General features: G+C 36.1%; 43 protein-coding genes and 3 pseudogenes (2 of these 46 cut by a window edge). 14 read left to right on the top strand and 32 right to left on the bottom strand.

Annotated elements, in window-relative coordinates:
• The 7 genes from AC0VX1_RS09805 to AC0VX1_RS09775 all read right to left on the bottom strand — a co-directional run.
• Positions 1–391: the 5' portion of a DMT family transporter gene (locus tag AC0VX1_RS09805; RefSeq protein ID WP_475470977.1), read on the bottom strand. It extends 506 nt beyond the left edge of the window; 391 of the gene's 897 nt are visible here — the first part of the coding sequence; its start codon is at positions 389–391; the stop codon falls past the left edge of the window.
• A gap of 1,361 nt (positions 392–1,752) precedes the next feature.
• Complete coding sequence (locus AC0VX1_RS09800; RefSeq protein WP_475470975.1) at positions 1,753–2,517, bottom strand: ABC transporter permease; 765 nt, start codon at positions 2,515–2,517, stop codon at positions 1,753–1,755.
• 81 nt (positions 2,518–2,598) lie between these two features.
• Complete coding sequence (locus tag AC0VX1_RS09795) at positions 2,599–3,414, bottom strand: ABC transporter ATP-binding protein (protein WP_063576690.1); 816 nt, start codon at positions 3,412–3,414, stop codon at positions 2,599–2,601.
• Positions 3,415–3,442: 28 nt separating this feature from the next.
• Positions 3,443–4,504 (bottom strand): ABC transporter substrate-binding protein, encoded by a 1,062-nt coding sequence (locus AC0VX1_RS09790; RefSeq protein ID WP_413010646.1) that lies wholly within the window; start codon positions 4,502–4,504, stop codon positions 3,443–3,445.
• A 256-nt stretch (positions 4,505–4,760) separates the two neighbouring features.
• Positions 4,761–5,003, bottom strand: a complete 243-nt coding sequence (locus AC0VX1_RS09785) for a hypothetical protein (RefSeq protein ID WP_475470973.1) — start codon at positions 5,001–5,003, stop codon at positions 4,761–4,763.
• Positions 5,004–5,185: 182 nt separating this feature from the next.
• The gene (locus AC0VX1_RS09780; protein WP_475470972.1) at positions 5,186–5,335 is read right to left on the bottom strand and encodes a hypothetical protein; all 150 of its coding nucleotides are present in this window, start codon (positions 5,333–5,335) and stop codon (positions 5,186–5,188) included.
• A 190-nt stretch (positions 5,336–5,525) separates the two neighbouring features.
• A complete protein-coding gene (locus AC0VX1_RS09775) occupies positions 5,526–5,687 on the bottom strand; it encodes a hypothetical protein (RefSeq protein ID WP_475470970.1) in 162 nt (53 codons plus the stop codon).
• 596 nt (positions 5,688–6,283) lie between these two features.
• Here AC0VX1_RS09775 and AC0VX1_RS09770 point away from each other — a divergent pair.
• Positions 6,284–7,504 carry a cytochrome P450 gene (locus AC0VX1_RS09770; RefSeq protein WP_475470968.1) on the top strand — a complete coding sequence of 407 codons (1,221 nt, stop codon included), beginning with the start codon at positions 6,284–6,286 and terminating at the stop codon, positions 7,502–7,504.
• 372 nt (positions 7,505–7,876) lie between these two features.
• Here AC0VX1_RS09770 and gloA2 read toward each other — a convergent pair.
• Positions 7,877–8,231 (bottom strand): annotated as a pseudogene (gloA2, locus tag AC0VX1_RS09765) (SMU1112c/YaeR family gloxylase I-like metalloprotein).
• Between the two features lie 514 nt (positions 8,232–8,745).
• Between gloA2 and yyaC the strand changes: the two are divergent.
• Positions 8,746–9,279: a spore protease YyaC gene (gene yyaC / locus AC0VX1_RS09760; protein WP_098186968.1), complete on the top strand. Its 534-nt coding sequence runs from the start codon at positions 8,746–8,748 to the stop codon at positions 9,277–9,279.
• Between the two features lie 93 nt (positions 9,280–9,372).
• Here yyaC and AC0VX1_RS09755 read toward each other — a convergent pair whose 3' ends face one another.
• Together AC0VX1_RS09755 and AC0VX1_RS09750 are read right to left on the bottom strand one after the other, a co-directional pair.
• A complete protein-coding gene (locus AC0VX1_RS09755; RefSeq protein ID WP_413022820.1) occupies positions 9,373–10,683 on the bottom strand; it encodes a CitMHS family transporter in 1,311 nt (436 codons plus the stop codon).
• A gap of 246 nt (positions 10,684–10,929) precedes the next feature.
• A complete protein-coding gene (locus AC0VX1_RS09750; protein ID WP_034313052.1) occupies positions 10,930–11,793 on the bottom strand; it encodes a LysR family transcriptional regulator in 864 nt (287 codons plus the stop codon).
• Positions 11,794–11,942: 149 nt separating this feature from the next.
• Between AC0VX1_RS09750 and AC0VX1_RS09745 the strand changes: the two genes are divergently transcribed.
• Together AC0VX1_RS09745 and AC0VX1_RS09740 are read left to right on the top strand one after the other, a co-directional pair.
• Positions 11,943–13,070: a 2-methylaconitate cis-trans isomerase PrpF family protein gene (locus AC0VX1_RS09745; protein ID WP_413022766.1), complete on the top strand. Its 1,128-nt coding sequence runs from the start codon at positions 11,943–11,945 to the stop codon at positions 13,068–13,070.
• Between the two features lie 58 nt (positions 13,071–13,128).
• Positions 13,129–13,275, top strand: coding sequence for a hypothetical protein (locus AC0VX1_RS09740; protein WP_475470965.1), 147 nt, complete (start codon positions 13,129–13,131; stop codon positions 13,273–13,275).
• Between the two features lie 657 nt (positions 13,276–13,932).
• Here the strand turns inward: AC0VX1_RS09740 and tcuA are convergent.
• Complete coding sequence (gene tcuA / locus AC0VX1_RS09735) at positions 13,933–15,444, bottom strand: FAD-dependent tricarballylate dehydrogenase TcuA (protein WP_475470963.1); 1,512 nt, start codon at positions 15,442–15,444, stop codon at positions 13,933–13,935.
• Between the two features lie 268 nt (positions 15,445–15,712).
• Here tcuA and AC0VX1_RS09730 point away from each other — a divergent pair, with 268 nt between their 5' ends.
• The 5 genes and pseudogenes from AC0VX1_RS09730 to AC0VX1_RS09710 all read left to right on the top strand — a co-directional run.
• Complete coding sequence (locus tag AC0VX1_RS09730) at positions 15,713–16,618, top strand: LysR family transcriptional regulator (RefSeq protein WP_475470961.1); 906 nt, start codon at positions 15,713–15,715, stop codon at positions 16,616–16,618.
• A gap of 1 nt (position 16,619) precedes the next feature.
• A complete protein-coding gene (locus AC0VX1_RS09725) occupies positions 16,620–17,744 on the top strand; it encodes an AbrB family transcriptional regulator (RefSeq protein ID WP_475470959.1) in 1,125 nt (374 codons plus the stop codon).
• Between the two features lie 384 nt (positions 17,745–18,128).
• Complete coding sequence (locus AC0VX1_RS09720; RefSeq protein ID WP_413022762.1) at positions 18,129–19,451, top strand: CitMHS family transporter; 1,323 nt, start codon at positions 18,129–18,131, stop codon at positions 19,449–19,451.
• A gap of 2,827 nt (positions 19,452–22,278) precedes the next feature.
• Positions 22,279–24,684, top strand: coding sequence for a M14 family metallopeptidase (locus tag AC0VX1_RS09715; protein WP_475470957.1), 2,406 nt, complete (start codon positions 22,279–22,281; stop codon positions 24,682–24,684).
• A gap of 271 nt (positions 24,685–24,955) precedes the next feature.
• Positions 24,956–25,223: pseudogene (locus tag AC0VX1_RS09710) on the top strand (tyrosine-type recombinase/integrase); the annotation flags it as partial.
• A 418-nt stretch (positions 25,224–25,641) separates the two neighbouring features.
• On the opposite strand, the gene AC0VX1_RS09705 reads toward AC0VX1_RS09710, so the two are convergent.
• The 6 genes from AC0VX1_RS09705 to AC0VX1_RS09680 form a co-directional block, all read right to left on the bottom strand.
• Positions 25,642–31,644 (bottom strand): ATP-binding protein, encoded by a 6,003-nt coding sequence (locus tag AC0VX1_RS09705; protein ID WP_475470955.1) that lies wholly within the window; start codon positions 31,642–31,644, stop codon positions 25,642–25,644.
• A 202-nt stretch (positions 31,645–31,846) separates the two neighbouring features.
• A complete protein-coding gene (locus AC0VX1_RS09700) occupies positions 31,847–32,401 on the bottom strand; it encodes a DUF5677 domain-containing protein (protein ID WP_475470953.1) in 555 nt (184 codons plus the stop codon).
• A gap of 528 nt (positions 32,402–32,929) precedes the next feature.
• Entirely contained in the window at positions 32,930–33,805 is an 876-nt protein-coding gene (locus AC0VX1_RS09695; RefSeq protein WP_475470951.1) for a hypothetical protein, read from the bottom strand.
• Between the two features lie 44 nt (positions 33,806–33,849).
• Positions 33,850–35,769, bottom strand: a complete 1,920-nt coding sequence (locus tag AC0VX1_RS09690; protein ID WP_475470950.1) for a hypothetical protein — start codon at positions 35,767–35,769, stop codon at positions 33,850–33,852.
• Between the two features lie 653 nt (positions 35,770–36,422).
• Positions 36,423–37,331 (bottom strand): nuclease-related domain-containing protein, encoded by a 909-nt coding sequence (locus AC0VX1_RS09685; protein WP_475470948.1) that lies wholly within the window; start codon positions 37,329–37,331, stop codon positions 36,423–36,425.
• Between the two features lie 424 nt (positions 37,332–37,755).
• A complete protein-coding gene (locus AC0VX1_RS09680; protein WP_475470946.1) occupies positions 37,756–38,226 on the bottom strand; it encodes a hypothetical protein in 471 nt (156 codons plus the stop codon).
• A 152-nt stretch (positions 38,227–38,378) separates the two neighbouring features.
• Here AC0VX1_RS09680 and AC0VX1_RS09675 point away from each other — a divergent pair, with 152 nt between their 5' ends.
• Both AC0VX1_RS09675 and AC0VX1_RS09670 read left to right on the top strand, forming a co-directional pair.
• Positions 38,379–38,846: a hypothetical protein gene (locus AC0VX1_RS09675; protein ID WP_475470945.1), complete on the top strand. Its 468-nt coding sequence runs from the start codon at positions 38,379–38,381 to the stop codon at positions 38,844–38,846.
• Positions 38,847–38,922: 76 nt separating this feature from the next.
• Entirely contained in the window at positions 38,923–39,204 is a 282-nt protein-coding gene (locus tag AC0VX1_RS09670) for a hypothetical protein (protein WP_475470943.1), read from the top strand.
• A gap of 78 nt (positions 39,205–39,282) precedes the next feature.
• Here AC0VX1_RS09670 and AC0VX1_RS09665 read toward each other — a convergent pair whose 3' ends face one another.
• Entirely contained in the window at positions 39,283–39,864 is a 582-nt protein-coding gene (locus tag AC0VX1_RS09665) for a hypothetical protein (RefSeq protein ID WP_475470942.1), read from the bottom strand.
• Positions 39,865–40,655: 791 nt separating this feature from the next.
• Entirely contained in the window at positions 40,656–40,949 is a 294-nt protein-coding gene (locus tag AC0VX1_RS09660; RefSeq protein ID WP_475470941.1) for a tyrosine-type recombinase/integrase, read from the bottom strand.
• A 394-nt stretch (positions 40,950–41,343) separates the two neighbouring features.
• Between AC0VX1_RS09660 and AC0VX1_RS09655 the strand changes: the two genes are divergently transcribed.
• From AC0VX1_RS09655 to AC0VX1_RS09645, 3 genes and pseudogenes are all read left to right on the top strand, one after another.
• Positions 41,344–41,577, top strand: coding sequence for a tyrosine-type recombinase/integrase (locus AC0VX1_RS09655; RefSeq protein ID WP_475470939.1), 234 nt, complete (start codon positions 41,344–41,346; stop codon positions 41,575–41,577).
• Between the two features lie 97 nt (positions 41,578–41,674).
• Positions 41,675–41,791, top strand: a pseudogene (locus tag AC0VX1_RS09650) (hypothetical protein); the annotation flags it as partial.
• Entirely contained in the window at positions 41,792–41,923 is a 132-nt protein-coding gene (locus AC0VX1_RS09645; RefSeq protein WP_475470937.1) for a hypothetical protein, read from the top strand.
• Between the two features lie 64 nt (positions 41,924–41,987).
• Here the strand turns inward: AC0VX1_RS09645 and AC0VX1_RS09640 are convergent, their stop codons facing one another.
• The 13 genes from AC0VX1_RS09640 to sigH form a co-directional block, all read right to left on the bottom strand.
• Positions 41,988–42,851, bottom strand: a complete 864-nt coding sequence (locus AC0VX1_RS09640) for a class II fructose-bisphosphate aldolase (protein ID WP_475470936.1) — start codon at positions 42,849–42,851, stop codon at positions 41,988–41,990.
• Between the two features lie 177 nt (positions 42,852–43,028).
• Positions 43,029–43,466 carry a ribose 5-phosphate isomerase B gene (rpiB, locus tag AC0VX1_RS09635; protein ID WP_400449790.1) on the bottom strand — a complete coding sequence of 146 codons (438 nt, stop codon included), beginning with the start codon at positions 43,464–43,466 and terminating at the stop codon, positions 43,029–43,031.
• 146 nt (positions 43,467–43,612) lie between these two features.
• Positions 43,613–44,572: a 6-phosphofructokinase gene (pfkA, locus tag AC0VX1_RS09630; RefSeq protein ID WP_400449788.1), complete on the bottom strand. Its 960-nt coding sequence runs from the start codon at positions 44,570–44,572 to the stop codon at positions 43,613–43,615.
• 236 nt (positions 44,573–44,808) lie between these two features.
• Positions 44,809–45,570 carry an SDR family NAD(P)-dependent oxidoreductase gene (locus tag AC0VX1_RS09625; RefSeq protein WP_475470933.1) on the bottom strand — a complete coding sequence of 254 codons (762 nt, stop codon included), beginning with the start codon at positions 45,568–45,570 and terminating at the stop codon, positions 44,809–44,811.
• A 130-nt stretch (positions 45,571–45,700) separates the two neighbouring features.
• Positions 45,701–46,651 carry a transketolase family protein gene (locus AC0VX1_RS09620; RefSeq protein WP_475470932.1) on the bottom strand — a complete coding sequence of 317 codons (951 nt, stop codon included), beginning with the start codon at positions 46,649–46,651 and terminating at the stop codon, positions 45,701–45,703.
• Positions 46,651–47,481 (bottom strand): transketolase, encoded by an 831-nt coding sequence (locus tag AC0VX1_RS09615; RefSeq protein WP_096340524.1) that lies wholly within the window; start codon positions 47,479–47,481, stop codon positions 46,651–46,653. The genes AC0VX1_RS09620 and AC0VX1_RS09615 overlap by 1 nt, the downstream gene beginning before the upstream one ends.
• Before the next feature lie 422 nt (positions 47,482–47,903).
• The gene (locus tag AC0VX1_RS09610) at positions 47,904–49,253 is read right to left on the bottom strand and encodes a gluconate:H+ symporter (RefSeq protein WP_475470930.1); all 1,350 of its coding nucleotides are present in this window, start codon (positions 49,251–49,253) and stop codon (positions 47,904–47,906) included.
• Positions 49,254–50,360: 1,107 nt separating this feature from the next.
• Positions 50,361–51,701 carry an MFS transporter gene (locus AC0VX1_RS09605; protein ID WP_475470928.1) on the bottom strand — a complete coding sequence of 447 codons (1,341 nt, stop codon included), beginning with the start codon at positions 51,699–51,701 and terminating at the stop codon, positions 50,361–50,363.
• A 175-nt stretch (positions 51,702–51,876) separates the two neighbouring features.
• Entirely contained in the window at positions 51,877–52,902 is a 1,026-nt protein-coding gene (locus AC0VX1_RS09600; protein WP_475470926.1) for a zinc-dependent alcohol dehydrogenase, read from the bottom strand.
• Positions 52,903–53,388: 486 nt separating this feature from the next.
• A complete protein-coding gene (locus AC0VX1_RS09595; RefSeq protein WP_475470925.1) occupies positions 53,389–54,156 on the bottom strand; it encodes a FadR/GntR family transcriptional regulator in 768 nt (255 codons plus the stop codon).
• 483 nt (positions 54,157–54,639) lie between these two features.
• The gene (locus tag AC0VX1_RS09590) at positions 54,640–55,458 is read right to left on the bottom strand and encodes an ABC transporter ATP-binding protein (protein ID WP_475470923.1); all 819 of its coding nucleotides are present in this window, start codon (positions 55,456–55,458) and stop codon (positions 54,640–54,642) included.
• Between the two features lie 485 nt (positions 55,459–55,943).
• Positions 55,944–56,492 carry an SMI1/KNR4 family protein gene (locus tag AC0VX1_RS09585; protein ID WP_475470920.1) on the bottom strand — a complete coding sequence of 183 codons (549 nt, stop codon included), beginning with the start codon at positions 56,490–56,492 and terminating at the stop codon, positions 55,944–55,946.
• A 762-nt stretch (positions 56,493–57,254) separates the two neighbouring features.
• Positions 57,255–57,671 carry the 3' portion of an RNA polymerase sporulation sigma factor SigH gene (sigH, locus tag AC0VX1_RS09580; RefSeq protein ID WP_475470919.1) on the bottom strand. Its footprint extends 309 nt past the window's final position, so only the last 417 of its 726 coding nucleotides appear in the window; the start codon falls outside the window, past its right edge; it ends in the stop codon at positions 57,255–57,257.

Genomic DNA, 57,671 nt, shown 5'->3' with positions numbered 1-57,671 from the left:
CAATTCCCAAACCAATCCATCCGTATAGTCCGAGGTGTTCTTTTAAAACGAACGCAGCAATGATCGCGATGAAGACAGGTGCTGAACCGATCAGCATTCCAGCCGTTCCCGCCGAAACCGTTTGTTCCCCGAATGTCACCCCGATATGGTAAATACTAATGCCAATAAATGCAAGGATCGAAATCCTCAACAAATCCTCTTTTTTCGGGAGTCGAAATTTCACCCCAGGCCAGAGAGCATAAAGGATAAAAACTCCTGATGCTATAAGATAACGAACAAGTACCAAATGACCGGCTGAATATCCGCCATGTAAGCTTGCACGAATAGCAGCGAATGTAGAGCCCCAAATAATAACTGTTATAGATGCCAATAAAAATGCCTTTGTGTTCAAAACCTATTCCTCCCAACCATCCCTATAAATTGAAGGTATCATGGATACGTGAGAACTTCAATAAAATTTCTATCTCGCTGTGAAGTGTCACAGTAAAATAACGAATTTAAGTACATTCTGAGTTGTAACCATCGCTGAAGAAATTCTATTCCATTTGGGATTGGATTTGAGAACTTTGTTAAAAGATGGATCAGGTTTGAAAAGCATACTAAACCAAATAGTTATATAGTCAAAACAAGTTGATTGGAGCGGATGTGCGAGACTCCTGCGGGAAAAGCGTTTCCAGTGAGACCCCGAAGGCGCAATTGCGCTGAGGGCGGACTGCCTGCGGAAAGGGAGTGCCTGGAGAGTTCTACCTAAATTTTTTTCACTGTAATCCTTCTTGGATTGAAGAAATTTGCGACACTCCTGCCGAATTACTGGCTGGCCGAGACACCGCAGACGCTTGCGTCGAGGAGGCTTGGCAGGCAGTCGGCGGAAAGGGAGCGGATTTCTGAAATCGTCTGAAACGTCTTTTAAATAAAAAAGCTGTAGCCAAACTCTCTTTTTATGTTTTTTTATTTCTTTTATGAATACGTTATTGGATTGAAGAAATTTGCGACACTCCTGCCGAATTACTGGCTAGCCGAGACACCGCAGACGCCTGCGTCGAGGAGGCTTGGCAGGCAGTCGGCGGAAAGGGAGCGGATTTCTGAAATCAACTGAAACGTCTTTTAAATAAAAAAGCTGTAGCCAAACTCTCTTTTTATGTTTTTTTATTGTTTTATGAATACGTTATTGGATTGAAGAAATTTGCGACACTCCTGCCGAATTACTGGCTAGCCGAGACACCGCAGACGTTTGCGTCGAGGAGGCTTGGCAGGCAGTCGGCGGAAAGGGAGCGGATTTCTGAAATCAACTGAAACGTCTTTTAAATAAAAAAGCTGTAGCCAAACTCTCTTTTTATGTTTTTTTATTGTTTTATGAATACGTTATTGGATTGAAGAAATTTGCGACACTCCTGCCGAATTACTGGCTAGCCGAGACACCGCAGACGTTTGCGTCGAGGAGGCTTGGCAGGCAGTCGGCGGAAAGGGAGCGGATTTCTGAAATCAACTGAAACGTTTTTTAATAAAAAAAACTGAATCCAAACTCGATTTTCATTGAGTTTGGATTCAGTTTAGTTGATTGGAATGGAAGGTACGAGACTCCTGCGGGAAAAGCGAGGCCAAGGGAGACCCCATAGCCACAGGCGCAAATAGCGCCGAGGAGGCTCCCGGACCGCCCGCGGAAAGCGAGTGCCTGGAATGGAAATCAACGTTCAAACCTCAGCCAAACTCGATTTTCATTGAGTTTGGCTGCAGTCTGCATAATTAATTTAATTAATTATTTTCAGGTTTCCAAGATGAAAAGCGTCTTTCAATAATGCCTAATAATGAAGTAAGAATGATTCCCGTAATCGTAATGACTAACACGCCAACAAACATGCGATCTGTTTGTAGATTTTGACCATTGCTTGTCAATTGGTATCCGATACCAGCTGTCGAAGCGAATAATTCACCTACAACCACTGCAATTAATCCTTGACCTATACCTAAGCGAATACCGTTTAAAAGGAATGGTACCGTCGAAGGCAATGCAATTGTTTTAAAAATTTGAAATTCACTTGCACTAAATGTCCTTGCTGCTTTTATTAAGTTTTGATCTAATGTTAACATAGCTTTTTGAGCGCTCATCACTATTGGAAAGAAGGCCATCAAAAATACGATAACAATTTTTGATGCTGGCCCTATTCCGAATGCAATGATGATCACTGGTAACAGGGCGACTTTAGGAGTTACATATAATCCTGAAATGAAAGGGTTAACCACTGCATTAAAGGTAGAGTTCCAACCTGATAACACACCTATTGGGATTCCAATAAGTATGGCTAAAACAAAGCCTGAAACAAATTCGTAACCACTTACCTTCATATTTTCCCAAAAGGAAACTTCTTGGACCATTAAAACTGCCGCTTGTGCAATTTCAATTGGTGAGCTTATGAACAATGGATTAATCCACTCATTTTGAGAGGCAGTTTCCCAAAGCAACAGGAATAGTAAAACAGAAGCAACACTGAGAAAAAATGACTTTTTTTCTTTTTTCATTTTCTTCGCCTTTTTTATCTTTTGCTTTGATTGTGTAAGTTCTATCGTACCCTTCGTCATCGTGTTCTCCTTTCACATTAATTATTTCTCTTTATTATCGAAACCTTGTTTAGAAGACTCCTGTTCAATAATGGACCAAATATGATCTACAAACTCTAAAAATTCCGGGCTGCGCTTCACATGGAGATCTCTTGGTCTAGGTATATCAACATCAACAACCTCCACTACACGTCCTGGTCTTGCCCCAAAAACAAAAACTCTATCAGCTAAAAATACCGCTTCATCAATTTGGTGTGTAATGAAAAGACTTGTCTTTTTTGTCTCATCCCATATTCTAAGTAACTCACCTTGCATAAATTCCCTAGTTTGTGCGTCCAATGCCGAAAATGGTTCATCCAATAATATTAATGATGGGTTTACCGTTAATGCCCGGGCCAAGTTTACCCGTTGCTGCATCCCACCTGACAATTCATGTGGATAATGATTTTCATAACCTTTTAAACCGACCATTTCAATAAATTCTTTAGCCTCTTTCTTTTTCTCTGCGGTTATTTGCTTTAACAGTTCAACTCCATAAAGAACATTTTCCAAAACAGTTCTCCAAGGTAATAGACTCGGGTTTTGAAAAACCATTGCCCTGTCCTTGCCGGGGCCATCAATTTTTTGCTGATCTAATAGTATTTCTCCCTTGCTTGGCTTTAGCAATCCAACTACAGTATTTAAAAAAGTGGTTTTTCCACAGCCGCTCGGCCCAACAATACATATAAATTCACCATCTTTAATGTTTAAATTTATATTCTGCAGGGCAATCACTTCTGCACCGGTTTTGTTATTTACGTAAGTAACGTCTAAAAAACGAGTAGACAATTTAAAGTTTTCCAGTTGTGCATTTTCCATCTTACCTATCATCTCCTTTCCATTCTAATTATTTTTTAAAAGCCTCTTCTATATAACTATTTGTCCAAATAACATCTTCAGTTGTATCCTGTTTAGTAGAAACGCCTGATATCTTGCCAAATTCAACTAATGGATCCTGGGCATTATCCCAAGCCTCTTGATTCATTTCCCCATAGCCTTTAAAAGTGTTTTTCAATCCGATTAATGATTCCTCTAGAATATCAACATCTATTCCATCAAAATAAGATTCGATCGATTCGGCTGCCTCTCTTGGGTTATTACGTGTGAATTCCATACCTTTCCCTATTGCCCGAACTACTTTCAATGATGTTTCATGATTTTCTTCTAAGTATTCTTTTTTAGCAAATACAGCTTCCCAGACCATATTCCCATACATTGGCTCTTCACTTGTATTGATTACAATGTCTCCTATATCTTTACTTTCCGCCTGTAAACCCATTGGGGGTGATGCTATCCCCCCGTCAACAATCCCCTCCTGCATACCGCCAATCTTCGATCCATCTCCTGCTAATTTGACGGTTTTAAGAGTATTGGAATCAACTCCATGCATTTGCATTAAATGACGGGTGTATACGTCTCCAGAATCTCCAACAAGGTTTGTACCAATAGTTGCGCCTTTCAATGAAGCCACTCTATCTTCAAGTGATGAGTCTTTAGAAACATTCTTTTTCTTTAGATATTGTTTAGAGAGTGTAATTTGATAGGTTAGCGCAGAATTTAAAGATTGAATTGCCAATAAATCTTCACCTTTGTCAAGAGGGGTAAACATACTTCGAGGACCCGAGACCGCAAACTGAGCTTCACCTGATAATACAGAAGCGATTACTTGTGCTCCTCCACCACCAGAAACAATCTCAGCTTCAATTCCTTCCTTTTCAAAAAAACCTTGCTCTATTGCTACATACAATGGGGCAACCGACAATAATCGTGCAGGTTCCGTAAAAGTAAGCTTAACCGCTTTTCCTCCTGAATTCCCTTTGTTTTCTGTAGTTGTTTCGTCACTTGGACCGCAGGCAGATACTATTAACACCAAACAAAGCAGAACGAACGCCAATTTATTCTTAAACATATTACTTACCTCCCTAAATCAAATATTTTTAACATTTCATTCACTAACTAACTATATTCCTCCTCTATTTTAGTTTTATATACAAAACATAATTTCATATACATATCAATTCTAAATCAGCTGTCCCATTTGGGTCAATTATAATTTTGGAATATTTAGATAATTAAGCAAATTACTGCACAAAAAAACACTCATTAAAATCATGAGTGCCCTTTAACTCTTGAGATAAAATTTTCTGCGAAATAAAGGGAAAAACTTAATGCTTCAGCAATTTAAAAAAGATTGCAATATAAGAATCGAAGTCAGTACTAGAATATGTTTTTGTTAAGGTTACCCCATTATATACATAATCCCACATTGTATCATCATTAGGACCATCGCTGGGTACTTGCACTGTACAAATGCCCTTGATTCCCCAGTCGATTTCATTAACATCCTTCAAGCCTGCTATTGGATCAATGAAGAGGATATTAAGTTTCCCCTGTATCATTTCAGACAAGACGGATGGTAATTCCACCGCTTCGTGAACGGAAACTGCCCCCACCTAACTGAATAAGATGGAATTGCTATTTGACATTATTTCAATATACTTATTTATTCGGTAATTGAGTTTTTCAAGCAGGGTAAAGATGAGTCCCATCTTGATTAGGTATCATAGGGAAATCATGAACTGAAATAACATTATAATAGGTATCTTCCAATAAAATGCGCTTTTTGCTGCTTGCCGCCCTCATCAAAAAAAACTACATCTCCATCATCAAGATAAAAAGCGATGCCATCTACCTGCTTCATATTCTTAAGATCCATAAATCCGGCAAATCTGTTCTTCAATATTCTGCTTACATCCGGGAGTGAATTAGATACAACTCAATCAAGGGGAAATGAAAACCGCCTTAAATTAAGGGAAGGTCCACACCAACTGCCAAGGCTAATGATTACATCATAAGATCCTTTTATATCTTGTAATTCCAATTCAGTCATCCTCTCTACTAATTTCCCTATTTCAACGAGGTAACTAATTTTATTGCCAGTCTTTTTCACTTTGTTCTGGAATTATATACACAATCCAGCCATAACGAATTTTCAGTTCTTCAACCATTATTTCAGCAGTTTCTTTATCCGGAAATGTTCCTGTTATTAAGCGGAAACGGTTATTTTCCGCGTTAATTATTTTTTCTCTCATAGCTTGTACCTCCTTTTATATATCCTATGAAGCTTCATGGAAAATCTGTATAGTTCTTAATAGATTACTAACAGCCCTTTTTATGTACATGAAAAATAAAAAAAGCCCAACTTTGATTAAGTGGACTTGTTGGGAACTTGCGGGATTATTGGAAATGCAAAAGAAAATTATGGAGAAGTGAATGACTATCTAAATATTGTCCCCTTTCCACTTTTTATTGTAGGGTCAATAATCTTTTTCTAACTCCTCAATCGCTTGATTCTATCACCCACTTCAATGGCAAGATGCCTGAGCCCTCTTGCTTCAGGATAAGTTGGACAATTGGGCTGTAAAGAAAATGAGAACTATTCTGGCTGATATTCCCCTCCGACCATTTTGGGTACCGGTATGATCTTAAACGAGAAGCTATGAAACTCAAAAGAGTTTTTCAATAGGTGGTGAGTCAAATATTCAAAGTTATTACTTTCTTCTTATTGAAAAATATCTCAATTTATGTCAATTGAAACCAAATTATGAGTTTGTTATCTTAGTTAATGAACCGGTTCATGACTAGTTTATGTATGAATATTAGTCACAATAAAAGGAGAGATGAAACCATGACACAAGTACGTAACTCAACAAGCGCAGTGGAGCAGTATGCTAATCTCATCCCCATGAGCGAAATTGCTTCGAACGCAGATCAATTATTTCCTTTTCCAATCTTTAATAGTTTACGACAAAAAACTCCTGTAAGGTACGACGATGCTCGAAGCTGCTGGGATGTGTTTCGATATGAGGACGTTCATTATATTCTAAAAAATCCAAAACTGTTTTCTTCGGAACGAGGGTCTGGAACTCTTCAAGGAAGCATTTTGACAATGGACCCTCCTAGACACACAAAAATGAGAAACTTAGTGAACAAGGCATTCACTCCTAAAGCAGTGAAGGATTTAAAAAATAAAATCGAAGAGGTGACACTTTACCTTCTCGATCAAGTTAATGAGAAGGGGACTATGGATCTCGTTCATAACCTTGCTGGTCCGTTGCCTGTCATAATAATTGCCGAATTATTGGGAGTCCCTGCTAAGGATCGGGATCTTTTTAAAACCTATTCTGATGTTCTCGTGGCAGGCGCCAAAGATAATTCAAATGAAGCCTTTCAAAGAATGGCACAGAAACGTAAGGAAGGAAGTGAGTTTCTTAAAGAATATTTCAAAAAAATAATTTTAGAGAGAAAAGTAAATCCTGAAGAAGATTTAATTTCGCTATTATTAGCAGCAAAAATTGATGGGGAAAAATTAACAGAAGAAGAGGTACTATCTTTTTGTGTTTTATTATTAGTTGCGGGAAATGAAACAACAACTAATTTGATTACAAATGCCGTACGCTATATGACAGAAGATAAAAACATTCAAGAACAAGCCAGGACAAATCTGCCTTTAATACCAAAATTGGTAGAAGAAACACTACGCTTTTATCCTCCAATACAGGCAATTGGCCGTGTTACAAAGGAACAAGTCAAAGTTGGGGGCAAAACAATCCAAAAGGGGGAACAAGTAATTTGCTGGGTCGCTTCGGCAAACCGGGATGAACAAAAGTTTGCAGAGCCTAATCGGTTCACGTTAGAAAGGAAATTAAATCCTCATTTGAGTTTCGGGTTTGGTATTCATTTTTGTTTAGGTGCCCCGCTTGCACGTCTAGAAGCAGAAGTAGCTCTCGTGACACTATTAAGTACATTTGCAAAATTGGAAGGTGTAAAAGGGACTGAGCTGGAGGCGATTCCAAGTCCGTTCGTTTTTGGAGTGAAAAGACTTCCTTTAAAATTCACAAGACAATGAGCCTTGCTGCCTAAGAATATAAACGAACATAGATTAGGTAATACAAAAACCTATCAATAACAAAAAATGATTTTTTTATTTAATCTCAATGAAAAAGGGAGTATATTAAATTACGACCTCTTAAAATTGATTATTTGGAAAGCATTTGTTGTAGAAGATGTTAAACCCCATATTTATCCAGTTATTAAAAATTCCAATGTACTAGGTTGATAAAAACTTAATATATAATACGAATTTTATGACATAAAAAATACAGAAACAAAAATGGAAATCACAAAATGAGTTCCATTTTTGTTTTGAGTACTATTTTGTTTTAGGGCACCTTCATGAAAGACTTTTCTTATCAAAATATACATAACCCTACTGCAAATACTACTTTCCATATATTTCAAGAGGCGAATCATCCGGATCACATAAAAAGGTAAACCTTTTTCCTGTTAACTCATCAACACGGATAAGTTCGAATGTTTTCTTTTTCTAAATCTTCAATCGCTCGATTAATATCTTCAACTTCAAAAGCAAGATGTCTAAGCCCTCTTGCTTCAGGATAACTGGACGATTTGGGCTATCAGGAAATGAGAACAATTCCAGCTAAATTTCCCCTCCGACCATTAAATCCAATTTATACGACTGCCTATCTGACCGATATGTCTCCTTCACGATATCACACCCTAATTTTTCATAATCGGAACAAATTATTGACATGATGTATTTTTTTCACCTTCATTTCTTACCTCCCTAAGAGCATTGGTTAGATTTAAAAATTATTTCAACAAAGTTATCCATTAATAAAAACTTAGTTTTCAGTGCTTCCTTCGGGATATACTGCACGTTACTGGTACATCCATTTCCCTTTCACCTGGATATAGGTCTTTACAAAGGGCGTATAATATAAGTTAATCTAAAAAAACGTATAATAAAAAAGGAGCCTTCCCCTCCTACTCTCTAGATCAATAATATAGATTCCTAGAACGCTGATTATGTTAATTAACTTTGTATATTGGTGTACTTGGTTGTAGTTTAAAATTAAGTGTTACGTTTTCTAGTTGTAAACCAACTCCCACTTCCTCGCCAAAATAAATTAAAGGGGAGGTTTTGAATTACTGCCATTTTTCAGAGTGTTAACTATCTTTCTCAAGCATATGCTCATATTTACATGCATGATGTCCTTTTTGTTCGTATAATAGGACAAAGGGGAATTAAGATGAGTCTAATTTACAAGAAGAGGAGCAATTTGTTCTGTGGAGACAAAAGGCGAAGAAATAAACTGCTTAGCATTAAAAGTTAAAGAGATTATTCAATCTTCTGGATGTCAAAATGAAGATGTAATCTTTCTTTGCATTGGTTCAGACCGATCAGTTGGGGATTCATTAGGCCCTTTAGTCGGGACAATGCTTAAAGAACATACGGTGCCTTATCGTGTTTACGGTACTTTGGAAAATCCCGTTCATGCATTTAATTTAAAAGACACATTGAAAAAAATTAAAAAACAATTCAAAAAGCCTCTTATTTTTAGTGTGGATGCTTGTTTAGGGAATCAAAACCAGGTCGGTTATGTTTTTTTGAAGGATGGACCTCTTGTCCCTGGGAAAGCTTTAAAAAAAGTATTGCCGGAAGTTGGAGATTATCATATTACAGGAATGGTCAATTATATAGATCCGCTGCCAACGATGCAATTTTTAAATGATACTCGTCTATACACGGTTATGAACCTTGCGAAAACAATCGTAAAAATAATTACTCAAGCTAGCGGCGAGACTTCTGGAATTAAATAAAAGAATGGGCTGTGCCAAAACCACTAATAATAATCGGTTTTGGCACAGCCCTACTTTGTTTAAGTTCGAAGAATTTATTAGATAACATTGTACTTAAATAATAGCCCCTGTCAAGATAGCGACAATGATAAGGACTAATGAACAAATTAGAGCCCATTTAAATGCATACCGCTGTAGTTCCCCGATATCCGTCTTTACCATCCCAACCAGTAAAAGAGTCGAGGCCACGAGTGGACTTAAGAAATGTACAGGCTGGCCCAGTACGGAAGCTCTGGCAATTTCTAAAGGACTCACCCCAAAAGCTTCTCCTGCTTCGGCAAGAATTGGCAAAACACCAAAGTAGTAAGCATCATTGGATAAAACGAACGTAAATGGCATGCTGGTGAACGCAACGACCATCGGTAAAAAAGAGCCTAAAGAATCCGGAATGATGGCCACTAATGAATTTGCAATGGCATCTACCATTTTCGTTCCTGAAAAGATCCCTGTGAAAATACCAGCCGCAAATACTAGTGTGACGACGGTAATAGCATTTCCTGCATGTGACACGATTCGCTCTTTTTGCTGTTCTAGATTAGGGTAATTAATGATTGAAGCAAGCACAAATCCGATTAGAAACAACACAGGTACCGGCACTAAGCCCATTACAAGAATGACCATAACCGTGAGCGTCAACAAAAGATTGACCCATATTAATTTAGGGCGCTTTAAATCGTCTTGTATGGCGGAAGCTACCGCTGCTTCAGCTAGAGCTCCTTTCATTTCAGGTGCAGCTTTGATATGAACAACACCAAGCCTTTTGCGCTCTTTTTTCCCAAGTACGTAAGCGGTAAAAAGAATGGCTGCTATTCCTGATAATAGTGTTGGGATAATCGGAACAAAGAATTCATTTGCATCGAGACCTAAAGATGCTATTGCTCTTGTTGCAGGTCCTCCCCAAGGAGTCATACCACTCATAATACTTACAGCCAGCATAGAAATAGTGGCAAGAATAAGTGGATTCATACCAAGGCGTAAGTAAAGAGGCAGCATAGCGGAAATCGTAATCATATGAGTCGTGGTACCATCACCATCCAAGGCAACGGTCATTGCGATTACTGCTGTACCTATCGCTATTTTTACCGGATCCCCTTTTACGATTTTCAACATGGTTTTAATGAGTGGATCAAATAATCCAGCGTCAATCAGAACTCCGAAAAACAAAATAGCGAACAATAGCAAAGCGGCTGAAGGTGCGACAACCTTTATTCCATCGAGCATCATATCTCCGAGCTCTGGACCAAATCCGCCAATTAATGCAAAGATAATTGGAATGACCACTAGAGAATTAACAGGTGATAACCGTTTAGACATGATTAAATAAGTGAAGACAACGACCATTGAAATTCCAAGTAACGTAAGAATATGAATCCCTCCTATTAAAGAAACCGCTTACAAATCAGATGAGAAGTTTAAATGCTAAAAATATTACATATCATTCTGATTCCCTGTTGCTTTATTTTCTATTTTTAGAATAGTTCATATCATCAAATAAGTGAAATACATATTTTTTTTACTTTTTCGAAAAAAAAACTTATAATCCATTTTATATTAATTAAGAAATCCAAAAAAGCACTATGAAATTTCCAATAATTTCATTGTGCTTTTTCGTTAAAGATTGGAATTTTTATTCAAGAAATCAATAAAGTTTTTCACAGTAGAGAGTTTTAATGAATCCTGATTATACATTAACCAAGTATTTCTTAACACCGGCTTCCCATTTTTGTAGGATAACCCGTATGTATGCAAATTATCTGAAGGCTGCAGGCATATTTCCGGCAGAATGGAAACACCAAGATCATTTTTGACCATCTCTTTGCACGTCTCCTGCCGATCCGTTTCCATGGTTACAAATGGTGGCTCTGGGAATCTATCATGCCACCAGCCATTTATTAAGTTTTTTAAAGAACTGTCGGTCTTATAATTTATGAATGGAAGTTCTGGCAGATTATCCAAGTCTACCTCTTTCTTAGAAATTAAACAAAGTCTTTCTTTATGCAGTAACGATTTGATTCCATACCATTCATAATTTCCACGCAGAATGCCTAATTGAACACTAGAGGAATCCAGAAGATGCATGATTTCAGTACTCCAGCCTGTATTCACATTAAATTGTACATGAGGATATTGTGTTGAAAACTTTTTCAATATTTCTGGTAGTTTATATTGGGCAAAGTTGCTGGAAACGCCAAGCCTTAACGTTCCTCTTACCTCATTTTTCATATTCAGCATATAATCTTTCGTTTTTTGCAACTTTTTCACCATTTCTTCCGCATAACCCGCTAAATGTATCCCTTCTGAAGTGAACTCAATGCCTCCTTTTATTTTGAAAAATAGGTTTGTGCTAAATTCTTTTTCTAAATTTTTAAGCCGGTACGTTAACGCCGGCTGCGATATATATAAACGCTCTGCGGCACGGCTAATGTTTTTTTCTTCATATAGTACCCTTATCGCAATCCAATCTTTTTCGTCCACTTAACCATCCCCCACTTTTTAGATTATAAGTTTTTTTATCATTTTTATTAAAAAAATATGTATTTTACTTATGAGTAAACATATCATACTATATTTTCAAAGGAACCGGTAGTGCTATAAATATTGATTTGAGAAAAGGTGGTTATACAATGAAAGTACCTGTAGTTGTAATGCGCGGCGGAACAAGTAAAGGTGTGTTCCTTAACTTTGAACATATGCCTTCGAATCGCTCACACTGGGAAGGTTTCTTACTTGACGTGATGGGCAGTCCGGATCGGAGACAGATCGATGGTCTTGGAGGAGCGAATTCATTGACAAGTAAAGCAGCAATCATCAAAAAATCGGATTCACCGGAATTCGATGTGGAATATACATTTGCGCAAATCAGTATCGATAATCAAATGGTTGATTTTAAAGGAAATTGTGGGAATATTTCATCTGCTGTAGGACCTTACGCAATTGAGCACGGATTAGTTCCTATACAAGAACCTGTAACAACGGTGAGAATTTTTAACACGAATACACAGAAATTGATAATTGCAGAAGTAGAGGTTGAAAATGGACAAGTGAAAAAAGAAGGCAGCTGCTCAATTCCAGGCGTGCCTGGTAAAGGATCACCTATCTATCTTTCTTTTACTCGTGCTGAAGGAGCAGTTACAGGAAAACTTTTCCCTACAGGAAATCCAATTGACATGATTAAAACGAAGGATCGGCTGATTCAAGTTTCAATCATTGATGTTGCCAATCCACTTGTTTTTGTAAGGGCACAGGATATTGGTCTAAACGGAAGCGAATTGCCCACTGATTATTCACAGGAAAAATTAAATGAACTAGAAGAAATCCGGTCGATTGCAGCTGAAATGTGTCAATTTTCCGATAAGAAATCAGCGACTGTCAAATCTCCTGCTGTTCCTAAAATGACCCTAATTGCTCCTCCTATGGATTACGTAGACCTAAACGGATCGGAAAGAAAAGCGTCAGAGATGGATTTGATGATCAGAATGATGTCGATGCAAAAGCCCCATCAAGCGCTTGCTATTACAGGAGCCATCTGTGCAACTGCAGGAGCTTACTTACAGGAAACGATTTTATCTGAGATGGTGAACATTAAACAGGAAATTTTTCGATTAGCCCACCCGGCAGGGATCATGGAAACAAAAGTTGATTTTTTGGCAGGACACATACGCGCTATTAAAGTGGTACGCACAGCGAGAATCATTTTAGAGGGATACGTGTACACGAAAAAAAATTACGAGCTTTCCTATCAATTAGCTTGATTTGAATTGACTTGCAAATTACAGCAAAAAAAATTATCTATCACTTGGAGGCTTTTCAATGTGGGTCATCACTGTCTTTTTAAAAGGAAATATTAAAATTTTTGAATTTGAAACAGAAAAAGAAGCGAAAGAACTATTCAAAAATATGAAAGGCACTAAAATTCTTTCCGAAATAGTTTACTTCAATGATCCTTGTTTTGTATAAGTGAGTTTTCAATAGAGCCCAGACTATAATGTATCTCCAACTAACCGATGCCTACAAAATTCAATTGTAAAATAGGATTGAGAATAGATGAAAATTTTCCGGGGGGAGCGCTCACCTTTATTCAAGTTAGGATATACTGAATCCAGATTTTCATGGTTAATGGAGTATTTAACCAAAAAGAAAACTAATTGTTATCTATCATCCTTGTTATAGGGAAAAACACCCACAAACCAACCCATTATTTATTGAATGGTATCCTTTTTCACAGGCTCAATTTTAGCATCAATCGGAGCATAGGAAGAACAGCTATACAAATATATATCATACAAAATAGTTGATATCTGGTAACTGTTGATAAGTCAGCGCTGACTTCATGCGCGATAGAACCCAGCTGATCCATTCAGCTTGGTGCTAAAATTGAATAGCTATAATAGAAGAAAAATCATATTGTATGGCCATCAGGACGCTTAAAGTTATACTCTAAAACTCATATCCCTATATGATATGAGTTTTAGTCAATGCATAAAGACTTTTAATATTTGAAGTACCAAACAGCCAAGAACTTTTTTAAGCCTTGGCTGTTTTTCATTCTTCTATTTAATGTATCCCTAGTTTTTTGGACAAATTCTTATCTAATTAACTATGCAAGGAAAAGACTCAATGATTATTGACCGCTTCAACCTTTTCTTGAATATAGTGGGCTGCGGATGAACCAGCTAATTTTCCAAAGACTGCTCCAGACATTAACCCGGATCCACCAGGATAGTTTTCATAAAAAATCCCTCCAATCATTTCACCAGCCGCAAAGAGACCATTAATCGGTTGTTCTTCTTTGTTTAACACATGTCCCGTAACATCTACATGCAAACCGCCGAACGAGAAGGTGATTCCGCACGTTACAGGGAAAGCATAGAATGGCCCTTGCTCAATTCGAAGTGCCCAGTTGGATTTAGGAGGGATAATTCCTTTCGTTCCTTTGCCATCTTTCTCTGCGGGTCTATACTCACCATCTTGTACGGCACTGTTATATTCTTCGATCGTTTTAAGGAATTGTGTTTGATTGACCGGCAGTAAACTAGCCAACTCTCCAAGTGTATCTGCTTTATAAATAGTCGCTTCTTCAAGGTCATATTCTTTACGCAGCATCGGGCGTACCTGTGCATCATAAATTTGATATGCCACATGTCCAGGCTGTTTTAATACCTCACGGCCGTATTTGGCATAAGTGTAATTTCGCAAATCTGCTCCTTCATCAACAAACCGTTTTCCTTCATTATTAAGCATTATGCTGTACGGATAAGAATGCTTTTTAAAAATATCTCCCGGCTTCGTGAAATCTCCTACTTTTGGCGCGTTATAATCTGTCCCAATCGAATGACATCCAGACCACTGCCCAAATTTTTGAGCCCCGACTGCCATAGCCATGGAAATGCCGTCTCCTGTGTTGAACTCGGTTCCACGAACAATTGCCGCTTCCCATTCTTCACCAATATTTTCACATCTCATTTTCTTATTGGCTTCAAAGCCGCCACAAGCCAAAATCACACCGGATGTCTGAACTGTTACCATTGTTTGATCCTTCTCAACAACGACACCGGATATTGTGTTATTCTTTGATACGAGCTCCACAGCACGTGAATCGTACCAAACGTCAATGCCAATTTCTTCTGTCCGCGCAAAGAGCTGTCTCATTAAGCCAACGCCTTTATCTTCCGTTTTGATAGGCAGTCCTCCCCAGAAATTGCGCTTGCCAGCTTGTACGAATGATTGATTTTCATAATTCAATTCAAATTTTATTCCCTGATCACGCATCCACGCAATTGTTTCATACGATCTAGAAACCAGCTGTTTTGCTAACTCAGGATTACTTTGTCCGCCTGTTACTCGCATTAAATCATTGTAATAATCGGTTTCCGTGTATTCAGGCATTACAATTAACTCGGATTCTTCATCTGTTAATTCAGGTATTACTTTTCTGATTGCGTCTAAATTATTGTATGCAACGCGAATGGCTCCATCCGTGAAGAAAGAGTTCCCTCCACGCTTTTCCACTGGTCCCCGTTCTAGTACAAGAACTCTAGCACCTCCCTCTTTTGCTGAGATTGCGGCACATAAAGCTGCGTTTCCTGCCCCTACTACAACTACATCATAATTTTGTGTATTTGACATTCTTACCCCTCCTGTTAAGTAGTTATAACGCTTCATGTAAATAATAAGTGAAAATAATGAATAAAAATAATATTGTTTTTTTATTCATTGCCATAGAAAAATTTTATGAAAGAATGCTGGCAACGCAAAACTATAGTGAGTCTATTGCTTTACATAAAAAGATAGATTTCTTTTTTCAATAGTTGTATTATACTTTTAGAAATCAAATAAATTATCATTATTTATAATTACCCATAAATATTTTTTATGGTTAAAGGAGAAAAATTTTATGGATGAAAAAGACTGGCTTATATTAATTACTCTTTACGAAGAAAGAAATATAACAAAAGCAGCACAACGACTATTTATTTCTCAGCCAGCTTTATCCTATCGTATAAAACAGCTGGAAAAAGAGTTCAAAACAAATTTAATCTCTAGAGGCAAAAGAGGTGTAGAGTTTACAGTTGAAGGGGAATACCTCGTACAATATTCGAAAAATATGCGTAAGCAATTAGGAGCTGCAAAAGAACACATCTCAAATTTGGATAAAAAAGTAAAAGGAACTTTGCGATTGGGTGTATCTGGCTTGTTTGCCCGTTATAAACTGCCAGTATTATTAAAAGAATTTCTAACCCTATATCCAGATGTTGAAATTAGTTTGAAAACTGGATGGAGTTCTCAAATTCATCAAATGCTTCAAAAAGAAGAAGCACACCTCGGAATCGTTAGAGGTCCTTACAAATGGCAGGAAAATAAAGTGTTATTTCAAGAAGAAAAGATTTGTATTGCCTCCAGTAAAAAAATTGAATTAAAAGAACTTCCTTTTCTTCCTAGAGTTAATTATCAGACAGACCAATCGTTAAGAAATACTATTGAAAACTGGTGGCAGGAAACATTTGCGGTACCACCTAAGATTTCAATGGAGGTAGATCGGATTGAAACATGTAAGGAACTGGTTCTTAATGGTTTAGGATATGCCATTTTACCAGAAATCTGTATTAAAGATGATGAACAACTGTATACTTTCCCCATTGTATTAAGCGATAATAGCTATTTGCTTAGAGAAACTTGGGTTTTTTACCGAGATGTGACTATGGATTTGGCACAAGTAAAAGCATTTATTGATTTTCTTAATGATTCTAAACAATTAAACAAGACGAAACGAAGTAAAACTAATTCAAAGGAAGAGAATTAACATGAAAAAGTGGGATTTAAATGATGCAAGCAAGACAATCCAATTTTCGGCTGCACTTCTAACTGCTTTTATTGGAGGCGGCCTTTTCTCTCTTATCAGGTTGCCAATCCCCTGGCTTCTAGGTCCAATGGCAGCCCTATTAATTGCATCACGTTTCAAAAACGTTAAATTGATTTGGCCCGTTTCGATGAGAAATACTGGATTAATTATTGTAGGTTATTCAATTGGCATCTCTTTTACCAAGAGCTCACTGTCTGACATGATTAGTCACCTTCCCTCAATGTTGATCCTTACAACCTTAATTGTCCTTGTGTGTGTATGTACAGCTTTTGTTATGTCAAAATATTCCGGCGTTGACTATCCTACCTCCTTAACGAGTAGTATACCTGGAGGTTTGTCACAAATTGTTGTGTTTGCAGAAGAAATGAAAGGTATTGATATTACGACAGTAACCTTTTTCCATGTTACAAGAGTGATAATGGTGGTTTTCTTAGTTCCCCTTTTAATTATCAGTCCCCTGTTTGCAGCGAATGGTACCAATGATTCCTCTAAAATAATGGATAACGTTATTCCAGAGTGGAGTGATTTATTTCCTCTGATCTTTCTGTTCGCCCTTATTTGTTTTCTGGCAGCAAGAATAGGTAAAATATTCAAATTACCAGCTCCTTACTTTTTAGGACCAGTAATCGTTACTGCTGCAATAGGTCTTTTAGGTTTGCAGGGACCATCACTTCCTCCTTCACTTCTTGATATATCTCAATTTATGGTTGGCGGTTATATCGGTTTACTATTAAAACCGGAACAACTTGACAACAAAAGAAAAACCTTATTATTTGCTTTGATGAACGGACTGATTTTGATCTGCGCAACAATGTTTTTTAGTTTTCTACTGACCCAGTATTATGATTTATCGACTATTACGGGTTTTTTAAGTTTAGCCCCTGGTGGAATGGATCAAATGGGAATCATTGCACAAGAAGTAAATGCTGATGTATCTACTGTTACCAGCTATCAACTATTTCGGATGGCTTTTATTTATGCCGCAGTGCCTCCATTACTAAGATTGGTATTAAAATTAAGTTTAAGAAAAAAAGACAAGAACAGTAACGTTAAAACTAAATGTTAATTAAAAAAGGAGAGAGCTTTGCTCAAGGACACTGAAAAAGTCTGATTTATAAAGAAAAGAAGGTCATCATTCACTATATTTAGATGATGACCTTCTTTTTAAATACTAAAAAAAAATAGCATTAAATTTCCAAAAATTTCTTTGTTGTATCACTTATCCTTTGGCTTTCTTTGCTCTCCTCCCTCCAATCTTTTTTTAAGAATAAATTATTTTGATACCAACACAAAAAAAATATGTATTTAACTTATTGTTCTCCCTGTATTACCTTTAATAAAGAAAAGCCTTAATCTACCAGTTAATTTTTAATGAAGAGTCACGAAATTAATTCTTAGTCATCCAGAGATCAATTGAAAGCGCATTCAAAATTTAGGAGGGGATTTAATAATGTTTCTTACAATTTTAGGCATCTCCATGGTTACCGTTTTTACCTATTTAATTATGTCCAAACGTTTATCACCCATAGTTGCTTTAACTTTAGTTCCGATCGTTTTTGCAGGAGTTGGTGGTTTTGGAAGTAAAATTGGCACTATGATGATGGAAGGCATTAAGCTAGTCGCTCCTTCTGCAGCTCTATTATTATTCGCCATATTGTTTTTTGGCATTATGATAGATACGGGCTTATTTGACCCACTTATCAAAAAGTTATTAGAAGTTGTCAAGGGAGATCCTGTCAAAATTTCGATGGGTACCACAATTCTTGCATTACTTGTGGCCCTAGATGGAGACGGTACAACAACGTATATCATTACTGTTTCAGCTATGTATCCACTTTATAAACGAATCGGTATGAATCCATTGGTTTTAGCCACTGTAGCCATGCTGGCTTTAAGTGTTATGAGTGGTATGACCCCCTGGGGAGGACCTGCTACCCGAGCAATAGCAGTATTGGGACTTGATGCAACCGAATTTTTTGTTCCACTTATTCCTACCATGATCGGTGGTGCTCTTTGGGTTATTTTCGTCGCATTTATTTTAGGGAAAAGAGAACGTAAACGACTTGGTGTAATACACATAGAAGAGTTCAAAAATGAAATAGCTGCTACTGTTGAAAATGAAGCCACTGAAACATTTCCTCATATTGACATTAAACGTCCTCGTTTTTTGTGGGTTAACTTATTAATTGTGGTAGGCATTATGGTCATGCTTATTATGGGATTGGTTCCTTCCCCCATTTTATTTTTGGTCGGTTTCGCTATAGCTTTAATGGTTAACTACCCCAATCTGGAAATGCAAAAAAGACGTATCTTAGCACATTCTGGAAACGCTTTAATTGTTGTTCTATTAGTTTTTGCGGCAGGAGTATTTGCAGGAATCTTTTCCGGTACAAAAATGGTTGATGCTATTGCTAATGGACTGGTTGCGATAATACCTGCTTCATTAGGACAGTTTTTTCCTGTCATTGTTGGCATTACAAGTATGCCATTCACTTTTGTTTTATCGAATGATGCCTATTATTTTGGAGTTCTCCCTATTCTTGCAGAAGCAGCATCAGCCTATGGTATTAGCCCATTAGAAATTGCTCGTGCTTCTATATTGGGACAACCCGCTCATTTAATGAGTCCACTTGTTGCATCAACCATTCTATTAGTTGGCATGGTTGATAAAGACCTTGGAGAATATCAGAAATTCGCATACAAATGGGCCATCTTGACAACGTTAATCTTAACAGTATTAGCTATTATTAGTGGTGCTATTTCTTTTATGTAATTTATAAAAGTCCTTGTACACTTGTTTGCAAGGACTTTTGTGGCATTTTTCAGCTAGATGGTTTTTTGATACAACTTTGTTGTTAGGTAAAGTTCTATGATTGAAACCATGAAATAAGATTGAAAAACTGAAGTAATTACTGATATTATGTGGATCTATTGGATTAAAGAATGTAAATATTTTTATCATTCATTATGTTAATGTAAAGCATGTCCTTCCTTGACTTACTTACCAAGTTCCATTTCTTTTTCAACCGTTCCACAAAACGCTCATTGATATAAGTACGGACAAACTGGTCCTTTTTCCAAATCAATGTCTTTTCTAAAAAGGCTGTTTTCACATACTTTGTTGCTATTTACCAGGTAGTGAGTTGTGGTTGATTTCCCCTCCAGATGCTCGCTTTCCGCGGGGCGGGCGGTGAGCCTCCTCGGCGTAAACGCCTGTGGGGTCTCACCTGTCCCGTTGCTCCCGCAGGAGTCTCGCACTTCCGTTCCAATCAACCTTAAATAGTTTCGTTTTAAAAACAACAATCTTTACGAAAAGAGCCTCTAAAAAAAACACCCGCTTAAGGCGTTGATCCTCAGGCAAGTTGGACCATGCCTGGTTCGCCTCCTCTTCCATTGAACTTTCAATCTTTCTCTGGATCACCATCGCTTGAAAGCTTTGGTTATTTATTCCTCTACTTAGTAATTTACTATTAAAACAGATGAAAATTCCAGGATTTAATGATTTTCCGAATGACCGGCTTATTCAACTTTATAAATCACCAAAAAAAAAGCGAAAACCGCTGGTTACATGATGTCATTTCATTGAATGACCACGTTCTGCGGTTTTTAGTCTACAAATTAAAAAAACACCATATCGAGGGGAACGAAAGTGCAACATACATGCACTCCAAAAACGCGATCCCAAGTAAATCTAAGAACACAAAACTTAATCTCAAGATAATTTATGATAATTGCGAAAAATACGGAATTTCTAAAGAAGTAATATCATTGTTCATACTTTTTGAAAGGGGAATATGGAATTAATAAGATAATCCAAGAACTAATCTTCCTGGAGTTACTATACGACCCGCTGTGATCATGCGCAGGTCCAAGTCCTTTTCTACACCTGTTCTGAACGTTGAGATACAACTGCAGTTTGATTTTTTAAAGGAAGTAGCTTCTGATTTCGATAAAAGAAAGAATAAAAATGATAATTCCTGTTCATAAGGGTGACATCAATGAACGGGAGGAATACCTTTGGCAAAACCAAAAGTAGTTTAATGGGAATATTACCGTATTTTTATTAGTCTCATTTTTCTAAGATCGTGTAAAGATTATCTTTATGGGTAATGAACCATTTACTAAGGAGCTTTTAGAAACACACTATTTTAATAGACATCCTATTGTATATCTATTAATGCATCTCGCACTTTAATTTTATTACAAAACCCTAAATTTTGATAATTTATAGTTATTGGTACTTAGAAAATTAGATTTCTTCTTCAACAGCCTAAAAAATAATAATTAAAGAGACCAATTCATGTCCTTTCCAGGTTATGAAATGGCTCTTTTTTTAGTATATTTCGATGTGAAAATATGCAAAGAAATAGTTCATATTCAATAACAAATTTACCGAAGCCTCTGAAGTTGCTCTGTATATAATGAATGGTAAAAACAACTCATTCAAATCAGGTCTTCATTTAAAGACTAAGTATGGCTGATAATTTTTGCTCGACACACTTACTCATACTGATTCCTTCTTGTTCAGCTACCTCTGCCATACTTTCTAATAGATCAATGGGTAATTCCAAACCCTCTTCATAGTAGATTACTTTTTAACCATACTTACCAAGGACTCCATGATCAATTATTACAATATCTCCAATTTCAGCGTATTCTTCGCTATGTGTCATAGTTCACCTCCTTAATGTGATGAATTGGATTTGTTGTATTCTTCGTCATATAACACCCCCAATCATTAAATGTAATGATCCCTGGTAGGGCAGGGTAATACTAAAAAAGAGAATATATGGTAATCTACTAGAGTTCAATAGATTCTCATGCATTCTCATGTAATAGAGTATATTCGGTTTTTTAATAGCAGATTCTGCTTCTGTGCGGTTGTTACTTGCTTGTAGCACTTTTACCATAGTAATAGCCACCATTTCCATGGTTTCAATTTTTACGGTCAATTGCTGAATGTGATTTTTTACTATGAGATTTTTATTTATGGCGGCAGTTTTTGCAGACTTTGATGGTTTGGTTTGTTTCAGTTTTGTGCGGGTAGAGAAGCTTTACTCCTGTTCTTTCACACAGTGGGCATGTCCCTCTGCCATTTGAAGGCAAGTGGCTGATTGATTTTCCTCGGTTTCTTTTTGCCATTCCCCATCATTCCTATTCATAATAATTCTTGTTTCTTTATTAAATGTTGGTCTGGCACAAAGGTTGATAGGCATTTGATGGTTTTTAACAATAGAGCCGCAATTCACATGAAATATATTACAACTTTCCTTTTACAAAATTAAACAAACAGCAACAATATTAAACAATATTAAACAATAAAAACAGTTGATTACCAATATACAGTTTATAGGAATTATAATGGAATAAAATCTAGTAATTTTGTACTCCTAAAATTACTGGATTTCGAGTGGCGCAGTACTTTTTAAATAGGAAAAACAGTCTAAAATTCAATCTTCTAAAATAAAGTATTATATTTTCTCAATAAAATTTTTGTAGAGCGGATTTTTAACTGCCCCTGATTTTACGACAAGATATTAAGTACATTCAACTTACAATAAGCTTGTATTAAAATTTTTAGCATTTTGGGGGTGCAGTTTTTGACAAAACAGAAAAAGCAGAAATGGAAAAGGAATTTAGTGGTGATGACTGCCATAACCGGACTAGGGTTCTCTACATTTTATACAGGCCTAAGTATTCCGGTTGCAGCGGTCGAACAACCTGACCAGCCGATTCCTAAGAAAGAATCGGTCTCAATTGTTCAACTTGTCGTACCAAATGATAAGGCAAAGGACAAGCTTCTTGAGCTTGGAATTGACCTTACCCACAGAATCGAAGCACACGACGGAGTCTATGAAGTGGATGCCGTTGTCACACCAACAGAAATTGCCATGTTAAAGACCTTTGGCATCAATGTAAAAGAGACCCTGATCACCGAAAATCAATGGAGCACACGCGTGGCAGAGCGGCAATCTACTGTCCAGCTGCAAGCCAGTCTGGCAGCTTCCGAGGATACACTTAAAGTCCTTAGGGCAAACCATTTTACCAATCAATCAGGCACCTTCCTATATCTCGAAGTAAAATCAAGCGCCGGTGCGACTGCTAGCACAGCACTTAAAGCAACTTGGACCGAGAACGGTGAGGAAAAATCTGCTACACTTTCTAGATTGGTAGATTACGGTGAATATTTATATCACTATTTGCTTTTACCAGTTAGCGTCATTCCTTCATCTGTTAAAATTGAAAGTAATCTTGGAGGAACAGCTACGAGCACCATTACTGAATGGTTAGGGAAAGAGCCGAAACATCCAAAAACAGATTATGTTACGGATTTTGTTGACCACTATATGGCACCAAATGAATTATATGAACGTGCCGAAAAACTTTCAAAAGAATTCCCGAACTTGGTAGAAATCATTGATATGCCAAATAAAACAAATGGTTACAGACGTCTTGCCCAAGCAACTATCGGCGGCACGACCAATCTCGCAGTTGTTGTTTCCTCAAAAGCATGGGGACATGAAGGCGGGAATGATGTATCGGTAGAATTCAAGAATCCGGGAACCAATAATGCACCACTAAAAGTGACTGTGGATGGTACCAAGATTTTAGTAGATTTAGCTACTGATTCGTCAGGAAAGGCAACAAGTACTGCCGCACAAGTGGTTAAAGCACTGAATGAGAATGCTAGCCAACTTGTCACTGCGACTACATACCGCGGTAATACTGGTGCTGGTGTTGTCGCACCAACCACAAATGCTGCGATATTAACTGACGGCTTGAAAGCTGGGGCAGACGTTTCCCGTGATCCTTTCACAGTAAAAGCGATCCGAATCGGCAAGCATCGTGACGGTTCTAAACCAGGTGTTCTTGGATATGCTCAGGAGCATGCCCGTGAATGGGTGACCCCACTCGTAACAATCGAAACGGCGGAAAGACTACTGCGAAACTATAGTCAAGATAGTGAGACAAGAAAGCTTGTTGATAATCTTGATATATTCCTTGTACCTTCAGTAAACCCTGATGGTGCTAATTACAGCTTAAATGATTACAATATGCAGCGTAAGAATATGACCAATCACTGTGGTCCCACTGCCTCTGATCCTGGGTACCGCAATAATTGGGGAGTTGACCTTAACCGCAACCATTCTGTTGGTTCCGTTTTTGATGGCTATATTGGCGGAGGTACAAGTTGCACGGGAGATACTTACGCTGGACCAGCTGAAAACTCTGAGCCTGAAGGAAGAAACCTTGTCTGGCTTGCTGACAAAAACCCAAATATAAAGTTTGCAATGAATATTCATAGTTATGGCGGCTACTTCATGTGGTCCCCTGGTGCTTACGATTCAAAACGTACAACACTGCCACGCCCATCAGCTGGTGAAGAAGCGTTTTACTGGGCAGCTTCTGATAACATCTTAAATGATATTCAAGACCACCGCGGAACGGTCATTCTACCTAGTCGTACAGGTCCAATTCCTGACGTACTATACTCTGCTGCAGGTAACTCTGCAGACTACCTATGGTATGAAAAGGGGATTTATGCCTGGAACTTCGAAGTAGGGGCAGATTTATGGAATAAGGATACAAAAAGATGGCAGGCAGTTGGATTCCAGCCAGCCTTTGCAGAAGGTCATGAAGAAGCAATGGAATTTGCCAATGGGTTGATTGGCTTAATTAAAGTAGCCTACAACAGTGCAAAAGACCATCAGCCGCCTTCCTCAAAAGCTACACCTGGAAACGGTAAATACACAGGTCCGGTTGATGTTAAGATTGAAACAAGTGAGCCAGCCACGATTTATTATACGCTTGACGGCAGCCGCCCAACCTTCCAATCAGCTAAAATTAAATTAAGCGGCACCCGTGAATTTGCAGAAACATTAAAAATTGAAAAGACTACAACCATCAATTATTTCACTGTGGACGCCGCAGGAAACATTGAGAAAAACTACAATCCACTTAGTAATGGGAAAAACTATAATTCTGTAACGCTTACAATAAAATAACAGTTTGCAAGGGGTTGGCCTTACGGGGTCAACTCCTTTTTCATTGGTATCTTTCAACTGATAGAATTTCTATTATATTGGGCCTTCTTTTTAGGTGACTATAAAATCAACAAACCTCTAGCAAATGCTTCTGCTATTCAAAATCCGTTGTCACATAGCTTATAGGATTAAAGACGATAACCCTAGTACAAATTATCGCACTTTCCAACTGTAATTATATAGAAATACTCTGGTTGCCAAATTTTTAAAACAGGCTCCTTCTTGAGAGAATGGGCATCCACAATTAAGAAAAGTTATTGAGACCCGGCTAAAAAGGCTTCTAAAAAAAGCAGAAATAGAAAAGAACATTACTCCACACTCATTTAGACATTCGCAAACTTCATTATTGATTGAAGCTGGATTTGGCATTAAAGAAATACAACAGCGACTTGGACATACAGATATTAATACTACAATGAATATCTATGCTCACATGAGCCAATATGGAAGAAAAGGCCTCCCAACAGTTTAGCAAACTGATGAAAGACCTTCTCCTATAGTTAGCTTTTTTGTCACAGGTTGCCGTGTTTTTAAAAAAACGAGGACAAGAATAGCATATTATCATTTAAGACGTTGATATAACAAGGTTTTAACCCCTTATTACATCATGCCGCCCATTCATTTTCATAAATAATATAAGAAAACATGTAACAAAAAACCGCTATAAATCACTATTTTCGAGTTCTTATTTAAATAACCTAAAACAGTTTATAACCAATCCGAGGACAAAGTCGAGGACAAAAAATAAGTATAAAAGCGCTTCTGTTTAGAGAGGGCTTTGCTTATTTAAGCGAATACGTAATTTTATCGTCCCGAAGAAAGCCTTGTCTATAAATTTTAATCCATGAACCATCTTGAATATGATCAATACAAAATGGAAGGTAAATGTATCGTAAAGCATTCACCTTCCTTAAAAGTTTACTGTTCGTTTATTTTAATGTCTGAAAAGGTTTGACTTACTAAATTGTGTTTATTTATTGTTTGTTCAAAAGCAGCCTTTTTACATACCCATCTTTGTAAAATTGGTTGTCTATCTAATCTGCCATTATACAATTCCCTATAAGGTCCATGGATATAGTCATGTCTTGCTACTACATTACCATGATGCAACCATACTCTTGGGTTGTTTTTTGATGGTTCCCATGCAAATAATTCTGACCATAATTGACTAGGATATATTGAAAAGGTCTGGTTGCTAAAATAAGAAATGCCACCTGTTTGGTATGTCATTTGAGCATCCGTGTCGTAAAATTCCTTAAATGGATCATACCGTAAATTTTCATAGAATCCATAAGAGCGACCGTTAAATACTCTACTTCGATTTTGCTTTTTTAATACCTCTGTTCCATCCATTAAAGTATGATCAAAAAGAAATATAACATCATTTTTATAGCTGTATGTGTAAAGGACTGCTCCAATTACTATTTCATCATCACTAATTCCAACATTAATGTTTTGTATAAAATGATTTTTTAAGTTATTACTATCTTCCTTTATATATTTATCCAATTCATCGTCAATCAGCCAACTTTCCATGTCAGTTGCTGGTGAAGGTGTCTCTAAAAGAATAAATGGATCATCTCCCGATGTTATAGTTTGAGCAAATCTCAAAGGAGGAATACCAGCCCATCTACCAAGTGATATCTCATGGTAAATTACATCCATAAGTTTATATTTTTCAGGAAGATCAACAAGACGTACTTCCCCACTTTTTCCTTTTATCTTTTTAAAGTTAATCTCGGTTTTGGGTGATATCCTTAAGTAATTGCTTAATTTTTTTTCAATATCCTCCACATCATCTTTTGTAGTTACTTCAATAAAACTCAGTAAACTCATAGCAAAATTCGCACCATTTATCGAATAGAAAGCCCCTTGTTTTATACTAGGAATATTCATCAAACCAGTTCCTGTACCTTTTATTTGCTTTAATAAAAAATTATGTGAGTGTTCTTTAAACTTTAACCTTGGTATTATATCCCCTCTTGTTCGATTTAATGCATGATAAACAACCATTGATTGAATTTTCAAATTTAGAACACCACTTTCATAGCACTCTTTAACAAATTCTGAAAAATATTCAAAGGCTTCGGGTAAAGAGATGGCTATTCGTTCAACAATAATAAGCAACCATTCTTTTATTCGAATATCAGCGTTAGATACTTTATCCATAAACCTTTTCAGATTATCTGGCGAAGTTTGTATAATTGCCCAGATACCTCTTAAAGCTAATTCAATTCTAGATGAATTAGCTGATTGAAGAATTTCCCAGAAGTAGTCTAATATAAATTCTTTCCAAGAAGAGGGGGAATTTTTATTCGCATCCGGTAATATAATCGATCTTATTTCTGGAAGAAACCCATTACCATTTATCCAAAGAAGATGTGTGTCGAGAATTTGATTAAATCTACGCTCAAGGGTTTCGGTACCCTCCAGTTTAACCTGATAAAAACAAAATCCGTTTAAAAATTCAGAAAGTGGTGTGATCCAATAACTATTATCATAATCAATATTTTTTAAAATACTTTGGATAACTGACCATTTTTCGCTTTCTTGAAGCATCGGTGCAATTGTATTAAAACCTAATAAATTATCCTCTGTGGACCAACCAATTTTTCCATATGTTATAACTTCCTTTAATTGGGAGAGATAAATTAGGAAATCCAAAGGTTTTTCCTTTATCAGTCTATTACAGATAAGAGAATAGCCTTTCCAAAAATAATTCTCTTTGTAATTAGCATCGCCTCTATAATCCTGAATAAAATTAATGCACGCCTCAATATTCTCAGTTTCCAATATTTCTTTTAGTTCCAACCATTCCGTGCTACTATCTTCAGCACTATTAAAAAACCATCTAGTTGGTACTTTATACTTTACCCTACTCCCATATGAATGAAATTCGGATAAACCGATCTGCTCTAGCTTTTTTGAAATATTATCTATCCCACAACGCTCTGATACAAGAATTAACGCCTCTTTTAAATCATTAAGATAAATTCTATCTATCTCATTTTGCCAATTTAATGTCCCAATACCTATTGACCAGAGATTTAGAGCTTCTTCTTCGGTAATAATAAGATTTTCGAGCATACCTATAATGCCATCTATTAGAATATGTGGATTGTCGAATATATTGTCTGTTAGGTTTTCTGCTTGGGAAAAAATCCACATATCTTTAGGTCCAGAAGTAGCAATAGCAATAGCTAAATCATTATATAAACTAATTTCCATACGATTATCACCGACTGTTGAAGCCTCTTGAGAAATTTCAAGAAGTTTCTTACCCTCATTTATCCAGATATTGGGTTTAACTTTAGATAATTCATTAAACCAAGGAAGAAGGTCATCAAGGATATATTCTTTATGACCCGTATAACTAATTAATCCCCAGTCTTTGCGTAAAAGAGCTTGTTCAACTTCCTTCTTCATATCTGAAGTATTTGCTAATTCTGTAAGCTCATTTACAATATCTAATCGTGATGATACATCTTCATGCCAAGCCTTACCATTTGGACCAACCCAGTAATCAAACCATTTTTGTAATATCTCTCTATCACCATGTCTTTCTAAGCATCTCCAACCCAATTTAAGCATGTAATTAACAGGGTAGTTATTGCTGCAGTATTCTTTTATGAAATTATAACAAGCATTTTCGTATTCTCTACCAGACTTATTACTACATTCAATAATTAATTCAATTATTGAACTTGTTAACTCGGAATGATTAAAAGAAAGTTGTTCATTTGGATGCCTGCGTTTTAAAAGAGCATTTAAAATTTGAATGACATATTTGATTGGAAAGACCATAGTAGAATCTGAGTTATTATTTTTAAATAAAAAGTTCATCCATTTTCCAAGTGATGCAGATGCATTAAGGAGAACAAGTAAATGTTCCCTACCTTGTTCATGATTAATATTTCCAAAATATTTATTTGCTCCATCATGAGCAATACCTGCAGTTTCTCTTTCTGGTTTTCCCCAACCTAGAATAAAGCTAACTATTGCGTACAAAACAGGCCGTTTTTCATAATCATAATTATCATAGTTTTTTAGGAAATCGAATTGATTTTCAATGATTGATTTATTCCATTTCTCAATGAGATCTTTATTCCCAGTAAATATTGAGCAAATACCAGCAGTAACTTTAAAAGAAATTGGTAAAATTCCGGTTTCCTCAATTTTATGTAATATGATTGAAATCTCTAACCATCTTCTTTTTTTAACTAATTTGATTAACCAATTTTCAAGATTAGAATAGTAAAAAGTTTGAGCATTTTTTATGGACCTCAGAAAACGGAGAGTTCCTCCCAACTTTTCTGCTTCTGTAATGTAACCACCATAAAATAGAGCAAGACAGTTCTTTTCTAACTTGCTAATAATAGTTTTCTCTTCGGAACTGGAATTAAACATTATGCCAGTATATTGGCAAACAGCCCCGAAATCTTCAAAGAAGTTTGTAGCTTTATCACTTAACGACCTACCTACACCTTGAATTAAATTTTCCTCTCCTAATAATGATATAATGTCACATGGTGCAATTTCTGAGAACCAACGACTTATCAAGCCTTTAGCTCTATCTAATTCCTTTTTAGATATCAATCTTTTGGCATCTTGAACAACTGCAAAAATAATATCTAAATTCCAAGCATTTGGATTTAAAACATTACCTTCAGTTGATAAAAATGATGGAAGCTCTTCATTAAATTTAAGGTTTGTACCAGTCCAGTCAGAAACCTTTTGATATTGGTATAACGTTGTACAGGCCAGTGAAAAGGTTTGGAGACTCTCCCAATCTGCTATGTTTGGCAAGTTTGTAATAATATTTTTACATTGATTTTGAAGTTCCTTTAAAGGTCTTCTTAGTGCGATCCCCTCCATAACATATTGAGGTGTGAACAATTTTATTTGTTCGCTTGCTCTATTGCTTAACTCAAGTAGATCAAATAAACTACTATGTCGAACAAGGGCTTTATTTTGAGCGTTCCAATAATAATTTGCCATATTACTTGCTACTTCTACTAACTGTGTTGGTTCTGTTTTTATAACTCTCATTAGATGAACTCTTACATCATTATGAGCAACCCTAAATCCATCTCCTTCCTCGATAACAAGAGGTCTCATACTTCTTAAAAAATCCGTCCATATTGAAGTTGGATAGCCATACTCTTTAAAGATTTCAGATAAGTCAGAACCATTTAGACGTTCACTTGTTAACGCTAAGCAACCCGCTAAACGTGTATCTAAAAATGGAGGTAGATTTCTAATTTGAGATACAGCAGAATTCCATATTGATTCATAGTAACTTGATATTCCATTGTGTAACTTTCTATCGATAAGTACTTTTTGAAGCTCTTCAGCGTCTTTGACTTCTTTAGCTTCGTGTATGGCAAAGATAGAAGAAAGGGTGTTTCCATCTACAATTTTAGAAACTAAGTTGGTAGCGGGAAGTAATTGATTGTCTTTCAGATCAGTAAAATTTACTAATAGGTCATAAATATCTTCATCTTTAATTCCTTCGATTTTCCAAACAGAAATATCATCTCTATTGTCTCTAAGCCAAATAGGATACTTAGGATATCCATTGGATGGTTGTCCTACAATAAGAAACTTTATGTCTTTAGAAACTTCTTCTGGTGGAAGTAAAGTACTTAAAAAGGTTTCGTTATCTATTCCTGCTCTAGCTGCGTGATCAATACCATCAATAGTAATAACGGTTGATCTACCTTTTAATTTTCCATTTATTTCTGATAAGCGTATAACATGACTCCTTAATTCTTCTGTGGTTAGTAAATCATTAAAGATTGGCACATCATATTCTGATAAACGTCCTTTAAATATAGTTCTTAATTGAGAGAGTAAATCTCCCCATAAAGCCCGTGCTGTTGTTGTTTTACCTACATCTGCTGGTAAAATTGGCGATTCCGGAGTAATGGGTTTATAAGCATGAAATCTGAGGTCAATTACACTATTCCTCTTGTTAGCTAGAGAGCTTACTATGCTTGTTTTTCCTTCACCTGGATTACCAGTTAAAAATACAATCTGTTTTTCCCCGTGAATTAAATATGTTTCCAAATTGTGTAAAAACTCTTTCCTGCTGGTAAAAAAGGGGAATGGTGGTTTTAGGTTATGTTCTCCAATCATCTCTTGGGAAGAAATACTTAAAGTTTGAAAAACCTCTTCTCTATCTACTTCCTCTGTTTTACCACGAAGGGTGGTCGCCCATTTACGTAACGCAGAGTCCAAAGCGTTTTTAATAGGAATAGCCTTGTTTTCTTTTATTGAAAATGTAAGTGATATCTTGTTTATAATCTCTCTCTCTACTTCTTCAAGTCCGGGTTGGTCGGTTTCTATTGTAAAAGCTTTTAAAAACTCCATTTTTTCCTGTGGATTTAGCTCTGTTAATTCTTGTACCCAAATTCTCCATGCATCATCCCATTCATCACATATATCGATATCATCAATTGAAGTTTTTGAATTACTTTCTTGCTTAATAACATTCCAGAATTTAATAAGTGGGGGTCTTAAATAATCTTGTTGTTCAGTTAACTTTACTGTGGTTGCTCTTTTACTAGATTTTCGGTTTGTGTATAGAATCGGTAAAGAATCTCCAAATTCCTTATTTGCCTCTTTCCATGCAATAGAAAGGGATTTCAAAAGTGAATTCTTATTTTCACTAGAAGATACCATATCTCCAAATGTAATAGTATTTCCTGTACGCGAGTGTTTTATTTGTATGCATCTAGTTGTATTGTCTTTATACCTAACTAAAACATCATCCAGACCTTGAGCTTTATTTGACTGGAGAGTAACTGATTTTATGTTGTTGTCTGGATTAATCATGTCAATTATGTATAATAAACCAATTGACCATTCATACCAATAAGGATCACCACTACCGGCTGTGGGATTATTTGGCTTGCTCATAATAGTTCTCCCTCCCGAAATTCCCCATAATTATTGGGTTTATTTTTAATTTTATTGAATAGTTTAGATAGTCTTTGATTTATTTATCATTCCATATTTTCTGATCTCTAAAAAGAAAAGAAAAAAAGAGAAGGTGGTCGTCCTCCTTCCCATTAAGATCCTGATTAACTAAAAAAACATCTGTTATAATTTTACTACTACTTTAAAGAAAAACATCTGTTTCTTTTAATAATTTTTCTTTAATTTCATCAGCCTGTGTAGCCAAACCATTTTCACCAATTAAGTCTGCTAAAGCAACAAAACTGGTCAAGCCGAGATAAATTGTAATAGTAATTTTCTCTTCGGTAAAATTACCAAGCGGTGAGCCATGAGTTACATTACTTAATAAACTGTAATATCTGAAGTATTTGTCTTTCTCACCTGCTTTTAAAGCAAAAGAAGCAAAGTCTAATCCTGACCAACTTTTAATTGAATTGTTGTATTTATTAGTAAAGGTTTCCTTATTTTCTTCTATCTCTTTTATTTTCTCGCTAGTGTAAACCTTACTAACGAGGGAAACATCGCCTAATTTTTCCGCTAGATCTTTAGCATTTTTATATAACATATAAGGTTCTACTAAGCTTGCGTAATCCAAATATCTTGCTGCTAACTTAGCCCTTTCTTCTTCCGGAGCTCTCTGTATGTAGAGGATATTCAGGTAATCCTCAAAATGGAACGGGTTAAAATGCCTACTTGAACATAAAGCTTCTTGGAGCATAATTCCATAGCCCCTGCATAATTGCCAAATAACCTCTCAAACAACCTTAACGACACCTTATCTACATCAGTTAATTCTGTCGATCGCTTTGTGTCAACTTTATCTTTTAACATCAATCCAATTAAATCACTTTTCTGAATATAATATTCTATTTTTTCAGACATAAAAATCTCCTCTTCTTTTAATCTACTGATACTTCAATACAATATTTTACAGTATAAGAATAGTAGTATCAATTTTAAGCATATTACTCTGGTCTTAATTTAGAAAATGCTTACCTAATTAGGTCAAATTATATCGGATATAGATTCTCCTCTTTAGTTGTTACAAACATTTATAAACGTGGGTTTATACTTTTATATACACTCAAAACATCAACAAATTAACAGTGTATTATTGTTTATAATCGTATACCTTTACAAACCAACATTGTATATTGTTTATTTAATGATAATAAAAGTCTTTCCCTTTTAGAAACGACAATACTTCAAAAATGTTTTCGCTAGTCCAATAGAAAACATATTTAATTTAATTTTTGCTTATCCGTTCATCGTCTTTCAGTCGCTGGTATGCTTTACTCTTTAAAAATCTTTCAGGGTTTTTCTTTATAGCTTCCACGATTTTTTCTTTTTGGCTATCTGAAATTTTCTGTCTCGATTCTTTAAGGTCATTAGCCAAAGCGAAAAGTTCATTAAAAACTGGAGATGATACAGAATGATTTGGCTGTTCCATGTTGAAGGTTCCGTATTCACCGACTAAGGTATTTTTCCAGACCTCTTCAACAGCCTTTTTTAAGATGGTTACAATCAGTATCCCTTGGAGATTTAAAAATACATAGGATGAGTCGGTGTCATGGCTGATGTAGGTGTAGCCTACAACACTTCCCCCTATGACAGTATCCAGTTCAAATTCACTGGTATCCCCAGCCACTTCCTTAATCGGACAAAAAAAGAATATATGATTTTCAATATGACCAAGGTCAATACGTTTTCCAAGCAGAAATTCACGCATGATTCGTTCTGCTTCAATTAACGTATCTAACTCTTTAATATCAATATTTTGGTCACTCACAAATCCTATGAGATCGAGATACAGGTTTCGCCAACTGACGGACGTGATGAAGTAATTGAGCCATAGACCATATTCTACCACTTGAAGATTGTCCGAATGATAAGGATGATAGACTTTATTAGCAAAAATTGTTTCATTTTGGCTGAATCTATCTTCACAGATGCCACACAGCATTGCCAGTTTGTCTCCGTCCTGAATCACTCTGTTTGGCTGCGATGCCATACGCATATTCCCTGTCGGTGAATTCTTCTTCATCGACCTAAAAACAAATTTAGGGATGATATGGCTCTTTTCTAACTCCCTTTCTTCACCACATAATGCACATTTACTCATAAAACCTTCCCCATTTCTTTTTTTATGTCTAACATAAATATAATTTACTGTCCAATTTGGGATAACCACTCATCTAAAAGTGTTGGAATGTTTTTGAACTCATAGTAAGGGATACGAAGAAGCGGAATGTGATTTTTTTGGCAATAGTCATTTTTGATTCCGTCTCTACGCTGCACTTCTTTAAATCGAAGTTCCCCGCCCCAATTCTTAATAGGCTCAAAGTGTTGCTGACCATCGTATTCAATTAGCCCCATTAGTTCATTTTCTTCGTTAAAGACGGCGAAATCAAATGGCAAGGGGTTTTTATCCCGACAATCTGAAAACCAATGTTGCTGTTCAAAATTAACAACAAGTGATACTAAGTAAGACCCAATCACCTTTTCTCCTTTTGACTCATTACATTTAGGACAACGACTGTTGCCGTGAGTAAAGTTAGGGGGTGATACTTTCCAAACATGACCGCATTTATTATGCCTCATTTCAATTTTGGTGTTGGAATTTTTATATTCACCCATCACAGTGTATTCGTCTCCTGTCAAATCTTCTACAATGGAGACAAACTCTTCTTGCTGCAATCGGACTTTCCCCACGCATTTGGGGCATTTCCCACTTTTGAGAAAATGGCGATAATAGGTCCCCCATTCATATTCGCAGACTTCATGTTTGATGGGGATAGGCGTGCCACTGTTTACATATTCGCCCATGACAGTAAATTCGTGGCCAAATCGGCGGAACACCTCTTCTTTAAATTCCTTGGTAGATTTTCTCATCAACCCCCTGCATTTCACACAACGTTTACCACTAAGAAAATGAGATGGAGTCACTTCGTATTCTCTTCCACAAGAAACATGTTTCATTTTAAGTTTGGTGTCAGTGCTTTTATATTCATCCAAAACGCTGTATTCATCGCCAACTAACAGGAAGACTTCCTCTTTGAATTCTTCCGTCGTTCTCTTTTTGCTTCCGAAACATTCAGGACAGCGCGTCTGCTGATGAAGAAAATCACCGGGATTCGCATCCCAGGTGTGACCGCAAACTTGATGCTTCATGCTAATTTTGGTTCTGAGGTCTACGTATTTACCCAAAACGAGATACTCATTTTGGACCAAATTATTAACCTCTTGCAGGAACATGTCATGCGTTCTTTTGCTTATCCGATTATTATCATCATCTTTGATGGTCGTCCCGAAACAGGCAGGACATCTAGAGCCCTTATTTAAAAAGTTGGATGGACGGACATCCCATTCTGTTCCGCATGTATGATGTTTCATTTTAATATTTTCATTGGCATGAATGTATTCTCCCAATACGCTGTATTCATTTCCTACTTTCTCAAACATTTCTGTTTTGAATTGTTTCGTCGTTTTTTTCATCCTTCCCGAACATCGCAAACAACCCTGATTTCTGAGAAAACCATTCGGTGTAATGTCCCATTCAAATCCACATGTGTTGTGTCTCAAGAGGAGATGGGTATGATTATCTTCATACTCGCCTAAAACCGTAAAATCATCTCCCATCAAGTCAAATACTTCTTGAATGAACTGCTCTGTCGTTTTCTTCGCTGTTCTAAAACAGCTGGGGCATCTTGTTCCCGAAATAAAACTCGATGGATGAACTAGATACTCGTGACCGCAAAGGTTATGCTTCATCTTTATGGGGGTTTTGATCGTTATGTATTGACCTAGAACGGTATATTCATCTTGTACCTGTTCTTTCACTACAAAAAGAAATGCTTCATGCGATTTTCTCTTCTTTTTTCCTTGTTCTTCATTCGAGCATCGCGGGCAACGACTCTTTTTTCTTAAGACGTTATTCGGGTTCACTTCCCATTCATATCCACAATCGTTATGACGACACATCACTTTGGTGCTGTTATTTTTATAGGTTCCTAGAACCATGTATTCATCTCCATAGGCATCTTTCATTTCCAGGAGAAATTGGTCGTGTGTTTTTCGTTTGGGCATTGATTCTTCTCCTTTTTTAAAAGATTATACAACATAAAACGGCATGACTTGAAAAACCTATTTTTTATGAGATCCCAATCCTATATAACTTTTAGACACTCTCCCATGATCAAATTGCTTCTTGCTTTATTTTGAGCTGCATGGAACTCGTCCAGCATGGTTAATTTAATAATTGTATAAAAATACGGTTGCGGCCAATCCTTTTTCTAGCACCATTCCCTGGTAGGTTTTACCTCCTTATACATAAGCCAGGATTAGAGCATATGAGACGGATTCCAACTGATACGGAATAGAATTCAAAAAAGTGAAAGAAGAAGAGTGCAATGGAATTATGCTGTAGTTAAGCAAAGTAGTAAAGGATTATTGTTGTAAGTACATTTAAAATGGAGAAGGCACCTAGCAAAAGACAGGTACCTTTATTCCTGAATCGTTCCCGGTAGTTTTGGTCTTAGTCACAAGTCCTATTATTTCAAGAAAATCATAGGGAACTTGTAATTAAGTTCCCTAGTTCAAAACTAGTAAAACTACGGTAAACTTCTGGTTAAGTTAACACCTTCCATTTAATATGCAAGTAGTCGAAGTTGTGATCCTGTCCAAATTGCTTAAATAAAGGGCTTATGCTCTCTTACATAACCCAAGTTTCTTTTCCTCTATTAAATATTATTTGCTCTCTCGATGATGCCCTTTACTTCCTGCAGTTGTGCACCTGTATATACTCGGTTCCTGGTTGCAAGCTGATCCCTGAAAAACTTAAGTAATTCCATCTTATCTGTAATCCGTTTTACATATTGATTCTCGGGGCAATCAATTAAGTTTCCCTCTTCGTGATTAAAGAATACTATAGTTCTTATTTTTACTTCATCGATTGAATTATTTTTCAAGTAACTTTCTAGGACCCTATAAGATTGCTGTACTTGGTTAATCGGATTCCAATAAGTTCGTACAGTTAAACCTGAACCTTTGTTTTCAAATACGATCGTATCGTCTTTTGAATCTCCTATAAGTTTCGGCAAGAAATCAAACTTTCCTCTGGTGTTTTGTTTGTTAATGCCTAAAACGATGTGTCCTTTCCAGTGTTTAGTTTCAATGATATATAAGGCAGTTTTCAAAAGAACTAAGTGGTCCAGCTGGCGGGTTTTATTAAATGAATCCGATATAAAGATATTTGGCATGATAATCATTTCTTCTGTTGTGATAAGCTCTTTGTTGATTAAATCTTCTTTGATACGTTCCAGGATTAGTTGTGTAAGGAATTCACCCCTGTTTCTGAAACTCCGCCTAATATCTTCATTTTCTTGTCTCAGGATTTCAATTTCATTTTTATATGATTTCTCCACTGATTCAATCTCTTTTTTATAAGTTTCCTCTAGCCATTCTTTCTCGACCTTCGTTTCTTCTGAGGTGGTTTCGATTTGGGTCTTATGAACATCTTCTATGGTAGCAAGCTGTTGTTTGTGTACTTTCTCCAGTTCCATTTTTTCAGCCTTGGCTCTTTTCATTACCTGTGTTGTCCAATAAATAGAAGCAACCAGCAAAACGGAAAGCGAAAGGATGTATACCATTTAGTTCCCTCCTATGCATATTGAAGAATAAATAATCAATGGTAAATGTCTGACTGTCCGTAGCAAATTTAAGGAATTGATAAAGAATCTGTCCAATAAGCTCTAATGCCATTCCACCACGTTTGGAAGCTGCCTAGAGGGGGGCGGGGAAACTTCCTCCATAGTGAAAGTTTTAGGCTTTTTCAAAAGCCGAAAAGGTTTATTTTCCTGTCCTAAAAATTCTATATCATCAATCAACCATCCTTTATTTTCAACTAATATAAGCTTTGTTTTACTATGACGCTATCTGTAGAGTTTACACCGTTAAATTTTGTGCTTGAATTATTCATTGATAAAAGCCGTTTCAGTCTTACTTTCCTTATGCCCGTAGGCTTATAAAACCTTCAGCAGTCCGTTTTTCATCCTTATAAACCTTTACACCTTGTTAAACAAGCTTAGTGTCTGGATGTCGTACAGTAGCCCATTCTACAGTTTCATCACTAAATAAAAAATCCCAGACATTATCTTCGCCATGTTTATTGGAAATTCCAAAGAAGTTAGCAGCTTTAAAAATTTGTTTTTTATTAATAACTGCAACCAAGATGATTGCGAAAATAAGACCAATTAAAGAAGCTAAGAAAACTTCTGATTCCTTGATCTCCTCTTTGCTGTTTAGCAGGGATTTTAAAAAAGTAACTTTCCAATCTAACTTTTCATTCCACTTGTTGGCTACATAAACAATGAACATAAGTATTCCGTAAGAAAACACTCTAATAAGATAGGAATGTAAAACAAAATGAAACATGTGCCTTTTTCTATGAGTCGTTAATAAATCAATCACTAAAGAACCAATTACCCCTGGTAGAAATAGGAATAATAGCCTAACGGCCAAATCTGCAATATCTATGCAAATCACCTCTCATTTTCCAATATTCGCCATTAAGAACGAAAATCCTTGTAACAAAATAAAAAACACCAGCTTGATTGTAAGGGTCAGTTTTTAAATTCATTACATCGTTTTGTAAATTAATGTTAAAATAGAATTATATTATTGTGAGGAGGAAAGTTTTGACCACAGCGCAATTTTTAATTTCATTAATAGCCACGTTAACATCAATAGGAGCTTCAATATCTGCAATAATGAATGCCAGAACAGCAAGAAGAAACCTAGCTGAAGTATTAGAAAATAACAAAAGAACTCTTCGGCCTCATTTGATAATTAAACCTAAGGAAGTCGATTTACTATATAACAAAACTGGTGCTCCTCACATGCTGAATTGGGATACACATACATATGATTTAAGAGGAGAAGACAATTATACTAGCTCGACAAGCTCAGTTTCTTATCTGGAATTGGTTAATTTAACTAATGGCGTAGCTAAAAATGTAATAATAAATATTAAATTAAATAATGAAAGAACATTAATTAATATGATAAAGCGGCTTTCCAACTATCCTGAGGTACCATATCTAACGTTACAATTATCAAAAGAACTTAATGAGTGGGCAAGTCCATTTATAATCATTATTTGTTAACTATGTAACTGAAAACATCATAAACGGAGCAATTGAACATTTTAATTTTGAACCAACTTCTAAGCAGTTTGTAGCAGTGGAAAAAGGTAATGATTATAAAGTGGTAATACCAGATGCTTTTATGGTTATGTTCAATATTTATTTTACATACAAAGAATATATTCACCCTGAAAAAATGCCATTTCTCGATATATTAATAGAATTAGAAGACATTGTTGGAAATAAATACAAACACCATTATTTATTTAAAATACAAGATTACAATATAGAAACTAATAATGGAAAAAACGTTGGAGTTAAAGCAATCTTTGATATTAGTGAGCATAACTTGTTGGAGGATTGGAAGGATATATGGTGATTTTAGTTTCTAGGACATTTAAAATCAACAGCGTCGTTTAACAGAGCTTTCCATAAAAAAAAGATCCCTTAATAGGGATCAATCCAGGGTATATTCCACTTGCTGTTCAGGGGTTATATCCTCATATGTGTCATTATCCGCTGATGAATTAAACACTAATTTCACCTTATGAATATCTTCCTTGCCTTTACCTAACACCATTCCATAAAAATCTTCCTGGGTGACTTTCCCCAAAAATTCAGTATCGAAATTAGACATTAGAATACTTTGGTTCGGGTCCAGCTGTTCCCCTTTATCGGTTACAACCCTATGCAAGCTATTCCAAGCGATATTCTTATCTGATGTGTTTTCAGCTGTAAGGCTGATTTGAATATAATAAACAGGCTCAATCGCCTTCTTGTCCGTCATATATTCAATCTGCTGCTTCATATCATCACTTATATCCGTAAGCTTAATAACCTTTATATCATGAACAGTAGCTTTAATTGGAGCAATATTCACCACTTCATTCACTTTCTTGATTTTCATCAATTCTGCAGTTGCTGAAGCATCTTTTGTCTTTTGCCCCACCTGATCCAAGATCACATTTCCTTCTTCATCCGTTTTTGGATTTTCAACCTTCTTCTGTTCAGCCTGCTTCGGAGGATCTTTCTTTTCCACCGCTTTATTAGATGATTCTTCCGATCCACCACATCCGGACTACAGCAGCATTAACACCCCTGAACCAATTATTGAAGAAAGAATCTTTTTCATGTAAAATCCCCCATATTATGATAATTTTTTTACATCTGTTATGATAAACCTTTCCATCTTTGAATCATATAGGTATATTAGATCATACATCCAGACAAAAAAACTTCCGGAGCCTACATCCGAAAGCATTGAACGCTGCATGGGGGAAGGTTAAGTCCGCGCAACGAGAGATATTTATTTTTAAAATGATCTTAATCCATCATTTTCCTCCTGCCGCGCTTTAATAGCTTCATTTGCTAAAATAGAAGAAAATAGATTGATAGAATCATTGATTTAATGGGATTTTCAGATTGCATTTAAAATGTTCTAAAATAGAATAGAAAATGACTATGAGCAATTTTATGAGCAGTGGGTAAGGGCCTTTTACTTACCCTGCTCCAAACAAACTATTTTTAAACCGTATTTTTTTCGTTCTTTTATGTGTCCATATAATATGAAGAAATACGAAATAAAACAATCCATGTTATATCTAGGGATTTTTACTACCTAAAATGAAAATGAAATAATATCCCGTTATATATGTTTCGTGGTCAAAGTTAAAAGGTATTTGTCATACAATAGTAGTTCCAATATGGTGGAGAAAAGTTAAAATAACAGTAGTATTACTTTGTTAAATCGTAATAGATTTAGCATAAGAACTAACAGTATATTAGCACATAAAAACGCTTGGATAAACAAAGCGTTTTTTCAATCCTTATTCAAGAATTGCGCCCTATTCTGGAAGAGTGTCTCAGAATAGCGTATGAAAGAAAACCCTTAGTAGTTGAATAAAAGTTAATAGCTTTTGATGGAAAAAAAGTAAAATGCTCCACCGACCATCCATAAAGCATGCCAGACATTGCAAGCCGATGGCAAAATGTATGGCGAAACATGTGTGCAGATACTCGAATATCTTTGAAATTCATTTTCTGCCCTAGATATTTAAAAACTAATATAAATGTGTTTTTAGTCAATTGTTTGTTATCTCTTTTTACAAAAACAAAATCACTCAAAGTCCCCCAATGTTGTTTGTAAAACTTTGATATCCCGCTAACTCCTTAGACAACTTCTGTTATCGGAATTGTATCTTTCCTTCTGCTTTTTCCAAAAACCGAAATTGCGTTGAGATTCTATTAATACTTGCTCTTCTTGATAAATTAATTCGATTATTCTCATAGTCCACAACTTCATAAGTAACTGGACCATCTTCAAACTTTATGAGTTCTTGTGTCAAACTGTCCAAGTTTTTACCCCACAAGTTTCCACTCTTCTGTTTTTTAGACTAGCTCTAATTCTTCTTCAAAAAATTTCTCCATACTTACATCTAAAACTCTTGAAGGTTTAAGAGCTAATTTACCTGATGATGTCTTATTACCTTATGATGAGGATGCTCGTTTTCTTGAATTCGTGAAGCATGACTATGAAAAGGAGCTACCTGAAAAGTCCAGAAAACTCATATATTTTAAAAGGGACAAGGAACGTGATTTTGCAATCTTATCTCTATTCTTAGGAAGTGGCATCAGGGTGAATGAGTTAACCAACTTAAGCCTACGAGACTTGGATTTCGAGGAAAAACAAATACATGTTTTACGCAAGGGTGGAAAAAAGGATGTAGTGGCCGTCCCTCCTCAGATTACCTAGCTGTGCGAACGGAACGTTATAGGGGATCCAACGATGATAGGGCCTATGTATTCTTGACTATGGTGAATAATGGAGTCCCCCTCTTTCCAACCGCGCGATCGAGGCTTTAGTAAAGAAATACACGAAAGCCTTTAAGTCCAATAATTCCAAGTCCCCACACAAAATTAGGAAAAGCTATGGGACGAATTTAATGGACCAATCAGGAGATATTCATTTGTTGATGACTCAACTTGGTCATACTTCAACCACAACGTCTGCACTATATACAAACCCTGGGCAGGAGAAGTCTAAAAAGGCCGCAAAACAGATGGGAGAGAGAAGAACAAATTATCTTGAAAAGGACTGAATGAAAAAAGAGAAGATTTTTCTAGTCTTCTCTTTTTTAGTTTTGAATGTAAATCTCGATAAAGTTACTGGTACGCTTTGTTTGAAGAACCAAATTCACGTATTTTGCCTATAACTGTTTCTTTAATCGCCTCACGACCTGGACCAATAAATTTACGTGGATCATACACATCAGAGTCTGCATTTAATACTTCACGCACTACTTTTGTAAATGAAATTTGATTTTCTGTATTTACATTGATTTTAGCTGTTCCTAACGAGATTGACTTTTGAATTTGATCTGTTGGGATACCTGTACCACCGTGTAAAACAAGAGGTAAACCGGTTGTTTTACAAATTTTTTTCATCTCTTCAAATCCTAAGTTCGGTTCCCCCTTGTAAGGTCCATGAATAGAACCTAACGCAGGTGCCAAACAATCAATACTAGTAAGCTTCACTAACTCTTCACATTCTTGTGGATCTGCGTAGATAACACCCTCTGCAATCACATCATCTTCCTGTCCACCAACAGTACCTAACTCAGCTTCAACAGATACCCCACGCTCATGAGCATATTCCACTACCATTTTGGTGATTTCCACATTTTCTTTAAATGGATGGTGAGAAGCGTCAATCATCACTGATGTAAACCCAGCTTCAATGGCAGCTTTACATTTTTCAAAACTAGAACCGTGGTCTAAATGGATCGCGACAGGAACAGTGATATTCATTTCCTCGATAAGAACTTTTACCATCGCAGTTACTACTTTAAATCCACCTACATAACGAGCTGCCCCCTCAGATACACCGAGGATAACTGGAGATTTTTCTTCTTGAGCTGCAGCTAAAATAGCCTGTGTCCATTCCAAATTATTGATGTTGAATTGGCCAACCGCATACCCTTCTACTAACGCCTTGTTTAACATCTCTTTCATTGAAGTTAAAGCCATATTAATATCCCCCATAATAATAGACCCAAACCTTTTATTTTTTGTAAGGGTCGTTATGTAAATCAATCATACATACTACTATTTACAACTTATATCCCAATTTTTTGTATACGATAATTGTATTCCCCAGTGTTCTATAACCAAATATTCTATGCATAGTACATGTCAGTATTCACCTTATGCTTCATATGTTCTTATTTTATTGATACGGTTTTTATGTCTGCCACCATCAAAAGGTGTTGTTAGCCATATTTTTGCAATATCACGAGCTAGACCTGGACCAATCACACGCTCTCCCATAGCTAATATGTTGGTATCGTTATGTTCTCTAGTTGCCTTAGCACTAAACATATCATGCACAAGTGCACAACGAATTCCCTTTACTTTGTTGGCTGCAATGCTCATTCCAATACCTGTTCCGCAAATTAATATCCCACGGTCTACTTCTCCTTTTGCAACCTTTTCAGCTAATGGCAGGGCATAATCGGGATAGTCAACAGATGTACTGCACTCACAGCCTAAATCTTCATATTCAATATTCATTTCTTCTAACAGAGAAATAATCTCTTTACGAATATTTATACCACCGTGATCAGATGCAATGACTACTTTCATATTTTCTTCCTCCTAAGCTACTGTGCTCGATTCCGAGAACCAAAAAAAGCAATTTTTCTGCCACTGTAGCTTTAATCGCTCCACGGCCGGGTAGGATGTGTTTCCTCCTAATTTGTCATGATTTACATAGATTTCAGCTTCTTCTACTATATAGATAGAGTTTGTGCTAATTGATACAAGGACATATCAATTTCATGAACTTGTTTCTCAGCCTGCTCAAAAGATTTATAGACAATTTTCCCACTATTAAAACCGACCATATTCCCGCCATGTCCATCAATCAGTAAATCGACAGCTTTTGCACCCATTTGACTACCGATCATTCGATCGTAGGCAGTTGGGGTTCCTCCGCGTTGAAGATAGCCTAAAACAATGACCCTTGTATCTAACTTAAATCGCTCCCTTAATGCAACGCTGATTTCCTCAGCTCTACAAACACCTTCGGCAACGACAATAATACTATGCATTTTCCCGCGATTACGCCCACATGTAATTCTTTCAAAAATATCCTCTATTCGATAGGAAGCTTCAGGAATGATAATGGATTCTGCACCTGAACATAATCCAGCCCATAAGGCAATGTCTCCAGCTCCACGGCCCATAACCTCTACAACGGAGGTTCGTTCATGTGAAAAGGCAGTATCACGAATTTTATCAATTGCATCAATTGCAGTACTGACGGCTGTATTAAAACCAATAGAGTAATCTGTACCAGCAATATCATTATCAATTGTCCCAGGTATTCCAACTACTGGAACACCTTTTTCACCTAATTTTCTAGCTCCATTAAAAGAACCATCACCACCAACGACAACCAAACCATCAATTCCATAGTTATTTAATTGTTTAATAGCCGTTTTTTGTCCTTCTTCTGTTTTGAATCGTTCACTTCGTGAAGTCCGTAAAATTGTGCCGCCTCGGTGAATAATATCGCCCACACTTCCTAATGTCATCGGAGTGATATGTCCTTCTAATAAACCCTCATAACCATTATGAATCCCAAATACATCTATCCCTTTATAAATACCTCTTCTTACTACAGCACGAATAGCCGCATTCATGCCTGGTGCATCACCACCGCTTGTTAAAACCGCAATTTTCCTCATAATCCTCCTTCTTTCATTCGATATAATCGGATAAATCTTTATTTAATCACGAGAGTGTATAATTTTACCAATAATAAGTTTTAATAGTAATAAACCTTAATCTTGAATGTAAAAGAGGCTGTTCTATAAGTTGACTCCTCGACTTATAGAACAGCCCCTTTTCATGATTAAACTTATTTATGTTTGCATTTATATTTAACTACTTTTGAAGCAATCGTTTTTATCATTCGAAGTGATTAGTCCATATGTTGTCCACCGTTGATATCGATATCCTCACCATTGATATAAGCTGCTTCTTCAGATGCTAGGAAAGCGATGGTAGCTGCAATTTCTTTTGTTTCCCCTGGTCTTCCGGCTGGAATATTGGCAATAATGCCGTCTGCTTGTTCTTTCGAAAGCGACTTCCAAATTTCAGTGTTGATTAATCCTGGTGCTACTGAGTTTACTGTAATACCATCTTGTGCCACTTCACGAGCCATGTTTTTAGAGAAACCAAGAACGGCAGCTTTTGATGCAGAGTAGTGAGCACCACCGAATACTCCACCGCCACGCTTACCAGATACTGAGGAAAGGTTGATGATTCTCCCGTACTTTTGTTCTTTCATGACTTTCGCAGTTGCTTGAGAACATAGGAATAAACCAAACATATTGACATTGAAGATACGTTTGATATCATCTAGAGTCATATCCTCGACTGTTACTTTTTGTGAAATACCAGCGTTATTCACTAGGATATCAAGACGTCCAAATTCTTTAAGAACCCCTTCAACCATTGCATCTACAGATTCTTTGCTTGTCACATCAAGCTGAACACCTAATACTTGTCCGCCCGTTTCTTCTTTAATCACGTCCACTGTATCTTGAACGCCTTCTATATTAATATCAGCAATAACCACTGCTGCACCTTGACGAGCAAGTGTTAAAGCGATTTCACGTCCAATTCCTTTTGCTGATCCACTTCCTGTTACGATGGCTACACGATTAGTTAATTCAAACATTAATGTATTCCTCCTAGGTTAGGGAAACATGGGGACTGTTCCCATGTTTCCAATTTTAATCTTATAAACTCTTATTTAGTAAAACAGAGGGTTCTGATGTTGTTGGAAACTCAAGAACCGTCTCCGTGTTTCAATTTAAAAGTTCTTTTGCATTAGCAACTATGTTTTCTACTGTGATGCCGTTTAGTTCAAGTAACTTTTCATAAGGCGCTGACTGGCCGAATTGGTCTTGAACACCGATACGCTTTACTTTTCCTTTACCGGCTTCAGCTACTACTTCACTTACCGCACTTCCAAGGCCATTAAGGATGTTGTGGTCTTCTACTGTTACGATTTTTCCGATTTCTACGCACTCTAACACAGCTTCTTTATCAAGTGGTTTTATAGTGTGCATGTCTAATAGCTTAACTGAGATGCCTTCTTTTTCTAGTTCTCTGGTAGCTTCTAATGCAAGACGAACAGTGTCACCGTTTGCGATGATTGCAACGTCAGATCCGTTTTGGATTTCTTTTGCTTTTCCAATTACGAACTCTTCGCTTTCATCATAGATGAATGGCATGGCGTCTCTTGTGAAACGAAGATATACAGGTCCTTGGATTTCGGCAGCTTGAGCGACTAATTTTCTAGTAGAGTTATAATCTGCACCCATAACCACCGTCATGTTCGGAATTGTTCTATATACACCCATATCTTCGATTGCTTGGTGACTCCCACCGTCATTCGCTGGAGTTAAACCACCGTGAGAGCAAGCGATTTTAACGTTTAAGTTTGGATAACAAGCTTCTTGGCGAATTTGCTCAGTCATTCGTAATGAACCGAATACAGCGTATGTGCTGATGAATGGAATTTTACCAGTTGCCGCAAGACCTGCAGCTAAACCTGCAGCGTTTTGTTCAGCGATCCCAACGTTTACGTGTTGGTTTGGTAGTTCTTTAGCAAATTTAGTTGTTTTACATGATTTACCGATATCAATATCCACAACATAAATGTCTTTATTATTTTTCCCTAATTCTACAATTTCATCACCGAATGCTTCTCTAGTAGCTTTTTTTATTTGGATGTCTTTTGCTAAAACTGTCATTATCTTAACCCCCTTGCTACTTCTGCGATTGCTTGTTCATATTGTTCTTTGTTTGGAGCAACTCCGTGCCAATCAACAACATCTTCCATGAATGAAACGCCGCGGCCTTTTACTGTGTTTGCAATAATTGCTTTTGGCCTACCGTTCTTTGAACCTCTAATCTCATCTAATGTAGCTACGATTTCTTCCATTGAATGTCCGTCGATTCTCTTAGTTTCAAAACCGAATGCAGCAAATTTAACTTCTAAATCGTGGTTTGGCATAACTTCTTCGGTTGTACCATCAATTTGAAGACCATTGTCATCAACGAATACAACTAAGTTATCTAGTTGATACTTGGCAGCTGATTGAGCGGCTTCCCAGATTTGACCTTCTTGAGCTTCTCCATCACCAACCATGGCAAATACGCGGTAATCTTTCTCATCACGCTTTCCAGCTAATGCCATTCCGACTGCGCAAGATAGTCCTTGACCAAGTGATCCTGTTGAAATATCGATCCCAGGACACTTCTTCATATCAGGATGTCCTTGGAAAGGGGAACCGTATTGTCTTAAGGTATGAATCGTTTCATATGGTACAAATCCCCGCAAAGCTAGTGCAGAATATTGGATTGGACAAACATGTCCTTTTGATAAAACAAATCGATCGCGATCTTCCCATATTGGATTTTGCGGGTCGATGTTCATTTCTCTAAAGTAAAGAGTGGTAACGATATCTGCAGCAGATAAGGATCCGCCTGGATGTCCCGATTGTGCTTCGTAAACCATTGTTAGTGCTGTCTGTCTAAGCTCGATGGCTTTTTGCTTTAATTCTTCAACACTTAATTTCATTTTTGTCACCTCGGAAGTTTTTTTAAAGAATTCTCCTAGTTGTCTTATTATAATGTTGTCTACTTGTCTACTAAGTACCTTATAGGTTTAATATAAATCTATTGTTTATCCTTGTCAATACATTTTAAGAAAACCTTTTCATTAGTTTTATCAATTCGATTATTTTGTCAGCTTTACTACATATTAGGAAAATATCTATTTTTAATATTTTTTAATAGATCAATGTCTTTGATTCTATCTGCACGTAAACTACTACAAGTACAATGTGAAATTTTGTTATTATAATCAAGTTTAATCCAATCATTTTCTTTCATTGCTTAATGACGATTATTACAATACAATCACGCTTTCTATAATGATTGATATACTAATAGTAGTACCAGACAAATGAATTATATTCCCTTTGTCTAGATACCATACTTTTACATAAATATATCTAGTATTAATACAAATATTAATCCAGCAATAGCAGTTATAGTTGAAATTACACTGTATGTTGCAAATGTCTCTTTCATATCCATTCCCATGTATTCTTTAACAATCCAGAAGGCTGCATCATTTACATGAGATGCCATACAGCTTCCGGCACCAGTTGCAAGAGTAACTAATACTAAGTTAATGTCGGGAGTTTGAGCTAACATTGGCATAACTAGACCAGCAGTCGATAAAGTAGCAACTGTTCCAGATCCTAACGCGACACGTAATAATGCTGCTACTAACCATGCAAGAATTAGTGGATTAATAGATGAACCTAAGAATATTTCTGCAATATAATCACCCACACCACCATCGATAAGTACTTGTTTTATGGCTCCGCCACCACCAATGATTAAAAGTAATAATCCTAAGGCATTTATGGATGAACCACATGAATCCATCATCTTCTTAATTGGAATATTTCTTCTGATTCCCATTGTATAAACAGCTAACAAGAACGAAAGTAAAATCGCTATGGATGCATTACCTATAAATCGAATCACCATAAAAAATAAATTATCTCCTAAACCTGCTGCCCCTTGAATTGCATTAACAATAGCTCCAATAGCCATTAATATGACGGGAAAGGTAGCGGTAAAAACACTAATGCCAAATCCCGGTGTATCTTCTAAATCAATATGTTTTTGTTCCTCTAATTGAGAAAGCTCTCTCTTTTTCTTGAATATTTCTGGCATTAGTTTTCCAATAAGCCTAGGATACAAAATCCCAGCTATGATAACTGTTGGAATTGCAATGATAGTACCAACAACTAATACAGTACCTACATCTGCGCCATATACTGCTGCAACAGCAGTCGCACCTGGATGTGGTGGTAAGAAAGAGTGAGTGACTAATAAAGTTGCAGCCATTGGGAGACCTAACTTGACAATCGATATATTTAACTCTTTTGAAATGGTAAAGATAATCGGAATTAATAATACAAAGGCAACTTCATAAAACAATGTGATTCCTACGATAAATGAAGCAGATACAACCGCCCACTGTATTTTCTTTTTACCAAATTTATTGATTAAAGTAACAGCGATACGATGGGATCCTCCGGCATTAGCAATTAATCTTCCTAGCATAGCACCAATTCCAAAGATAAGACCAATATGACCTAGTGTCCCTCCTAAACCGTGTTCAATTGTCGCAGCAATTGATTCCGGTGGTATTCCCAAGAACAAAGCTAAAAGAAATGAGACAATAATTAAGGATACAAAGGTATTTAGTTTAAATTTCATTATTAAGATAAGTAGTAGTAAAACTCCAATAGCTGTTATTAATAATGGCATGAATAACCCTCCAAATCTATCATTTCAACATTCTTCCTCCTTTACATCCAGTTAAACTTAAATTGATTCCACTCATTGTTAGGATTAAACTTTTATTTCCAGAAATGCACGTTATTATTAATTTATGTAAAATACTCTTCTAATATAAATATTCTAGTTTGTGAATCTAGAAATTAATTTCATATATAGCGCTTTCAATTTTTAATATAGTAACGGAGAAAATGGTACACAGATATAGTTATTCACAATTAACATTTAATCATTGTGTTCAGCAATATGATTTTCTCTTACCTTAATTTTTAGCTTTGTTTTCAAGTGCCCTTTTCTAATAAATCATTTAAACTTACTTAGACAATTAATCATTTCCCTAGCAGCCTCCATAATGCCTCTATACAACGAGATGATAACCCTTTCATTTTATTTATTAGAAGATGTAAGCTATTAACCTTTTCACCTGTAGATACTAGACATATTAATTTATAGGACTATTTCATTGTAAACTTGTCTACTAAGTAGATATCGTAAGTATAATTTTATATTTATATAGTGTCAACCCATATCAAATACTTTAATTTACTAATTTTTCATACCATAAACATGACAAATGGACTGTCTAATAAGTCCATTGTCGCTTTTATGGTGTCATGTCACTACTATTTAAATATAAAATCATTACCTCTTACTACCGCACGAATAGCTACATTCATTCCAGATACATCACCACAACTTGTTAAATCGGCAACTCTACCCATAATCCCCTTACATTCTTTGGGATATTGATATATGATTTTGTTTTTGGATCATAAGAATACTTCCATAAATTATTACCAGATTCATAAATAAGTAAGATTGAATATAAAAAGGGTCATTCATAGTTGACTGCTCAACTTATGAATGACCCTTTTCCTACCAAATTATTTATTTTTACATTAAGTGTTTGTCACTTCAGAACTTTTTTTAGAACTATTTTCTAGGCTTCTCATTTGTTTTCCCTGTCAATACGAAAAACTTTTCACTTTTTTATAATCAAAATTCGATTTAAGAAAATCCAGCAACTATATAGCAATCCGCCGTAGTTTCTTAATTGTATTGATGACTCTAATCGGATTACATGTTAGCGATATTTTTTTCAACAGACGCATTTTCTCCTTTAACTAGAGACTTTCCTGATACTTTAACTAAAGTAACGACGATGATGGCACTTACTATTAAGCTTATACCTAGGAAAATCATGCTTATTTGGAAGTTACCTGTTAAATCTCTAATCCAACCTACAATATATGGACCAAAGAAACCACCAAGGTTACCGATACTGTTAATCAAGGCAATCGCACCGCCTGCGGCTGCCCCAGTTAAGAAAGAAGGTGGGATAGCCCAGAATGGGGAGTAAGCACCGAACGCTCCACTTAAACTAATCGTTAATAATCCAAATGCTAACCATACATTTGTTTCTAGAACAAATGTAGCTGCTACCATGGCAACCGCACTTATAGATAAACATGCTGCCACATGCCAACGTCTTTCGTTCTTTTTATCAGAGTGGATTCCTACAAAGTACATCATAATCATCGCGAAAAAGTACATAGCACCAATTACCCATCCCAATGATTGCATGCTTAAGCCTGTTTGCTCGGACAGTCCATTCGTGATGGTTGGTAAGAACATTACAATTCCATAATACCCAATCATCCAGAAAAAATATCCAACAGATAAAATTAAAACTTCTCGATCTTTTAACGCTTGCGTGAAAGTATAGTGTTTAACTGCCTGCTTTTCTAACTGTTCTTTAGTTGTAACATCAATTAACCATTTCTTTTCATCTTTTGTTAACCAGTTTGCTTTTTCGATTGTATCATCAAGATAGAAGTAGCAAATAACACCTAGAATAATGGCAGGAATTGCTTCTAATACAAATAACCATTGCCATCCAGAGAACCCTAACCAATCAATACCTAGAAAAAAGGTTGAAAGTGGTGAACCAATTGCATTTGCTGCTGGGATTGCAATCATAAATCCAGCAATGGCTTTAGCATGGTGCTTAGATTGATAGAAACCGCTTAAATAGTGAACCATACAGGGGTAGAAACTAGCTTCAGCAATCCCTAGTAAGAAACGAGCAGTATAGAATTGCCAAGGTTCTGTTATGAAAGCCATAAGGACCGCTATAATCCCCCAAGTGACCATAATACGGCTTATCCATTTTCTAGCTCCAACTTTGCTCATCATAGCGCTTCCAGGTACTTCCAAAAGGAAATACCCAAGGAAGAAAATTCCTGCTCCTAAACCGAAAACAGCATCTGAGAACCCTAAATCTTGATTCATTTGTAGTGCTGCAAACCCTATATTAACCCGGTCTAGAATTGAAATGGTAAAGCACAGGAATAAAAACGGAATTAACCTCATTGTTACTTTTTTGGTAGTAGATTGTTCTAATTGATGTACATTCATCCTAAACAACTCCTTAGTTCCGGACTATTTATGGTACATTGTTCATAGTTATAGCAATATAGCGGAGTAAACGTTTACAATTTTATCTACCTCTTATATTGGAAAATTCTTCTTACTGTTGTAGAACAATTTTAACTTTTTGTTATTTTCATAGAAACTATGAAGGATTAAATCATTAAAATTTTAATAATACCTTTATCACATCTTCGAGCTTCTCATCAACAATCTTCATACCAGTCTTGGCCTCTTCGATGGGTAATATCTTTGAAATAAACAATGAGGTATCAAACATGCCAGTTGCAATGGCATCCGCCGCGATTTCAAAATCATCCCTCGTATACATATTGGAGCCGATAATCTGGATTTCTTTATTTTGAAGATAGGAAATTTCAATTTCGGGTTTCTTTCCAAATAGAGCTACTTCGGAGACCTTGCCTCCCCTTTTTACTATCCTAAAAGAATCATTCAATACTGCTTGGATTCCAACGGCTATAAATACATGATCGACTCCGTCTCCGTTTGTTTTTTTTAGAATCGTTTCAATGGCATCTACTTTTGATGTCTGAATTGGGTGGGTAGCTCCAAGTCTCTTCGCAATTTCCAAGTTGTATTCCAATGCATCTGTAATGAATATTGTTGTTGCACCTGAGTTTCTTGCTGCTAATAAAATTCCTAACCCAATTGGCCCAGCGCCCAAAATGGCCAATTTATCACCAAGACCGACTTTTGCTTTTCTGACAGCGTGTATACCAACCGCTAGCGGCTCAATCAAAGCACCTTGTTCAAAGGACACATTATTCGGTAATGGTACGACCGTGCTTTCTGGAACAACTATAAATTCACCGAACGATCCTGTCCATTCTTGTGTACCTAATACTTTTTTGTGTTCACAAATATTATATTCCCCAGACCGACAGCGCTTACAAGTACCACATCCGTAATGGGGTTCTACCGTAACTCGATCACCTATAGAAACACTCGATACTTCATTTCCTACATCCACTACTATTCCCGCTAGTTCATGCCCTGAGATAACTGGAGGAACCCGAAAAGGGTGTGTTCCATGATAAGCGTGTACTTCTGAACCACATATTCCAGTCACCTTCACTTGAATTTTCACTTCTTGGCTTTGTTTGATATTGGGCGTGTCAACCTGATTTACTACAACAGAATATGGTTTATCAATTACTGCAGCTCTCAAATAGACCCTCCTATCTTTAACATCATTTAGTATCTTAATAGACATGTAAAACACTTTTCATAAACACTAAAATCCAAACCTAAAGCGCTTACACTTCTTTTAAAAAAGAGCTTGGATATACTAAATGTTTATAGTTTACACAATCTAATCATTAAATATGATGATTAAAAGGTGACCTGTGTTACTTAGTGTCTTCACTACTTGTCTATTAAGTAACCTTATATTAACAGTTTACTTACGATCTATGGTTATCGTCAAGTACTTTTAATCAAATTGGTAAATTGAGTACCTCCATTTACCAATTTGATAGGGCAATCCTGTTGATATTAACGAAAATCGGATATTCATAAAATTGAACTAAAATACAAAAAAGGCAAAGTCTATGCAGGTATATGACAACTGCATGGCTTCGCCTTTTCTTTATTAAAGGAAATTCAATTTTCTAAGGTTAAATATAATGGTTTAGCATATAGACATTTCATCTAATTAGTCAATCCAATATCGGTTATATAAATTTTGCATATGAGATGTCATGAGTTTCACTGCTTCCTCTTGGTTGTGTTCTTCAATTGCTTTAATCAGTAATTGATGTTCACGAAAGTTAACATCTCGATAATCTGGTCGAGTAACGGTACGATCACGAATAAATTGCCACATTTCTTGCTGTTTCATCGAACTAATAATGTCTGAAATGATTTTAATAAATAGTTCATTATGTGTTGCTTTTGCAATCCCAAAGTGTAATGCCTCATCTGTTTCGGGTACATATACACCCGCGTTTGTTTCTTCTTCCATCTTATTAATAATTGTATGAAGCTCCTGAATATCTTCATCTGTAGCTCTTTCAGCAGCAAATTTTATAATAAGCGGTTCGATATTCATTCTAGCATCAATAATATCCTCTGGTGATATAGAGTCTAAAACGTGATCAGATTTAGAATCCTCTGATTGAGGTTGATTACTTTGAATATAAACACCTTCACCTTGTCGAGAATAGATAAATCCATTCAGTTCCAAAGCACTAAGAGCTTGTCTGACTGGTGCACGGCTCACACCAAATTGTTCACATAATTCTCTCTCCGCTGGTAGTTTATCACCTATTTTAAATTCTCCTGAAAGTATACTAGAAAGAATTTGATTATAAATTTGAACATATAACTTTTTACTGGAGACTGGATTGAAATTAATTGAAAACACCCCATTCTTAAATTTTTTTAATCTTACGTTTGAATTACAATCCAATTTTATTATCATATAAAACAGTTTCCATCTCATTTTATCCTACATTTACTCACCCTACATCTAATATTGTTAAAATAAATGGATATTAGTCTAAACGTTACCTTATTGTACAACAAACAAAGTAGACAACTATTATATTTAAAGACGCATACTTATCTTATTATAATATCTTCTTATATTCTGGGCAATATACTAACAGTTCCCCTGCTTCCGTTATTATCCAGATTGAATCACTTTTCACCAAAAGCAAAATAAAGCCTTTAAGAAAAATATAAAATATATATAAATACATTAACTTTAGGAGTTATCAAATGATAACAGCCAGAACAGACACCTACCATTCTACATAATGGGCTACATTAAGATGTCCTAACGACTATTATTATGCCTCACTAAATCCAGTTATTTAATTAGGCCTCCAATGGAAAGGAATCTATATTCACCTTGTAGTTTTACCATTACGAACGCTTTACTTTACTCTTTTGCATACTAGGTTTATTTTTTCTCAGAAAATAACAGGGATTTAATCCGGATCCAGGGACGCTCATTCTCCCATTCTACTTTGACTGGGACACGAAAGGTCTTTTCCAATAATGATTCGGTTAATACGTCCCTTTTTTCTCCTTTATCCATAACGGTCCCCGAATTGATTAACATAGCATGGGTTATAGCTGGTACGATTTCTTCAATATGATGTGTAACATATAAAATGGTCGGGCCGTTCGGTGCAGCAGTCATATCTTCAATAGATGCTAACAGCTCTTCTTTAGAGTAAATATCCAGTCCATTGCAAGGCTCATCTAAGATTAATAATTGCGGTGAAGACATAAGGGCCCTTGCAATCATTACTTTTCTTTTTTCACCTTGAGAGAGTGTGTGGATAAATTGGTTAGACAAAAATTTGATTCTGAATTGGTCAAGTAATGCTTTTGCTTTCTTTACATCATCCTCTGTAATTTCCTCATATAATCCAATTGAAGCAAATTTTCCGCTTAAAACTACTTCAAGTGCTGTATCATTTGGGCGTGACTGATATTCCTGATCTAATGAGGAACTCACCCAGCCGATGGATTTCCGCAGTTCAGGAATATTCGTTTTTCCAAAAAGATTTCCCAAAACGGACACTTCACCACTATTCGGCCATTGATAACCTGTAATCATTTTTAAAAGAGATGTCTTCCCTGATCCATTTAGACCTAGAAGTGCCCAATGTTCCCCTTTTTGGACCTCCCATGAAACCCCATTCAATAACAGCTTTCCATTTCGCTTCCAGATAATATTTTTAAGTGAAATGATGCTTTTCGTTCGACTCACTTTTTCTCCTCCTTAAGGTATTAAAGCCTTTTACAAACGGTTTTCCCCATGTACAAAATTTTTAAAGTTTTTGTGGTCCCTTGCTACGTTAGTAGACAAGAACCAATGTCCACTAGCAATCAGCGTTAGTGTAAAAACCAAATTAACTGAATAATGTAATTATATTAAAATTTTAACGTTTTGTAATTTTTTTCCTTAGCATTGTTTTGATTTTTTCTATTTTTTTGTTGATTCCCTTCACCCAAGGGGGCAAAACTAGAACAGTAGATTTATGTAATTGCTAAATTAATAAATTTATATACATATTGTTTATTAAGCCAGGGATTTCTCTGGTTTTTATTTACCTACATCACTCTTTCAACTAAATTAGTATTATGTTGAAAGAGTGATGTAAAACACAAACAAACAGTGATACTTGACATCGAATCGAAATAGTAATCAAAAAGAGCGACTGCATTTAATTAGCAATCGCTCTTTTATTTATTTTACCTGGTTCTATAGTAGTTTTCAGCTGTGTATATAGGCCAGCTCCAAAACGGCACACCTTGCGAAATAATGTAGCGGTCTAAGAAGATTTCAAAGTTAAGGTTTAAAGTTTTTATATCTGTAAATTCTAAAATGTTAAGGTAATTCGAATCCCCACTCTTTAGTTTTTCAATATCTAGTATTAGATAACAATCTTCCAATAGGTGTGCAATAGGAATCCCATGTTCACTTATATACTCAACTTCTTGGGTTTCTTTTATGTTATCTAAGCTAAATAAATGAAGACCGCCTCCTATGTTAACACCGTCGTCATCGACTGATTCATATATTCTTGCTCCATTATGGAGGGTTAAGAACGCCTTGTAGTCTTCAGGAAGCTTGATATCGTGTTCACTTTCAAACTTTTTAACTTCAGTTGTCTTTATTGGTGGGTTAAAAGAACACGAAACACTATAGACTTCCCCTTCCTCTGATAATGACTTCATTTGGTCTTTGTTATCCAATAATGTCTTTAATCCGGACAATGTATTTTGTACAAAATGACTCAATTCACTAATCCCCTCCATTATTAATTAATATGAAGCCCACCAAGGAGTTACTTTTTGTTGATGGAGTCTTTTGGCAATAGGAATAAATTAGACATCGAATTTGTTCCGCCATATTTTAATGGCAATTCATGATGTATTTCAACTCCCGGCCATTTTGGATCTCAATATGTTTTAATATACCATGGCATAAATTTATCCTTAAGTTTATTATCTCTCTTAGTTCGATCATTTTCTGGTACTACCTTTATATCAGCTGCATCCTACTGGTGTTGTAACCTTTGGAGAACCAATATTAGCAAACCTTCGATCTGTTCCCTCTAAAGAAAACTTCCTTACAAATTCTGCAGTATCTTGTGAATACTCCCGGTACTCAACAATGATATCCATTGTTTAAAAGAAAAACGCCATATTACATAAAGGTATAACAACGATGGTATTCTTTATTACTAGAATCGTCTCTATTTCTATATAATAAAATGGGTATCCATAAAAAATAAGTTCTCCATATTGGTGAGCTATAGAAATTAAGTAGCCAATTACAGTATTGGTGCTAGTAGAATGGTATAGTCTATTCCACTTGCTTGTTACGAGAATAATTGTTTTAATCTTTCTGATAACATCAGTGCCCTTCCTTCCATACCGGTGTTTGTTGTTTTTTTAATGCACTATGAAATACTATTAAGGTTTTTCAAACACATAAAGCCAAAGGATTTTATAACCCTTTGGCCAAAAGAGCAACTTAATAGCAAACGGCTCTTTTATCTATTGAAGGTGACCTTCAATTGCATGTCTATTTCTAAGTTCTAATAAACTCTCCAATTTTCTCTTCACTCTCTGCAACGCATTATCTATAGACTTGGCGTGAGTATTTAATTTATCAGACATTTCCATATAGGTAAGGTCCTCTAAGTAAAAAGCCAAAACCTTCTTTTCTAATGGACTTAGAACCTCAGATAATTTTAATTCCAAGTCATCAGCAGATTCTTTATCTATCAATATCGCAACGGGATCAGAAATAACGGTGTCTGTCATTACTTCCATAAGAGTATGTTCCGGATTTTCTCTATATATAGGCATATCAAGCGAAATAGAAGAATTTAACGGAGTATGTTTTTGACGAGTAGCTGCCTTGATGGCTGTAATGATTTGCCTCGTGATACATAGTTCTGCAATCGCTTT

Source organism: Peribacillus sp. QJM3NY_7 (assembly GCF_056173225.1).
The sequence above is the reverse complement of the archived record's forward strand: the minus strand, read 5'-3'. Positions and strand labels throughout refer to the sequence as shown.

What these genes read in the sequence shown, in the direction of transcription:
- pfkA (WP_400449788.1), bottom strand. Translation starts at nt 44,572, where the DNA reads ATGAGGAAAATTGCGGTTTTAACAAGCGGTGGTGATGCACCAGGCATG.
- rpiB (WP_400449790.1), bottom strand. Translation starts at nt 43,466, where the DNA reads ATGAAAGTAGTCATTGCATCTGATCACGGTGGTATAAATATTCGTAAA.
- AC0VX1_RS09730 (WP_475470961.1), top strand. Translation starts at nt 15,713, where the DNA reads ATGGATGAAAAAGACTGGCTTATATTAATTACTCTTTACGAAGAAAGA.
- AC0VX1_RS09690 (WP_475470950.1), bottom strand. Translation starts at nt 35,769, where the DNA reads ATGCCCAAACGAAAAACACACGACCAATTTCTCCTGGAAATGAAAGAT.
- AC0VX1_RS09700 (WP_475470953.1), bottom strand. Translation starts at nt 32,401, where the DNA reads ATGCTCCAAGAAGCTTTATGTTCAAGTAGGCATTTTAACCCGTTCCAT.
- AC0VX1_RS09720 (WP_413022762.1), top strand. Translation starts at nt 18,129, where the DNA reads ATGTTTCTTACAATTTTAGGCATCTCCATGGTTACCGTTTTTACCTAT.
- AC0VX1_RS09615 (WP_096340524.1), bottom strand. Translation starts at nt 47,481, where the DNA reads ATGAAATTAAGTGTTGAAGAATTAAAGCAAAAAGCCATCGAGCTTAGA.
- AC0VX1_RS09740 (WP_475470965.1), top strand. Translation starts at nt 13,129, where the DNA reads ATGTGGGTCATCACTGTCTTTTTAAAAGGAAATATTAAAATTTTTGAA.
- AC0VX1_RS09640 (WP_475470936.1), bottom strand. Translation starts at nt 42,851, where the DNA reads ATGGCTTTAACTTCAATGAAAGAGATGTTAAACAAGGCGTTAGTAGAA.
- AC0VX1_RS09770 (WP_475470968.1), top strand. Translation starts at nt 6,284, where the DNA reads ATGACACAAGTACGTAACTCAACAAGCGCAGTGGAGCAGTATGCTAAT.
- AC0VX1_RS09625 (WP_475470933.1), bottom strand. Translation starts at nt 45,570, where the DNA reads ATGTTTGAATTAACTAATCGTGTAGCCATCGTAACAGGAAGTGGATCA.
- AC0VX1_RS09620 (WP_475470932.1), bottom strand. Translation starts at nt 46,651, where the DNA reads ATGACAGTTTTAGCAAAAGACATCCAAATAAAAAAAGCTACTAGAGAA.
- AC0VX1_RS09605 (WP_475470928.1), bottom strand. Translation starts at nt 51,701, where the DNA reads ATGAATGTACATCAATTAGAACAATCTACTACCAAAAAAGTAACAATG.
- AC0VX1_RS09745 (WP_413022766.1), top strand. Translation starts at nt 11,943, where the DNA reads ATGAAAGTACCTGTAGTTGTAATGCGCGGCGGAACAAGTAAAGGTGTG.
- AC0VX1_RS09685 (WP_475470948.1), bottom strand. Translation starts at nt 37,331, where the DNA reads ATGGTATACATCCTTTCGCTTTCCGTTTTGCTGGTTGCTTCTATTTAT.
- AC0VX1_RS09790 (WP_413010646.1), bottom strand. Translation starts at nt 4,504, where the DNA reads ATGTTTAAGAATAAATTGGCGTTCGTTCTGCTTTGTTTGGTGTTAATA.
- AC0VX1_RS09775 (WP_475470970.1), bottom strand. Translation starts at nt 5,687, where the DNA reads ATGAGAGAAAAAATAATTAACGCGGAAAATAACCGTTTCCGCTTAATA.
- AC0VX1_RS09610 (WP_475470930.1), bottom strand. Translation starts at nt 49,253, where the DNA reads ATGCCATTATTAATAACAGCTATTGGAGTTTTACTACTACTTATCTTA.
- AC0VX1_RS09695 (WP_475470951.1), bottom strand. Translation starts at nt 33,805, where the DNA reads ATGAGTAAATGTGCATTATGTGGTGAAGAAAGGGAGTTAGAAAAGAGC.
- AC0VX1_RS09795 (WP_063576690.1), bottom strand. Translation starts at nt 3,414, where the DNA reads ATGGAAAATGCACAACTGGAAAACTTTAAATTGTCTACTCGTTTTTTA.
- AC0VX1_RS09595 (WP_475470925.1), bottom strand. Translation starts at nt 54,156, where the DNA reads ATGATAATAAAATTGGATTGTAATTCAAACGTAAGATTAAAAAAATTT.
- AC0VX1_RS09705 (WP_475470955.1), bottom strand. Translation starts at nt 31,644, where the DNA reads ATGAGCAAGCCAAATAATCCCACAGCCGGTAGTGGTGATCCTTATTGG.
- AC0VX1_RS09725 (WP_475470959.1), top strand. Translation starts at nt 16,620, where the DNA reads ATGAAAAAGTGGGATTTAAATGATGCAAGCAAGACAATCCAATTTTCG.
- tcuA (WP_475470963.1), bottom strand. Translation starts at nt 15,444, where the DNA reads ATGTCAAATACACAAAATTATGATGTAGTTGTAGTAGGGGCAGGAAAC.
- AC0VX1_RS09800 (WP_475470975.1), bottom strand. Translation starts at nt 2,517, where the DNA reads ATGAAAAAAGAAAAAAAGTCATTTTTTCTCAGTGTTGCTTCTGTTTTA.